Annotated in this window: 46 protein-coding genes and 1 tRNA gene (1 of these 47 cut by a window edge); 25 read left to right on the forward strand and 22 right to left on the reverse strand. The window is 65.9% G+C overall.

Features of this window, described 5'->3' with window-relative positions:
- Window positions 1-138: the 5' end (the start) of a GntR family transcriptional regulator gene (locus ACPUD7_RS01300; protein WP_425118861.1), read on the reverse strand. Its footprint begins 501 nt before the window's first position; only the first 138 of its 639 coding nucleotides appear in the window; it begins with the start codon at window positions 136-138; the stop codon falls past the left edge of the window.
- 212 nt (window positions 139-350) lie between these two features.
- Between ACPUD7_RS01300 and ACPUD7_RS01305 the strand changes: the two genes are divergently transcribed.
- The 8 genes from ACPUD7_RS01305 to ACPUD7_RS01340 all read left to right on the forward strand — a co-directional run bounded on the left by ACPUD7_RS01305 (window position 351) and on the right by ACPUD7_RS01340 (window position 8,152).
- Window positions 351-1,643 (forward strand): NRAMP family divalent metal transporter, encoded by a 1,293-nt coding sequence (locus tag ACPUD7_RS01305; RefSeq protein ID WP_135541361.1) that lies wholly within the window; start codon window positions 351-353, stop codon window positions 1,641-1,643.
- 2 nt (window positions 1,644-1,645) lie between these two features.
- Entirely contained in the window at window positions 1,646-2,431 is a 786-nt protein-coding gene (locus tag ACPUD7_RS01310) for a LamB/YcsF family protein (RefSeq protein WP_205683373.1), read from the forward strand.
- Window positions 2,428-3,213 carry a putative hydro-lyase gene (locus tag ACPUD7_RS01315; protein WP_425118862.1) on the forward strand — a complete coding sequence of 262 codons (786 nt, stop codon included), beginning with the start codon at window positions 2,428-2,430 and terminating at the stop codon, window positions 3,211-3,213. The genes ACPUD7_RS01310 and ACPUD7_RS01315 overlap by 4 nt, the downstream gene beginning before the upstream one ends.
- The gene (locus tag ACPUD7_RS01320; protein ID WP_425118863.1) at window positions 3,210-4,856 is read left to right on the forward strand and encodes a 5-oxoprolinase/urea amidolyase family protein; all 1,647 of its coding nucleotides are present in this window, start codon (window positions 3,210-3,212) and stop codon (window positions 4,854-4,856) included. The genes ACPUD7_RS01315 and ACPUD7_RS01320 overlap by 4 nt, the downstream gene beginning before the upstream one ends.
- 3 nt (window positions 4,857-4,859) lie before the next feature.
- Entirely contained in the window at window positions 4,860-6,683 is a 1,824-nt protein-coding gene (locus tag ACPUD7_RS01325) for an acetyl/propionyl/methylcrotonyl-CoA carboxylase subunit alpha (protein ID WP_425118864.1), read from the forward strand.
- An 83-nt stretch (window positions 6,684-6,766) separates the two neighbouring features.
- Window positions 6,767-7,240: a thioredoxin-dependent thiol peroxidase gene (bcp, locus tag ACPUD7_RS01330; protein ID WP_135541369.1), complete on the forward strand. Its 474-nt coding sequence runs from the start codon at window positions 6,767-6,769 to the stop codon at window positions 7,238-7,240.
- A gap of 93 nt (window positions 7,241-7,333) precedes the next feature.
- Window positions 7,334-7,415: transfer RNA gene (locus ACPUD7_RS01335), tRNA-Leu, on the forward strand.
- A gap of 260 nt (window positions 7,416-7,675) precedes the next feature.
- Window positions 7,676-8,152, forward strand: a complete 477-nt coding sequence (locus ACPUD7_RS01340) for a GNAT family N-acetyltransferase (RefSeq protein ID WP_135541371.1) — start codon at window positions 7,676-7,678, stop codon at window positions 8,150-8,152.
- Between the two features lie 45 nt (window positions 8,153-8,197).
- Here ACPUD7_RS01340 and ACPUD7_RS01345 read toward each other — a convergent pair whose 3' ends face one another.
- Window positions 8,198-8,824 carry a TetR/AcrR family transcriptional regulator C-terminal domain-containing protein gene (locus ACPUD7_RS01345; protein ID WP_425118865.1) on the reverse strand — a complete coding sequence of 209 codons (627 nt, stop codon included), beginning with the start codon at window positions 8,822-8,824 and terminating at the stop codon, window positions 8,198-8,200.
- A gap of 129 nt (window positions 8,825-8,953) precedes the next feature.
- On the opposite strand from ACPUD7_RS01345, the gene ACPUD7_RS01350 reads away from it, so the two are divergent.
- Window positions 8,954-10,600, forward strand: a complete 1,647-nt coding sequence (locus ACPUD7_RS01350; protein ID WP_425118866.1) for an amidohydrolase — start codon at window positions 8,954-8,956, stop codon at window positions 10,598-10,600.
- Window positions 10,601-10,614: 14 nt separating this feature from the next.
- On the forward strand, window positions 10,615-11,994 hold the full coding sequence (locus ACPUD7_RS01355; RefSeq protein ID WP_135541377.1) for an APC family permease: 1,380 nt from the start codon (window positions 10,615-10,617) through the stop codon (window positions 11,992-11,994).
- 75 nt (window positions 11,995-12,069) lie between these two features.
- On the opposite strand, the gene ACPUD7_RS01360 is transcribed toward ACPUD7_RS01355, so the two are convergent.
- A complete protein-coding gene (locus tag ACPUD7_RS01360; RefSeq protein ID WP_425118867.1) occupies window positions 12,070-12,699 on the reverse strand; it encodes an HAD-IA family hydrolase in 630 nt (209 codons plus the stop codon).
- A gap of 160 nt (window positions 12,700-12,859) precedes the next feature.
- Between ACPUD7_RS01360 and ACPUD7_RS01365 the strand changes: the two genes are divergently transcribed.
- The gene (locus tag ACPUD7_RS01365; RefSeq protein ID WP_425118868.1) at window positions 12,860-13,207 is read left to right on the forward strand and encodes a PadR family transcriptional regulator; all 348 of its coding nucleotides are present in this window, start codon (window positions 12,860-12,862) and stop codon (window positions 13,205-13,207) included.
- On the forward strand, window positions 13,204-14,178 hold the full coding sequence (locus tag ACPUD7_RS01370) for an HAAS signaling domain-containing protein (protein WP_425118869.1): 975 nt from the start codon (window positions 13,204-13,206) through the stop codon (window positions 14,176-14,178). Before ACPUD7_RS01365 ends, ACPUD7_RS01370 begins: the two co-directional genes overlap by 4 nt.
- Before the next feature lie 45 nt (window positions 14,179-14,223).
- Here the strand turns inward: ACPUD7_RS01370 and ACPUD7_RS01375 are convergent, their stop codons facing one another.
- The 7 genes from ACPUD7_RS01375 to ACPUD7_RS01405 form a co-directional block, all read right to left on the reverse strand.
- A complete protein-coding gene (locus ACPUD7_RS01375; RefSeq protein WP_425118870.1) occupies window positions 14,224-15,552 on the reverse strand; it encodes a methyltransferase in 1,329 nt (442 codons plus the stop codon).
- A 53-nt stretch (window positions 15,553-15,605) separates the two neighbouring features.
- Complete coding sequence (locus ACPUD7_RS01380; RefSeq protein ID WP_425118871.1) at window positions 15,606-15,887, reverse strand: HPr family phosphocarrier protein; 282 nt, start codon at window positions 15,885-15,887, stop codon at window positions 15,606-15,608.
- A 117-nt stretch (window positions 15,888-16,004) separates the two neighbouring features.
- Window positions 16,005-17,675, reverse strand: coding sequence for a phosphoenolpyruvate--protein phosphotransferase (gene ptsP, locus ACPUD7_RS01385; RefSeq protein ID WP_425118872.1), 1,671 nt, complete (start codon window positions 17,673-17,675; stop codon window positions 16,005-16,007).
- Window positions 17,676-17,713: 38 nt separating this feature from the next.
- Entirely contained in the window at window positions 17,714-19,924 is a 2,211-nt protein-coding gene (locus tag ACPUD7_RS01390) for a PTS fructose transporter subunit IIABC (protein ID WP_425118873.1), read from the reverse strand.
- Window positions 19,921-21,135, reverse strand: coding sequence for a 1-phosphofructokinase family hexose kinase (locus ACPUD7_RS01395; RefSeq protein ID WP_425118874.1), 1,215 nt, complete (start codon window positions 21,133-21,135; stop codon window positions 19,921-19,923). The genes ACPUD7_RS01390 and ACPUD7_RS01395 overlap by 4 nt, the downstream gene beginning before the upstream one ends.
- Window positions 21,132-21,926, reverse strand: coding sequence for a DeoR/GlpR family DNA-binding transcription regulator (locus tag ACPUD7_RS01400; protein WP_425118875.1), 795 nt, complete (start codon window positions 21,924-21,926; stop codon window positions 21,132-21,134). Before ACPUD7_RS01400 ends, ACPUD7_RS01395 begins: the two co-directional genes overlap by 4 nt.
- Before the next feature lie 274 nt (window positions 21,927-22,200).
- Window positions 22,201-23,577, reverse strand: a complete 1,377-nt coding sequence (locus ACPUD7_RS01405; RefSeq protein WP_425118876.1) for an MFS transporter — start codon at window positions 23,575-23,577, stop codon at window positions 22,201-22,203.
- Window positions 23,578-23,872: 295 nt separating this feature from the next.
- Between ACPUD7_RS01405 and ACPUD7_RS01410 the strand changes: the two genes are divergently transcribed.
- Entirely contained in the window at window positions 23,873-24,280 is a 408-nt protein-coding gene (locus ACPUD7_RS01410) for a universal stress protein (protein WP_425118877.1), read from the forward strand.
- A gap of 27 nt (window positions 24,281-24,307) precedes the next feature.
- Here ACPUD7_RS01410 and ACPUD7_RS01415 read toward each other — a convergent pair whose 3' ends face one another.
- From ACPUD7_RS01415 to ACPUD7_RS01435, 5 genes are all read right to left on the reverse strand, one after another.
- A complete protein-coding gene (locus tag ACPUD7_RS01415; RefSeq protein WP_425118878.1) occupies window positions 24,308-25,096 on the reverse strand; it encodes a 5'-nucleotidase, lipoprotein e(P4) family in 789 nt (262 codons plus the stop codon).
- Window positions 25,097-25,210: 114 nt separating this feature from the next.
- Window positions 25,211-26,320: a threonine aldolase family protein gene (locus ACPUD7_RS01420; RefSeq protein ID WP_425118879.1), complete on the reverse strand. Its 1,110-nt coding sequence runs from the start codon at window positions 26,318-26,320 to the stop codon at window positions 25,211-25,213.
- Between the two features lie 54 nt (window positions 26,321-26,374).
- Window positions 26,375-26,974, reverse strand: a complete 600-nt coding sequence (locus ACPUD7_RS01425) for an AAA family ATPase (RefSeq protein WP_425118880.1) — start codon at window positions 26,972-26,974, stop codon at window positions 26,375-26,377.
- Window positions 26,971-28,311, reverse strand: coding sequence for an MFS transporter (locus tag ACPUD7_RS01430; protein ID WP_135541401.1), 1,341 nt, complete (start codon window positions 28,309-28,311; stop codon window positions 26,971-26,973). The genes ACPUD7_RS01425 and ACPUD7_RS01430 overlap by 4 nt, the downstream gene beginning before the upstream one ends.
- Window positions 28,308-28,970: a hypothetical protein gene (locus ACPUD7_RS01435; RefSeq protein WP_425118882.1), complete on the reverse strand. Its 663-nt coding sequence runs from the start codon at window positions 28,968-28,970 to the stop codon at window positions 28,308-28,310. Before ACPUD7_RS01435 ends, ACPUD7_RS01430 begins: the two co-directional genes overlap by 4 nt.
- Before the next feature lie 79 nt (window positions 28,971-29,049).
- Between ACPUD7_RS01435 and ACPUD7_RS01440 the strand changes: the two genes are divergently transcribed.
- The gene (locus ACPUD7_RS01440) at window positions 29,050-29,844 is read left to right on the forward strand and encodes a DeoR/GlpR family DNA-binding transcription regulator (protein WP_240689989.1); all 795 of its coding nucleotides are present in this window, start codon (window positions 29,050-29,052) and stop codon (window positions 29,842-29,844) included.
- Between the two features lie 399 nt (window positions 29,845-30,243).
- On the opposite strand, the gene sucD is transcribed toward ACPUD7_RS01440, so the two are convergent.
- Window positions 30,244-31,140, reverse strand: coding sequence for a succinate--CoA ligase subunit alpha (gene sucD / locus ACPUD7_RS01445; RefSeq protein WP_135541405.1), 897 nt, complete (start codon window positions 31,138-31,140; stop codon window positions 30,244-30,246).
- 18 nt (window positions 31,141-31,158) lie between these two features.
- Complete coding sequence (gene sucC, locus ACPUD7_RS01450) at window positions 31,159-32,328, reverse strand: ADP-forming succinate--CoA ligase subunit beta (RefSeq protein ID WP_135541407.1); 1,170 nt, start codon at window positions 32,326-32,328, stop codon at window positions 31,159-31,161.
- A gap of 197 nt (window positions 32,329-32,525) precedes the next feature.
- Between sucC and ACPUD7_RS01455 the strand changes: the two genes are divergently transcribed.
- The 4 genes from ACPUD7_RS01455 to ACPUD7_RS01470 all read left to right on the forward strand — a co-directional run bounded on the left by ACPUD7_RS01455 (window position 32,526) and on the right by ACPUD7_RS01470 (window position 35,760).
- Window positions 32,526-33,020 carry a MarR family winged helix-turn-helix transcriptional regulator gene (locus tag ACPUD7_RS01455; protein ID WP_135541409.1) on the forward strand — a complete coding sequence of 165 codons (495 nt, stop codon included), beginning with the start codon at window positions 32,526-32,528 and terminating at the stop codon, window positions 33,018-33,020.
- A gap of 4 nt (window positions 33,021-33,024) precedes the next feature.
- A complete protein-coding gene (locus ACPUD7_RS01460; RefSeq protein WP_135541411.1) occupies window positions 33,025-33,717 on the forward strand; it encodes a GNAT family N-acetyltransferase in 693 nt (230 codons plus the stop codon).
- Between the two features lie 120 nt (window positions 33,718-33,837).
- The gene (locus tag ACPUD7_RS01465; RefSeq protein WP_135541413.1) at window positions 33,838-34,548 is read left to right on the forward strand and encodes a hypothetical protein; all 711 of its coding nucleotides are present in this window, start codon (window positions 33,838-33,840) and stop codon (window positions 34,546-34,548) included.
- Window positions 34,549-34,566: 18 nt separating this feature from the next.
- Complete coding sequence (locus ACPUD7_RS01470; protein ID WP_135541415.1) at window positions 34,567-35,760, forward strand: FAD-dependent monooxygenase; 1,194 nt, start codon at window positions 34,567-34,569, stop codon at window positions 35,758-35,760.
- Window positions 35,761-35,830: 70 nt separating this feature from the next.
- Here ACPUD7_RS01470 and ACPUD7_RS01475 read toward each other — a convergent pair whose 3' ends face one another.
- From ACPUD7_RS01475 to ACPUD7_RS01495, 5 genes are all read right to left on the reverse strand, one after another.
- The gene (locus tag ACPUD7_RS01475; protein ID WP_226829721.1) at window positions 35,831-36,271 is read right to left on the reverse strand and encodes a hypothetical protein; all 441 of its coding nucleotides are present in this window, start codon (window positions 36,269-36,271) and stop codon (window positions 35,831-35,833) included.
- Window positions 36,268-37,371, reverse strand: coding sequence for an adenosine deaminase (locus ACPUD7_RS01480; protein ID WP_135541551.1), 1,104 nt, complete (start codon window positions 37,369-37,371; stop codon window positions 36,268-36,270). The genes ACPUD7_RS01475 and ACPUD7_RS01480 overlap by 4 nt, the downstream gene beginning before the upstream one ends.
- Before the next feature lie 42 nt (window positions 37,372-37,413).
- Window positions 37,414-38,562: a BMP family ABC transporter substrate-binding protein gene (locus ACPUD7_RS01485; RefSeq protein WP_425118884.1), complete on the reverse strand. Its 1,149-nt coding sequence runs from the start codon at window positions 38,560-38,562 to the stop codon at window positions 37,414-37,416.
- A gap of 97 nt (window positions 38,563-38,659) precedes the next feature.
- A complete protein-coding gene (locus ACPUD7_RS01490) occupies window positions 38,660-39,832 on the reverse strand; it encodes an amidohydrolase (RefSeq protein ID WP_425118885.1) in 1,173 nt (390 codons plus the stop codon).
- 147 nt (window positions 39,833-39,979) lie between these two features.
- On the reverse strand, window positions 39,980-41,089 hold the full coding sequence (locus ACPUD7_RS01495; protein ID WP_425118887.1) for a mannose-1-phosphate guanylyltransferase: 1,110 nt from the start codon (window positions 41,087-41,089) through the stop codon (window positions 39,980-39,982).
- 367 nt (window positions 41,090-41,456) lie between these two features.
- On the opposite strand from ACPUD7_RS01495, the gene sdhC reads away from it, so the two are divergent.
- The 7 genes from sdhC (at window position 41,457) to ACPUD7_RS01530 (ending at window position 48,894) form a co-directional block, all read left to right on the forward strand.
- Complete coding sequence (sdhC, locus tag ACPUD7_RS01500; RefSeq protein ID WP_135541421.1) at window positions 41,457-41,834, forward strand: succinate dehydrogenase, cytochrome b556 subunit; 378 nt, start codon at window positions 41,457-41,459, stop codon at window positions 41,832-41,834.
- Window position 41,835: 1 nt separating this feature from the next.
- Window positions 41,836-42,285: a succinate dehydrogenase hydrophobic membrane anchor subunit gene (locus ACPUD7_RS01505; RefSeq protein ID WP_135541422.1), complete on the forward strand. Its 450-nt coding sequence runs from the start codon at window positions 41,836-41,838 to the stop codon at window positions 42,283-42,285.
- A gap of 9 nt (window positions 42,286-42,294) precedes the next feature.
- A complete protein-coding gene (sdhA, locus tag ACPUD7_RS01510; protein ID WP_425118888.1) occupies window positions 42,295-44,055 on the forward strand; it encodes a succinate dehydrogenase flavoprotein subunit in 1,761 nt (586 codons plus the stop codon).
- Complete coding sequence (locus tag ACPUD7_RS01515) at window positions 44,055-44,843, forward strand: succinate dehydrogenase iron-sulfur subunit (RefSeq protein WP_425118889.1); 789 nt, start codon at window positions 44,055-44,057, stop codon at window positions 44,841-44,843. The genes sdhA and ACPUD7_RS01515 overlap by 1 nt, the downstream gene beginning before the upstream one ends.
- Before the next feature lie 249 nt (window positions 44,844-45,092).
- Complete coding sequence (locus ACPUD7_RS01520) at window positions 45,093-46,322, forward strand: D-alanyl-D-alanine carboxypeptidase family protein (protein ID WP_425118890.1); 1,230 nt, start codon at window positions 45,093-45,095, stop codon at window positions 46,320-46,322.
- A 361-nt stretch (window positions 46,323-46,683) separates the two neighbouring features.
- Window positions 46,684-46,854: a hypothetical protein gene (locus ACPUD7_RS01525; RefSeq protein ID WP_167854462.1), complete on the forward strand. Its 171-nt coding sequence runs from the start codon at window positions 46,684-46,686 to the stop codon at window positions 46,852-46,854.
- Window positions 46,855-47,049: 195 nt separating this feature from the next.
- Window positions 47,050-48,894, forward strand: coding sequence for an acyltransferase family protein (locus ACPUD7_RS01530; protein WP_425118891.1), 1,845 nt, complete (start codon window positions 47,050-47,052; stop codon window positions 48,892-48,894).
- Window positions 48,895-49,000: the final 106 nt, after the last annotated feature.

Here is a 49,000-nt window from a genome sequence, read left to right on the forward strand (position 1 = left end):
GAACGCTTCGCGCAGGGTATTGCGGGAGACGTCGAACTCCTTGGCCAGAGACGTTTCGGACAAGCGGTCGCCGGGGCGCAGCTCACCGGCGATGAGCCGCTCGGTGAGTCTGTTGACCAGGGAGGATTCGTGATTCACACCTCCATCCTAATGACACATGCCCGTGACCGGTGACGTTCTGTCGACAGTTTCCGCAAGAAAATGTGATCTGGGTCTACCTCTGTTGAACAATCAATGCTAGATTGTATAGCGATCTTCCGGATTGCGGTCGAGCGCCGACACTGCGGTCACCTCGATTTCGCTTTCGGATCGTCACCACACCAGGCCCCGTCACACAGTCGGAGACTCCAATGTCGCAATCACCGGAACCCCAACCATCCGGTTCTTCCTCGAACGCCGCCACCGGTTCGCAGCCGAACACCTTGGACGGCAAGATCAGCCGCACCGCCATCATCGGTGCCATCTTCCTCATGGCCACCTCGGCGATCGGGCCGGGATTCATCACGCAGACGGCCACGTTCACCGCCCAGATGGGTGCGGCCTTCGCCTTCGCGATCTTCGTGTCGATCCTCATCGACATCGCCATTCAGCTCAATGTCTGGCGGATGGTGACCTCCTCGGGCAAACGCGCCGCGCAGCTGGCATCCTCGGCCGTCCCCGGATCGGGCATCGTCCTCTCGATCCTCATCGTCATCGGCGGCCTGGCCTTCAACATCGGCAACATCGCCGGCGGTGGCCTCGGCCTCAACGCGCTGCTGGGCATCGACCCGAAGCTCGGCGGTCTCGTCACAGGAGTGCTGGCCATCGGGATCTTCCTGTTCAAACGCGCCGGCAAGGTCGTCGACACCGTCGTGCTCGTCCTCGGCGTCGGGATGATCATCCTCACCTGCATCGTCGCGATCGTGTCGAATCCGCCCGTCGGCGAGGCGATCAAGCAGTCCTTCGTCCCCGACACCATCAACTTCGCGACCGTGACGACCATCGTCGGCGGCACAGTCGGCGGCTACATCACCTACTCCGGCGCTCACCGCTACCTCGACTCGGGCAAGATCGGACCGCAGCACGCTCCCTCGGTCATGCGCTCGGCGCTGTCGGGAATCCTCGTCACCGGCATCATGCGCTACGTGCTCTTCCTCGCCATCCTCGGCGTCGTCGCCTCCGGAGTCGCCCTCGACCTCGACTCGAATGTCGCGAACCCGGCCGGTCAGGCCTTCGCCGCCGTGCTCGGCGATGCCGGAATGCGCATCTTCGGGGCGATCTTCTGGGCTGCGGCACTGAGCTCGGTCATCGGCGCCGCCTACACCTCGGCGACCTTCCTCTCGGCGTTCTCCACGCGCCTCGCAGGCGGCTGGCCGCTGCAGCTGGCGACCGTGACCTTCATCGTCGTCTCACTCATCGTCTACCTCATCGTCGGCACCGCACCGGCTACGCTGCTCGTCTTCGTCGGCGGCTTCAACGGCCTCATCCTGCCCATCGGCCTGACGATCTTCATGTACATCGGCTGGTTCAGACCACGCCTGCTGAGCACGGACGCGTACCCGAAGTGGTTGCTCATCATCGGCACCGCGGCAACACTGGTCACGTGGTACACGGCTGTGCAGTCCATCGGCCCCATCTTCGCAATGATCGGAATCGGAGGGTGACAATGACCACCACGAACGAACTGAGAATCGACCTCAACTCTGACCTCGGGGAGAACGTACCCGACCGTGTCGTCAGCGACGATGCGGCCATGCTCGGCCTCGTCACGAGCGCCAACGTCTCGTGCGGCTTCCATGCCGGCAACCCCGAAGGCATCCGGGCCACCGTCGATGCCGCCACCCGCGGCGGCGTCGTCATCGGCGCCCACCCCGGCTACGACGACTACGAAGGCTTCGGTCGACGCGCCCTCGACGTCCCGGCCGCAACCCTGCAGGCTCAGGTCGAATACCAGATCGGCGCCCTCCTCGGCCTGACCACCGCGGTCGGCGGCACGGTCTCCTACGTCAAGCCGCACGGCGGGCTGTACAACGCGATCGTCCGCGACCAGGCGCAGGCGAAGGTCGTCGTCGATGCGGTCAAGGCCGTCGACGACTCCCTTGTCTTCTTGGGCCTCGCCGGCAGCGTGGCCAACCGGGTTGCCGCCGAGGCCGGTCTGACGGTCGCTGCCGAAGCCTTCGCCGACCGCGCGTACAACCCCGACGGTTCCCTGGTCTCCCGCAGCGAGCCGAATGCCGTCCTCCACGACCCCGAGGCCGTGGCCGCCCGCGTGCTGCGTCTCGTCCAGACCGGTCAGGTCGAAGCGATCGACGGCAGCCTCGTCGATGTCGACGCCCAATCGATCTGCTTCCACGGCGATTCGCAGGGATCGATCGACATGGCCCGCGCCGCGCGCGAGCTCCTCGAATCCGAAGGAGTCACCATCGCCGCATTCGCCGGAGCCGGGCGATGAGCGCGAAGTCCACCGCCGGTGCCGAAGCCCGCGCCCGCATCCGGGCCGGGGCCTCGGAGCCCACCTCGGGGATGGCGCCGGGCCTCGTCCAGGCGAACCTCATCTCCGTGCCCGCCGACTGGGCCTTCGACGTCCTGCTGTTCACCCAACGCAACCCGAAGCCGTGCCCGGTCATCGACGTCCTCGAACCCGGGCAGGTCGAATCGGGTCTGGCCCCGGGCAGCGATCTGCGCACCGACATCCCCGGCTACCGGATCTGGGAGAACGGCCGGCTCACCGGTGAGGTCACCGACGCCACGCATGCGTGGGAGGAACACCCGGACCTCGTGTCCTTCCTCATCGGCTGCTCCTTCACCTTCGAAAACGCACTCACCGAGGCGGGCATCCCGATCCGTCACCAGGACGCCGGACGCAATGTGCCGATGTACCGCACCTCCACCGCGTGCGCCCCGGCCGGTCGGATCAGCGGAGACATGGTCGTGTCCATGCGCCCGATCCCGGCCGCCCAGGTCGCCGAGGCGGTGCGCATCACCGACCGCTTCCCCGCCGTCCACGGCGCTCCCGTCCACATCGGCGAACCCGCTCAGATCGGCATCACCGACCTGAGCACACCGGATTTCGGAGACGCCCCAGCCATCGCCGACGGTGACATTCCCGTGTTCTGGGCGTGCGGAGTCACCCCGCAGGCAGCCGTCCAAGCCTCGGGGGTGCCGTTTGCGATCACGCACTCACCAGGGAAGATGTTCATCACCGACGAACCGGAAGACACCTACCGCCAATGACGACCGACCTGACCTTCCACACCGCTTCCCGGCGTCACCTCCTCGTCGAATGCGCCGACCTGGCCGCGACGATGACCCTGCACCAGAGCCTGGACGCGGCTGACCTGCCCGGCGTCGTCGAGCTCATCCCCGCCGCCCGCACCGTGCTCATCGACTTCGATCCCCGCCGCACCGACGCCGGGATCCTCGAGCAGGCGATCCGCGGGCTCGACCGCACCGAATCCGCCTCGGCTGCGGCTCGGGAGGTCAGCATCCCGGTGACCTACGACGGGGAAGACCTCGCCGAGGTGGCCGAACTCCTCTCCGTCTCCCCCACCGAGATCATCGCCCGTCACCAAGCGGCGACCTGGGAGGTCGCATTCGCCGGGTTCGCTCCCGGTTTCGGCTACCTCGCCGGTGACGACGAACTCTTCGATGTTCCTCGCCGCTCCTCCCCGCGCACCCGTGTGCCCGTGGGTGCGGTGGCCCTGGCCGGCGAGTTCACCGGCGTCTACCCTCGATCCTCCCCCGGCGGGTGGCAGCTCATCGGACGCACCGATGCGAAACTGTGGGATCTCGACCAGCAGCCCCCGGCTCTGTTCGTCCCCGGCACGATCGTGACGTTCACCGATGCGGAGCGGGACTCCATCAGCGTGGGACACGAGGCAGCGAGCACGAGCGCGGACGCGGACGAACAGGCCGGAGCGTCTGCTCCGGCGACGGAGGCGAGCGCGTCATCGGCACACACCCTCGAGGTCCTCCGCCCCGGTCTGCAGCTGCTCGTCCAAGACCTCGGGCGTCCCGGCTTCGCCTCGATGGGCGTCAGCAGTGCCGGAGCCGCCGACCGCACGGCCCTGACGACCGCGAACCGGCTCGTCGGAAACGCCGAAGACGCGGCCGGACTCGAGAGCTTCGGCGGCGGGGCACGGCTGCGGTTCACCGGTGACGGAGTCGCCGCGGTCGCCGGAGCCGACGGGACGATCACCGTCACCGCCGGCGATGGCACGGTGTACACGCCCCGCCTCGGCGAGGCCTTCGCTGTGGCCGACGGGGACGAACTCGAACTCGGCACCACCACCCGCGGCATCCGCCGCTACCTCGCCCTCCGCGGCGGCATCGACGTCACCACGGCCTTGGACAGTGCGTCGGCGGACACACTCGCGGGACTCGGGCCGGCAGCCCTCGGCAAGGGCACGACGCTCGACCTGCACACCCCCGTCGCCGCACCCCACCTCGTCGATCCGGTCCCAGCTGCCGCACGCGACCTGCCCCAGCCCGGTCAGACCGTGACTCTGACGGTGACCTTGGGCCCGCGGGAGGACTGGTTCACCTCGGCCGGCATCGACACTCTCCTGTCTCAGGAGTGGACGGTCACCCACGAATCCGACCGGGTCGGGCTGCGCCTGTCCGGTGAGGTCCCGCTCGAACGTGCCCGCACCGGCGAGCTGCCGAGCGAGGGCGCGGTCACCGGGGCGCTGCAGGTCCCGCCGAACGGACAGCCGGTGCTCTTCGGCCCGGACCATCCGCTCACCGGCGGCTACCCGATCATCGCCAGCGTCGACGACACCGACCTCGCCGCGCAGCTGGCTCCGGGTGTCACGCTGCGCTTCACCACCTCTGCCCGTGCACACGGGGCACCCCGCACACACGAGAACGAAAGCTGAATCATGTCGACCATCCTCATCGCCAACCGCGGCGAAATCGCCGTCCGCATCATCCGTGCCTGCGCCGAACACGGGCACACCTCGGTAGCCGTCTACGCCGATCAGGACGCCGACGCCATGCATGTGCGCCTCGCCGACGAAGCCTTCGCTCTGCCCGGGACCGGTGCGGGTGAGACCTACCTCAACATCGAATCGATCCTCAGCGCGGCGCGGGCCGCCGGTGCCGATGCCGTCCACCCCGGCTACGGTTTCCTGTCAGAGAACGCAGACTTCGCCGCCGCTATCGAGGATGCCGGGTTGGTCTGGATCGGACCGACCGCGGAGACCATCACGGCACTCGGCGACAAGGTCACCGCCCGCCAGCTCGCGCAGAAGGTCGGCGCTCCCCTGGCGCCGGGCATCGACCAGCCCCTGAAGGATGCGAGCGAGGTTGAGTCCTTCGCCGCCGAGGCGGGACTGCCGATCATCATCAAGGCCGCCCACGGCGGCGGCGGGCGCGGCATGAAGATCGTCCACGAGCTCACCGACGTGGCCGGCGCCTTCGATTCAGCGACCCGTGAGGCCGCCGAGGCGTTCGGTCGCTCCGAATGCTTCGTCGAGAAATACCTCGAACGTCCCCGTCACCTCGAAGTCCAGATCGTCGGCGACGGTCAGGGTCGTGTCGTGGCCGTCGGTGATCGCGACTGCTCCGCGCAGCGCCGCAACCAGAAACTCATCGAGGAGGCACCCGCCCCGGGCCTGTCGGCGGATCAGCGCGAGCGCCTGCACCGTTCGGCCGAAGCGATCTGCGCCGAGGTGGACTACCGCGGTGCCGGCACCGTCGAATTCCTCCTCGCCGCCGACGGCACCATGACGTTCCTCGAAGTCAACACCCGGCTCCAGGTCGAACACCCTGTCACCGAGGCGACGACCGGGATCGACCTCGTCGCCGAACAGTTCCGCATCGCCTTCGGCGACGGCCTGTCGCTCGACTCGACACCACGGCCGCAGGGGCATGCGATCGAGCTGCGCATCAACGCCGAGGACCCCGGCCGCGGCTTCCTGCCCACTCCCGGACGCATCGACGTCCTCGACGTGCCCGGCGGGCCCGGCATCCGCTGGGATTCCGGTCTCCGTGCCGGTGACACGGTGCAGCCGGCCTTCGACTCCCTCTTCGCCAAGCTCATCGTCCACGGTCCCGACCGGAGTGCGGCAATCGCCCGGACGATCACCGCGGCCAAGGAACTCCACGTCGAAGGGCCGGCCACCGTTCTGCCGTGTTCGCTGGCGATCCTGTCCGACGAGGCGTTCACCCGCCTCGGGGAAGACGGCGTCGAGGGCATCCATACTCAGTGGATCGAATCCGAGCTGCTGCCGCGCTTCGAGGCGCAGGACCGTCCCACACCGGGCTCGGGTGGTCAGATGCAGCGGATGCAGATCGAGATCGGCGGGAAGCTCACGACCCTCGGGCTGCCCGCCGGGCTGCTCGCCGCCCTCGGTTCGGCCGGTGGGGCCGGTCAGGGCAGCACCGATCAGGGCGGTGACGGCAGTGCCGCCGGCCACGGTGGAGCCGCCTCGGCGAGGGGAGGCGAAGGAGGGGCCGTCGCCGGGGATGTCACCGCACCTGTGCCCGGCAGCCTCGTCGACTTCCTCGTCGACGACGGTGCCGAAGTCGCCGCCGGAGACGAGGTCGCCGTGCTGTCGGCGATGAAGATGGAGACCCGGGTCGAAGCACCGGTCGCGGGCACGTTCCACCGGGTCGCGGCCGTCGGCGATGTCGTCGCGGTCGACCAGGCCATCGCACGCATCGGCTGCGGCATCGCCCAGTCCATCGCACGCATCGGCTGAGGCATCCCAGGCGACAACGGAATAGAGTGGTGGACAGCAATGGTTATCCACCACCGATAGCGTCCACCTCAGGAGGAACATTCATGTCACGTCTGTCAGTCGGCGACACCGCCCCGGACTTCACCCTCGTCAACCAGGACGGGAAGTCCGTGAGCCTCAGCGACTTCAAGGGCCAGCGGGTCGTCGTCTACTTCTACCCGGCCGCCATGACCCCGGGCTGCACGACCGAGGCGTGCGATTTCCGGGATTCGCTCTCGGCGCTCAAGGCCGCCGGGATCAACGTCCTGGGCATCTCTCCGGACAAGCCGGAGAAGCTGCAGCAGTTCATCGAGAAGGAGGGGCTGAACTTCGACCTCCTCTCCGACGAGGACAAGTCGATGATGACCGCCTGGGGTGCCTTCGGCGAGAAGAAGAACTACGGCAAGGTCGTCCAGGGCGTCATCCGCTCGACCGTCGTCGTCGATGCCGAGGGCAAGGTCGAACTCGCCCAGTACAACGTCAAGGCCACCGGACACGTCGCCCGCGTGCGCAAGGCGCTGGGCATCGACGCAGCCTGAGCGACCGCTCGCGCGACCGCGGCCGAGGTTTTCAGCATCCCGCGACGCCCCTGCTAATCTTGAGGGCGTCGCGGTCGCCTCGGCGGGCGTTCGGCGCGAGTGGCGGAATTGGTAGACGCGCTGGATTTAGGTTCCAGTGTCTTCGGACGTAGGGGTTCAAGTCCCCTCTCGCGTACCGCAGTCCCCGGTGTGGAGATCGAACAGTTTCCGCACCGGGGATCTTTCATTCTCCGACGCTCATCGTCCACGCTCGTTCGCCCATCACAAAAGATGCACACCGCCCTACATTTCGTACACCGATTTCCACATTGCGTCCCTGCCATCAGTACGCAAACAGAGGTGCTGAACGTAATGTGGTGATTGCCCCAGAACCGGAGAGGTTTGTTGCCCCGGGACCGCAGAGGTAGCCGCGCCGGAACCACAGAAAGGACGACGATGACGTCATCTTCAGCACCGACGATCCGCCCCACCGCCCCTGCCGACGAAGCCCGCTGGAAGGAACTCTTCCGCGCCTATCGTGAGTTCTACCGGCTGCCCGAGTCCGAAGAGATCGTCTCCCGGGTGTGGGGATGGATCACCGAGCCTGATCATGAGGTGCAGAGCCTCGTCGCCGAGGTGGACGGGCGGATCATCGCCATCGCCGACTACCGCCGCTTCGCTCGCCCGTCGACCGGGTCGACGGGAATCTGGCTCGACGACCTCTTCACCGACCCCGAGGAACGCGGTTCCGGCGCCGGACGTACCCTCATCGCCCGGCTGCAGACCATCGCCGCCGAGGAGGGGCGCTCCGTCGTCCGCTGGATCACCGCATCCGACAACGAGCGGGCCCAGGTGCTCTATGAGAAGGTCGCCTCGCGGACGAACTGGGTCACCTATGACGCGAAGCCGGCAGCCGAAGCCGCGGGCTCTTAGGCCATTCGTTCGCGCAGTTCGGCGCGGAAGAGGAGCCGGAAGCGTTCACCAATCGCACACCTCCTGGCGCAGACCCGCGATGAGGGCTCGCAGTCCGAGGTCAAATGCGGCCACAGCTGATGACGACTCAGCGAAGCGCGGGTCGAGTGCCGCTCGGATCGCGGAGAACCGCTCATCCGCAGAGTCTTGGGAGATGAGGTCGTCGGGGGCGATGATGTCGAGGGCAGAACCGAGGACGTGGGCTTCGACCGTCCGCATGACCGCCACCGTCCTCGTCTCCGGCCAGCCGCCTCGGCGCAGGCCCGCGACTACTGAGTCGTACATCTGATACGTCGAAAGATCGCTGATCGATGTCGTCGCGAGCAGGCGGATGAGGTTGGGGTGGGCGGCGAACGCACGCAGATACGAGCGGGCCCACGACTCGAGCGCTTCGTCCCAGCGCACCCTGTCCGCGGATGAGGACACCGAGGCGAACGGACCGACGTCGATGTCGGAGACGATGCGGGCGCGCATGAGTTCGATGAGTTCGGCACGCCCGGAGACATGGTTGTACAGGGAGGACACCTGTCTGTCGACACGTGAGGCCAGCGTACGCATCGACAGAGCTTCAGCACCCTCCTCGTCGACGAGGACGAGCGCGGCATCGACGAGCCGCTGCCGATTGAGCCTCATTTTGCTCCTGCCTTCCTCTTCCATCGTTCCCGCTAGGAGTGTATCGTGTTCTCAGTCACAGACACGAACACTGTTCGTATATCGTGACGGGACGACGAAGACGTGCAGCGAAGCGGGAGCAGAATCGACGTGACGATCTCACATTTCCACAATGGCACCATCTGGCTCGGGTCCGCCGGCGAGACGAGCGACGCACTGCTCGTCGTCGACGGCATCGTCGCCGCGGTGGGTTCGGCCCTGGTCGCGGATTCGCTCGCCGAGGCGTCCCTCGCCTCCCGTGCAGACGTCGAGAGAGTCGACCTCGACGGCGGCTTCCTCATGCCCGCCTTCGGCGATGGTCACGCCCACCCGATCTTCGGCGGGCTCGAAGCGGAGGGACCGCAGGTGCGCTCGTGTCCCAGCGTCGACGAGGTCGTCGCCGAGGTGCGTCGTTTCGCCGCAGCGAACCCGGACATCGAGTGGATCACCGGCGCATCGTATGACGGCAGCCTCGTCGAGGGCGGACTCTTCGACGCCCGCTGGCTCGACGAGGCGGTTCCCGACCGGCCGGTCGTGCTGCGCGCTTGGGACTATCACACCGTATGGTGCAATTCGCGGGCCCTTGAACTCGCCGACATCACGGCCGAGACACCCGAACCGATGCTGGGTGAGATCCCCCGCCGGGGCGACGGGTCGCCGCTCGGCACGCTGCGCGAGTGGGGCGCGGTCGATCTCGTCGACGCCGTCCGTCCGCCGCTGGACGAGACCATTCGGCTCCGCGCTCTCGAATGTGCGGCCGACTACTACCTCCAGCGCGGCGTCACCTGGGTCCAAGATGCCTGGGTCGAGCCGGCCGACGTCGACACCTACTGCAAGGCCTCTGCCCAGGGGCGGCTCAAGCTCCGGTTCAACCTCGCCCTCTACGCCGACCCGCGCCATTTCGCGCACCAGATGCCGGACATGATCGAAGCCAAGCAGCGCGTGGATGCTCTGGCCGATCCGCACCTCAGTGCCAACACCGTGAAGTTCTTTGCCGACGGGGTCGTCGAGAACGAGACCGGGTCACTGCTCAATCCCTACTGCTCCTCGCTGCACAATCACGGGCTGCGGGTGTGGGAGGGAGAGACCCTCGCCGAGGCGGTGCGAGCCGTCGACGCCGCGGGCTTCCAGGTTCACATCCACGCCATCGGCGATGCCGCCGTGCGGCAGGCCCTCGACGCCATCGAATCGGCGATCGTCGCGAACGGGCCCCGCGATCGCCGCCCAGTGATCGCCCACGCCCAGATCGTCGATTCCGCAGATCTCGCTCGCTTCGCCGAGCTCGGGGTCATCGCGAACATGCAGCCTCTGTGGGCACAGCTCGATGACCTCATGATCGTCCTCACGATCCCCCGCCTCGGCGAGGAACGGGCAGCCACGCAGTATCGGATGCGCAGCATCCTCGACAGCGGAGGGGATCTCTCTTTCGGCTCGGACTGGCCGTGCACCTCGGGCACGCCCGTCGAAGGTCTGGCGATCGGCACAAGCAGACAGAACGAGCAGGGCGAACCAACCGGCGGATGGACACCGGAGGAGATCGTCGATATCGATCGTGCCCTCGACGCGTACTCGACGGCGGTGGCCCACCAAGCCTTCGCCGATCACTCTCCCGCAGCCTGGGGCGAGATTCGGCCCGGGGCGAGCGCTGATCTCATCAGATTCGACCGCGACCTTCGAGAACTGCCTCCGCGGGAACTCGCTGTGATGCCTGTTCACACCACCTACCTCGGCGGCGTTGCCGTGCATTCAGCACCCTGAGCGAAAGGACGACGATGCCCCACCCACAAGACACCACAGCCCCTCACGGCGACGAGAAACCTCAGGCTGGCGGCGAAGGACAGCTCCGTCGAGCGCTCGGGGTCCCGTCTCTGGTGTTCTTCGGCCTTGTCTACATGGTGCCCCTCACGGTTTTCACGACCTACGGCATCGTCACTCAGGTCAGCGGCGGTCGGGTGCCGCTGGCCTACGTGATCACTCTCCTCGCAATGGTCTTCACCGCCAGATCATACGCAAAGATGGCCCACGAACTGCCCTACGCCGGGTCCGCCTACACCTACACGCAGAAGAGCTTCGGGGCAGGCATCGGCTTCGTCGCCGGATGGGCACTGCTCCTCGACTACCTGTTCCTGCCGATGATCAACTACCTCGTCATCGGCATCTACCTGTCCGCCGCGTTCCCGATGATCCCCTCCTGGGTATTCGTGCTCACCGCGATCGTTCTCGTCACCCTCCTCAATGTCATCGGCATCGTCTCCGTGGCACGTGCCAATATCGTCATCATCGTGGCGCAGGCGATCTTCATCATCACCTTCGCGGCCCTTGGCATCGCCTCGATGTCGGGAACCGGCAGCGTCGACCTCGCCGTCCCGTTCACCGGCGATGGGACCGCGGAGGGATTCGGCAATGTCATGGCCGGCGCCGCGATCCTGTGCCTGTCGTTCCTCGGCTTCGATGCGGTCTCGACCCTGTCCGAGGAGGCCAAAGATGCCAAGCGCACCGTACCTCGCGCGATCGTCATCGCCACCATCACGGGCGGTCTCATCTACATTGTGCTCTCGTTCCTCGCTCAACTCGTCTACCCGTCGAATGACTTCGCCGACGTCGACTCGGGCGCACTCGATGTCATGGCCGCCGCGGGAGGTGAATTCCTCACGATCTTCTTCACCGCCGCCTATGTCGCCGGCGCCTGCGGGTCCGCACTGACCTCGCAGGCCTCGGTCTCACGCATCCTCTTCGCAATGGGACGTGACGGTGTCCTGCCGAAGAGATTCTTCGGACGCCTCTCACCGCGTTTCCACAGCCCGATTCCGGCGACGCTGTCGGTTGGAGTGGTCTCACTGTTCGCATTGGCCATCGACCTCGGGTTCCTCTCGGAGATGATCAGCTTCGGCGCGCTCATCGCGTTCTCCGCAGTCAACCTCGCGGTGATCAAACACTTCATCATCGATGGGAAGCGGCGCGGAGCCCACGCCGTGATGAGCTTCATCGTGCTGCCGGGAATCGGGTTCTGCCTCACTCTGTGGCTGTGGACGAGCCTGTCACCGCGCACCCTGCTCATCGGCCTGGTCTGGCTCGTCATCGGCACCAGCTACCTCACATTCGTCACACGAGGCTTCAGACGTCCGACGCCGATGCTTGACCTGAGCGAGTGACCCCTCGTCGATCATGCTTCGAAGGTCGGCAGAGGCCCAGCCGATTCGAACCGACCGGAAGGACACCTGCCCAGTTCAGCCCTCCTGCTGAAGAAACTGCTCAATCGTCTCGATCGTCGAGGCATTGCCACGGTGCACGGTTGCGTTCATGCCCACGGCACGAGCACCCTCTGCGCAGATGTCGTGGTCATCGATGAAGAGCACGTCCTGAGGTTCAGCGCCCATGCGTTCGAGCGCATTCTCATAGGCCTCCGGTTCCGGCTTGAGCAGACCGGTCTCGTGACTGTAGAGGATCGGATCGAAGACTGCACTGAACCCGAATCGGCGTTCCTCTTCGCAACGAGCGCCGTCGACCGAATTCGACAGGATCGCGACTCCAGCACGCGATCGGAGTGAGTCCGCATAGTCGAACAGTTCGGTGTTGAGTCGACCGCAGTACTCGTCCCACATGTCCGCCTGCATCGCCTCGGCCAGGTCCGAATCCATCTCCAGCGCTCGGCCCACCTTCGACCAATACTCGGTTCTCGTGTCCGCTCGACGATCGATGACCGGCAAGTCCGCCGCCCGGAGACGTGCTCGGTACTCCTCCACTGAAAATCCGGATCGCTCCTGCCACCGACGCTGGAATTGCGGCCACACAGTGTCGTCATCAACAACCTCGAGGACTCCCCCGATGTCGAAGAGCACCCATCTTCTCAAGTCCATGCGGCAACCCTACCTGCCGATACCCGCACCCCTTGAGTGAATAGCCCAGTTAGAGGCGAATAGCCCAGGTTCAAATCTGGGCTGCCCACCTTAAACTGTGCCGTGGCGAAAAATACCCCGCCTCTTGCAATAGTGTGTCCCACACACTAAAGTGTGTCGCATGAACGAGGATGCGCAGAAGGCGCTGACCACACACGAACTGGAGCTGCGGCGCGGCACCGTCGTCTTCGCCAGTCTCGTCGCCTGCAGGCGCCCGCAGTACGGCTACTCGCTGCTGACGACGCTGACCGAGGCGGGAATTCCCACCGAGGCCAACACCCTCTACCCCCTGCTGCGACGACTCGAGAAGCAGGGCCTGCTCACATCCGAGTGGAGCACCGAGCAGGCTCGCCCCCGCAAGTACTACACCGTCACTGACAGCGGCGCCGAAGTCGCTGCCGCACTCCACTCTCAGTGGCTCGAACTCGACTCCAGCATCACGAAGCTCTGGAAGGACGGCACACCATGAGTGCGCTCACCGAAATCTACGTCGACAACGTCGTCCGTCATCTGCCCGAGAACACGCGTGCGGACATCGCCGCCGAGATCACCGCCACGATCGACGATACGGTCGAGGCCCGCCTCGGCGAGGATCCGCAGCCGAACCCCGAACGCACGGCCGCCGTCGAACGCGAAGTGCTCGAAGAACTCGGCGATCCGGCCGTGCTGTCGCGGGAGTATTCGAACTCGCCGCAGCACTTCATCGGCCCGAAGTCGTACCCCCTCTTCCTCTGGACACTGCGCTGGATCCTGCCCATCGTCGGTCTGATAGCGGTGCTCGCCAACGTGGTGGTCACCGTCGCCACCACCCCCGATGTTCAGCTCGGGGAACTGATCGGCAGCACTGTCGGCAACACCGTCTCCGCACTGCTCACCGCCTTCGCCGTCATCGCGATCATCATCGGCCTCGGCGACCGCCGTGCCGACGACGCGGCACTGCCCCGCATGCCCGGGCAGCAGAAGGGCGCGTGGACGATCGATGATCTCGATCGTCGCGATGTCCGCGGCAGGCAGATCCGCGCCGAGGCGGCCCTTGGGCTGGTCTTCATCCTCGCGTTGGCGACGATCCCCTTCATCCCGACGAGCCTGCTCTACGTCGGCCACATCAACCACGGCGGGACGTTCATCAATCCGGACCTCGGCACGGGCTGGCTGCTCGGCTACTGGGGCTTCCTCGCCCTCCTGGCCGTGGTCGAGATCATCAGGTTCGTGAATGGCTCGACGCGACCGACCGTGTCGATCATCGGCGGGATCATCGATGTGGCCATGGCCGTCTTCCTCACCATCGCCCTGCTCACCCAGCCGGTCCTCCACCCCGAGATCACGAGCGCTCCGAACGCCGACATCCAACAGATCATCACGGCCGCAGCGATCTGGATCATCACGATCTGGGACCAGGTGAGCACGTGGCGGACGTATCGCGCCCAGCAGAGCCGATGAGGACGGCAGCAGTCCTCTGACGCCCGGCCGCAGTACTCGTGCAGCTCAGCTGCGGCGGCTGGAGATGACCGTGAACTTCTTGTTCCGGGCCAGCTGTTCGCTGGGCCCGATGATGGCTTCGAGGCGATCCCGGTAGCGCAGGTGCGTGTTGAACACGGTGATCACCTGTCCGCCGGGCGCCAGATGTGCCGCGGCCGTGGCCATGAGTGCCGCGGCGGTCTCGGTTTCGATCGTCGTGCCCTGATGGAACGGCGGGTTGAGGACGACGAGGTCGAACTCCCCCAAGGCCGCCACGTCGGCATCGGCGCCGTCCGCGGCATCACCGAGGACGATGTCGACGTCGATTCCGTTCGCCTCCGCTGTGGCCCTCGCCGAGGCGACCGCCGCCTTGGACACATCCACGCCGGTTCCCCGTGAAGCTCCCGTGGCACGCATGGCAGCGGTCAGCAGCCATCCGTTCCCGCAGCCGAGGTCAAGGATGGAATCCGCAACAGCGGCGGGTGAGGCGGTCGAGACCGTCGTCGGAGACGAGGAGTCAGAGTCAGTGCCGGGCAGAGTCTCCAGCAGCGCATCGAGGAGCAGCGTCGAACCTTCGTCGCTGCGCACCCCGGAGAAGCAGGCACCGTGCGCTCTGACCTCGAGGTCTCCGACTGTTGAGTGAGCGATGACTCCGCGCTTCGGGAAGCTCGGCAGGCTCGGTGACGACAGCGGTCGGCTGCCGATGATCATCCGGTGCTTGCCCACTCCCGGAGAGACGTCGACCCGACCGAAGCCGCGGGAGAGCTCCTTGTTCACCGCCCGACTCATCGAGTCGCTGCGGCCGATGACGATGATCAGCGACACATGCGGCTGGAGTGCGGCAATGGACTCGGCGAGCGCGTTGGTGGCTTTCGGCGCGTTGATGATCGCCCAGGTCTCCCGGCCACTCTCCCCCGCGAGGACGTCTGCGCCGGCCGCCGTGTCGCACCCGAGCGTCGAGCGCCCACGCCCCGCCTCGGCGAGTGAGGCGATCTCCTCGAGGGAGGTGATCAGCGCAGCGTCGGCAGCGTCGGCGGCAGCACGGGATTCGTCGATGCGATCGTGATGGACGGCCACCTCGGCGAGTTCGCTGAGCAGGCGAGCCTGGAGTCCGCGGGCATCATCGACGACGATGAGGCGATGCGGGGCGTCGGCGATCGCTTCGGCGTCGATGAAGGCACCGGCCGCGTCACGACCGGACACGTCGAGTTCACGGAGGCGGCGGCCGATGATGTATTCGACGAGCATGCGCGCCTGCGGCAGACCGGGCACATCGCGCAGCTGCGGAAATTCCGCCAGCAGATCCCGGCTGCGATGGGCGGCGACAGAATCAGGGGACAGCAGGGAGGCGGACATTCGATCAGTCTAATCCGACCGCACCGCTTGCCGCCTCATCGGCTGTGCGCCGATCAGCCCTCAGCGTCGTGATCGGACTCGATGAGCTGTTTGAGGGCAGCCAGTGCCTCATCGGCACCGTCGCCTTCGGCGCGCAGAACGACCTTCTGCCCGTATTCCGCGCCGAGGCCCATGAGGGAGAGCACGCTGGCCGCGTCGAGAGCATCCTCGGCGGGTTCGCCCTCGAGGGCGATGGTGATCTCGAGATCATAGTCTCCGGCCGCCTCGGCCAGCAGAGCTGCTGGGCGGGCATGCAGGCCGACGGTGCTTCCAACTGTTGCGATGGTCTCTGCCATGACGCTGTCCTTCCTGTTCAGACCGCCCGGGTGCGGGTCGATCGACTTCTTCGACACTACTTGGTGGTGCGGTTGTCGCGCTGGGTGCGTCTCGGGCTCACGCCCGGACGAGCCGGCTCACAGACCGAGCTCGTCGAGGATCGGCAGTTCGGCTCGAACCGCGGCCTTCGCCTCGCCCGGACTCCGTGCCGTAAGAGCACGGCGGGCAATCTGCTGTGCTTGGTCCATGGTGACACCGGTCAGCACTTCTGCCACAGCCGACAGGGCACGCGGTGCCATCGACAGGCTGGTGACTCCGAGTCCGACGAGCACGACGGCCAATGCCGGATCGGCTGCGGCCTCTCCGCAGACCCCCACCGATTTCTCGGCAACGGTGCCTTGGGTCGCGGCCATGCCGATCAGTTGGAGGACGGCCGGCTGCCACGAGTCGCTGAGTTCTGCCAGACCGCCGAGCATGCGGTCAGAGGCCATGACGTACTGGGTCAGATCATTCGTGCCGATGGACGTGAACTCGACCTCAGCAAGGATCGATGCCGCCTGCAGCGCCGCCGAGGGGACCTCGACCATGACACCGGCAACCGGCAGGCCGGCCGCGTGGACGAGCGTCGAGAACTGCTTAGCCTCCTCTGCCGTGGCGATCATCGGAGCCATGACGTGAACGGTGACCGCATGTTTCTGCGCGGCCACGGCGATGGCCTCCAGCTGACGTTCGAGCACGCCCTGGGCCCTTCGGCTGGTCCGGAATCCGCGCACCCCCAAGGCCGGGTTCGGTTCTTCGCAGTCGGTGAGGAACGGCAGCGGTTTGTCGGCTCCGGCGTCGAGGGTGCGCACGACGACCTTGTGATCGTCGAAGGCCGCGAACACCTCCCCGTAGGCTTCGGCCTGCTCTTCCACGGTCGGTTCGGTGTCACGATCGAGGAAGCAGAACTCCGTGCGCAGCAGACCGACCCCTTCGGCACCGGCAGCAGCCGCCGCCCGCGCCTGAGTTCCGTCCCCGACATTGGCACGCAGCGGGATCCGGGTGCCGTCCTTGAGCAGGCAGGGACCGGTGAAGGACTGCAGCCGACCGGCCGTCTCCTTCCACGCTTCGACGAGCTCAGCCTCGGCGGCACCGGGTTCGGTGCGCAGGACGCCGGTGCCGCCGTCGACGAAGACGGAGGTGCGATCTGGGATGTCGCGGACCCCGGCGGCTGCGACCACGGCGGGAATGCCCAACGAGCGGGCGAGGATGGCCGTGTGACTCTGCGGCCCACCCTCCTCGCAGACCAGGCCGAGCACGAGTTCGGGATCCAAGGTGGCGGTGTCGGCAGGAGCGAGATCCGTGCCGATGAGCACGAAGGGTTCGGCCGAATACGGGATGCCGGGTGCCGGCACTCCGCGCAGTCGGGCGACGAGGCGAGCACGCACATCGAGGACATCGGCCGCGCGTTCGGCCATATAACCGCCCAGCTTCTCCAACTGGGCTGCGGTCTCCTCAGCCACCGTCCAGATCGCGGTCTCCGCATCGGTGTCGGACAGGCGTTTGATCGCCGTCTTCACCAGCGTGGGGTCCTTGGCCATGAGCGCCGTGGCTTTGAGCACGTCGCGGGCATCACCGGTGACCGTTTCGGACCGCTCACGCAGTTCGGCGTGCACGGCGGCCGAGGCCTCGCGGATCCTGTTCGCCTCCGCTTCCTGGTCGGCCGGGGCCGGCTTCGCCACGGGCGCGGACACCGGTTCGGGCATGTTCAGCGCCGGGGCGATGACACGCCCGGGCACGACTCCGATACCTGAGAACTCTGCGGACATCCCCATTCCTTCCTCTCTTGCCGATCTTGCCGAAGCGTTCAGACTCGCGAAGCGTCAGCCTTCGATGACACCGGTTCGTCGGCCTGCGCCGCATCGGACGCAACGGCTCCGGAATCGGTCGATGCGGTCGCGGTCGACTTCGATGCCGCCGGGGCGGTCGCCTCGGCGAGGCCGGCTGCACCGCCCTTGCGGACGAAGATCTTCAGCACCAGCACCAGCAGGGCGCTGATGATCGTGCCGACGACGATGGAGAGCAGGAACAGCAGGAACGAGTCGATGGCGAAGAAGACGAACACTCCGCCGTGCGGGGCCTGGCTGGTCACGGAGAAGGCCATCGTCATGCCGCCCGTGACGCCGGCGCCGACGATCGAGGCGGGGATCACGCGCAGCGGATCGGAGGCGGCGAAGGGAATCGCTCCTTCGGAGATGAACGCGGCACCGAGCAGCCACGCGGCCTTTCCGTTCTCCTTCTCCGCTTGGGAGAAGATGCGGGGACGCAGCGCTGTGGCCAGCGCCATGGCCAGGGGCGGAACCATTCCGGCGGCCATGACCGTGGCCATGATCTCCCAAGGCACCGGGTTCTCGACGGAGCCTGCGGCGAGTCCGGCGACGGCGAACGAGTACGCGACCTTGTTGACCGGCCCGCCCAGGTCGACGGCCATCATGACGCCGAGGATGAGTCCGAGGAGGACGGCAGCGGTTCCGGTCATCGAGCTCAGCCAGCTGTTGAGGCCCTCGGTCAGGGCGCTGATCGGTCCGCCAAGGACCATGAACATCAGACCCGAGGAGATGAGGGAGGCCACCAACGGAATGATCACGACCGGCATCAGCCCGCGCAGCCACCTCGGCGCGGCGAAGGAACCGATCCAGTGGGCGATATAGCCGGCGAGGAGTCCGCCGATGATGCCGCCGATGAAGCCGGCGCCCATGAGCACGGCCACGGCACCGACGGTGAATCCGGGGGCGATTCCGGGCCGGTCGGCGATTGCATAGGCGATGTAGCCGGCCAGTGCGGCGACGAGGAAGCCCATCGACAGGTTGCCGATCTGGAAGGAGACGGCCCCCAGGTAGGCACCGACCGGTCCCAGCGCCAGGTCGCCGAATTCGGTGGGCAGATTCCACAGGGAGTTGCCCAGGACGATGTCCTCGGAGTAGTCGGGAATGTCGAATCCGCCGAGGAGGAAGCCCAGAGCCATGAGCAGACCGCCGGCGGCGACGAAGGGGATCATATAGCTGACGCCGGTCAGCAGCACCCGCTTGAGGTGGGCACCGATGCTTTCCCGTGAGCTTGTCGAGTTCGACGATTCCTCGTCGGCGGTGTGAGCGGCGGCGAGTCTGCGGCCGTTCGGGGTGTCCGCCTCGGCGAGGGCTTTGCGGATGAGTCCCTGCGGATCGTCGATTCCGGCTTTGACCGGCACCTGCACATAGGGTTTGCCGGCGAAACGGGCCTTGTCGCGGACGTCGACATCGACGGCGAAGACGACGGCGTCGGCGCCATCGATGATGGACTGGTCGATCGGGGTCGTGCCGCTCGAGCCCTGAGTCTCGGTGACGACGTCGATGCCCATTTCGGACCCGGCCTGGACGAGGGCGTCGGCGGCCATGTAGGTGTGAGCGATTCCTGTCGGGCAGGCCGTGACGGCAACGACGCGGCGGGGGTCTTCGGCGGCCGAGGCTGAGTCTGCGGAGGCTGGGGCCGCGGCGGTTGCGGACGCTGCTGCAGTTGCGGACGCTGCGGCGGTGTCACCGGGGTTCGCTGCGGTGGAGCCGGCGGGTGCGTGCTCGGTGTCCGCTTCGCGCAGGCCGAGGGCGGTCTCGACGAGGTCGACGACTTCCTGCTCGGTCGCGGCAGCGCGCAGGGAGGCGACGAAGTCCTTCTTCACCAGGGAGCGGGCGAGCTTCGACAGCAGTGCGAGGTGTTCCTTCCCGGCACCGTCCGGGGCGGCGATCATGAATACGAGATCGGCGGGTCCGTCCTTGGCGCCGAAGTCGACCGGCGGGTTGAGACGAGCCATCGCCAAGCTCGGCGTGGTGACCGCGTCGATGCGGGCGTGCGGGATGGCGATGCCTCCGGGAACACCCGTCGGGGTCTTCTCCTCGCGGGCGATCGCCGCGGTCGCCAGCCCTTCGGCGGAGTTCGCGCGGCCCTGTTCGGCGATTGCGGTGGCCATGGCGCGGATGACAGCGGACGACTCCGTCCCCTGATCCGCGTCGAGGATCACCAGTTCCGTTGTGATGAGCGATGTCATCGTGCCTCCTCGGCTTCGGGGACTGAGCCCTGTTGATGATGTCGGTGGGAAAGATCGTCGATCGGTGCGTATGCGGATGTGTGCTCGGGTGTGCCCGCGGATGGCGTTTCGGGGGCAGTCAGGGGTGTCACGGTCACCGCGTCGGTTCGTGCATCCTCCGGGCTCGGCACCCCGGTGCCGCGCAGCCGGGCGGCAGCGGCTCCATAGGCGACGGCCTGGGCCAGCGCCTCACCGGGTTCACGACCGCGGGTCAGACCGAGCAGGTACCCGGCCAGAGTGGAGTCGCCTGCGCCCACGGTGCTCACGACCTCCATCGGCGGGTGCTTGGCGTGCCAGACGGTCTCGGGCAGAGCGAGAACTGCGCCTCCGGCACCCAGGGTCGCAAGTATCGAACGAGGGCGAGGGCCGACCGCTGCGAGCAGGGTCGAAGCGGCTCGGGCCGTGAGCTGCGGTGACGATTCCAGCCGGGCGGCGATCTCGAACAGCTCCGCTGTTTCGAGCGGTTCCGGGGCCTCGAGCGGCTTTGGGACCTCGAGCGGCTGGGCCGATGCGGACTGTCCGCTCGGGTCACCGTCGCCGCGCGGCTGAGCTTCTTCGCGGAGACCGGCGGCCTGCAGCAGTCCTGCGGCGCCGAGGAGCTCGGCGAGTTCTTCCGCGTTCGGCTTGATGAGATCCGGTGATGCCTGCAGTGCCGCAGCCAGGGGACCCCCGGAGGTGTCAACGGCGATGGAGGGAGGTTCGTCGAGTTCACGGATGCGTACGATGGCCCGCGCGTAGAAATCATCGCCGACTCCCGGAGGCAGAGATCCGGCCAGGACGACCCACTCTGCCTCGGCGGCCAGCTCTGCCACGAGGTCGAGCAGATCGGCCTGGCTGTGCGGGCTCAGGGAGGAGCCGGGTTCGTTGATCTTCGTCGTCGTGCCGTCGGGCTCGGTGACGGTGATATTGGACCGCAGCGGTGTGCCGGTGGGAACGGAGCGGTGAGCCAGTCCGATCGCATCGAGTCCGGTGAGCACGGGATCGTCGCTGTCTCCGGGCAGAACCGCCAGGGTCACGCGATCGGCCGCTGCCACTGCACGAGAGACGTTGACGCCCTTGCCGCCGGGCTGCTGTCCGGCCCAGACCGCCCGCTGCACTTGACCGCGGAGAACGGGGCCGCCGAGTTCGATGGTCCGGTCGAGACTCGGATTCGCTGTCAGGGTGAGGATCATGGAGCGACCACCTCGACCTCCGCATTCTCCAAGTGAGTCGACATCGGCTCGCCGGGCACGGCGTCGGTGATGAGGACATCGATCTGGTCCAATGCGGCGAAGCGCACCAGGGAGACGGCACCGAATTTCGCAGAGTCGGCGAGCACGACGACCTTGCGTCCGGAGTTGACGAACGCCGACTTCGTCGCCGCCTCATCGTGGTCGGGAGTGGAGACGCCGTCGTCGCCGAGTCCGTTGGTGCCGAGCACAGCGAGATCGACACGGTGACCGTCGATGGCCGCAATCGTCTGCGGTCCGACCATGGCACGAGTGACCGGACGGAAACGACCGGGAAGGACGAAGATCTCGACTCCGGGTGCTCCGGCCAGACTGTCGATGACCGACAGGGAGTTCGTGATCACGCGCAGCTGCCGGGGAGCCTGTCCGGCAGAGCGACGTTCATGGGCTTCGTGTGCGATCGCTCGGGCGAACGCCGCGCAGGTCGTCCCTCCGTCCAAGGAGATGCTCATCGTCTCGTCCAACAGGCTCAGCGCGGACTGCGCGATCGTGGTCTTTTCGTCGAGATTGTGGATCTCGCGGTCATCGAATGTCAGCTCTTCGAGGCTGTGCGGGCGGCACGGCACCGCTCCCCCGTGGACGCGCTGCAGAGATCCGGCCCTCTCGAGTGCGGCGAGATCGCGGCGGACGGTTTCCGTGGTGATGTCGAAATCGGCTGCCAGATCGGTGACACTGACCCGCCCCGCTTCGCTGACCAGATCAGCGATACGTCGTTGCCGTTCTTCAGCGAACACGTCCGGCCCTTTCCTTCGCGCGGTTCGTCGTCGATCCGGACGAAACCCACGTGGTTATCTGTTGGTTTGAATGATCTTATGACGCTATTCACGTATCGTCAATCACATTCCAACGCATATCCACTTATTCCAACATCACGTTCTTACGAAACGTCGCAGCGTCGGTCCGCGAGCGGCGATGCAGATGACGAGTGCCCCAGAACTCAGCGTTCTGGGGCACTTGTCAGACGCGGCCGCGGCGGGCTGCCTCGGTGATGGGATCAGGGCCGACGAATCAGCGCCCGACGCGTTTGTACGCCGAGGAATCGGCATTGTCGATCGTCGAATGCTTCCGGTTGTCGTGCATGAACAGCACGGCCACGAAGCCGACGATCGCGACGATGACGACATAGATGGCGAACCAGGTGGCCATTCCGGCGTCGCGGAACCACAGGGCGACGTACTCGGCGGACCCGCCGAAGAGCGAGTTGCCGATCGCGTAGGTGAACCCGACGCCGATGCCGCGGATGTGGGCGGGGAACATCTCGGCCTTCACGATGCCGGAGATCGAGGTGTACATGCTGATGAACGCCATGGCGATGATGATGAGGATGCCGGCGGTGACCATCGACTGGGCCTTGCCGATCATGCTCAGCATCGGGATGGGCAGGGCGATCATGCCGATGACGAAGATGAGCATGTTGTTCTTCCGGCCGATCTTGTCCGAGAGCATGCCGGCCAGAGGCTGCATGAAGACGAAGATGAGCAGACAGATCGTCATCAGATCGGCGATGGAGCCCTTGTTGAAGATCTCCTCGCCGGGGGTGCCTTCGTTCTGCAGCAGCAGGAACTTCTGCATATAGGTGGTGAAGACGTAGAACACGAGCGAACCGACGCAGGTGATGCCGAGCACGACGAGGAAGGCGCGAGGGTGACGCAGAACCTCGTAGAAGCTGCCCGAGTTCTCATCCTTGCGGGTGTCAGCCGAGGTGGTCTCGGTGAGTCCGCGGCGCAGCCAGATGGAGACGATGGCGGCCGCGGCCCCGATGACGAACGGCAGACGCCACCATCCTTCCTCGATCTGCTCGGTGCCCAGGGTGTGGGTCATGATGACGGCCAAGAGGCTGGCCAGCAGCTGTCCGCCGATGAGGGTGACGTACTGGAAGGAGGAGTAGAAGCCGCGCTTGCCTTCGGTGGCGACTTCGGACATGTAGGTCGCGGTCGCACCGTACTCACCGCCGACGGCGAGTCCCTGGACCATGCGCACGAGCAGCAGCAGGATGGCCGCCCAGGATCCGACGGTCGCGCTGGTCGGCAGGATCGCCATGCACAGGGAGCCGGCGCACATGAGCAGGATCGAGATGAGCATCGAGTTCTTACGGCCCATCCGGTCGGCGGCGCGACCGAAGATGTAGCCGCCGATGGGACGCATGAGGAAGCCGACGAAGAAGACGCCGGCGGACTGCATGAGCGACAGGGTCGGGTTGCCCTCGACGAAGAACTGCTCAGCGAAGTAGACGCTGAAGAAGGCGTAGATATAGAAGTCGAACCATTCGACGAGGTTGCCCGACGAGGCCGCGATGATGGCCTTGACGGTCTGCCATTCCGATTTCTTCTCACCATCGGCGCCGGAGGCGCTCACCCGGCCGAGCTTCTCTTGCGAATCTGTCACTGAGTCTTCCTTCTGTTTCGTGTATGACGCACAGAGCGCCCAGGTTACCTTACTGCCCCGGACAAGCGGCTGACGCATCGTTGCCGCCATCGAAATCCGCAACCGGACGCACGAAACCTCGCCGAATACGGCCAGGCGGTCGCTGCTGACACCCGTGCTCTGGCGGGCCGAGTGAGGAATATCTCAATCTCGTCTGCGCGATTCTCGCTCCGAGATGCGAACCGCCGCCCGGTGGACAGGGGCGGGTGTGCTACAAATTGAGGGAGCTTCGTCCAATGTCGCACCAGGAGAGATCATGACAATCCTCGTCGGTTATTCCCCCTCGCCCGAAGGCAAGGCCGCTGTCGAATTCGGAATCGAGCAGGCCCGCGCATTCGACGATGTCCTCGTCGTGCTCAATGCCGGAATAGGTGAGACTCCCGACGAACGCGGTGTGGCCACCAGCAAAGACATCGAAGAGCTCAAGGAGACGCTGCAGTCTTCCGAGGTCTCCCACGAGATCCTTCAATTCCTCCGCGGCAACGATCCCGTCGAAGAGCTCCTGGCGCTGGCCGAGGCGACCGCCGATACCCGAATGATCGTCATCGGCTCCCGTCGCCGCTCGCCCGTCGGCAAGCTCATCATGGGCTCGACGGCGCAGCGGATCATCCTCGACTCCGAGGTTCCCGTCGTGTCTGTGAAGGTCGACCGCAGGAAGAAGTAGTCGCGCGCGCCGGCTCGCCAACCGACTTCAGTCATCGGTGCGAACCGGTGCGTCCCATTCGTCCAGGTCGGATTCGCTCCAGTCGCCATAGGTCGGATTGGGCAGGACAATCCATTCGGTGCCGAACTTCGCACGGTTCTTCTCCACCAGTTTCCTCTGCTCGTCGACGGACGCATCCGCGAATGCGCCATCGAAATCGTGCAGGGTGTCACCGAGCTGCATGAGCAGGGTGTGGTTCGCCTCGACCTTCGCACGCCGTTCGTCCTTCGGCGGGCCCAGCAGCATCACGTGGTCGTCATCGGCCTGGGGCAGGCCCAGCTTGGCAATGGCTTCGACATTCTCCGCCCGGTTCTCTTCCGTCCGGTCCGAGACGTAGTAGATGTCGACTCCGAGCTGGTCGGCATGTTCGAAGAATTCCAACGCACCGGGGATCATGGTCGGCTCCCCTTTCTTCTCCCAGTCGTCCCACGTGTCCCAGCCGCTGAAGTCATGGCACTTGGCGATATCGCGGGCCAGCAGCTTCGAATTGTCGATGGCAGTCTCATCGAGGTCGGTCATGATGGCCAGATCTTCCCCGTCCGAGGCCTTGGAAACGGCCTTGTCGAGCTGACGCGCAGCCATCTCATAGGTCTGTCCCTGCAGCGCCATCGCCTCGGCGCTCTGCTGCTGCCACTTCACACCCATGGTGTAGGCCGAGACGTCGCAGTCATCCGCCGCTTCGTCGCCCGATACCGGACCCGAATTGAGGATGTATCCGATCACCCCGACGATGAGCACGAGCAGAATCGTCAGGGCAGGAACGAGGGCCTTCTTCATTCATCTTCTTTCTTCAGTGTTCTTCTTTACGGACAACTGTCAGCTCAGGCGGGCATCAGCCGTCGTGGCCGGCACGGCCGCTCGACGGCTCCGCAGCAGCCTGGGAGCGTCGGGTCAGTCGTTGCCGGCGATGGCGGCGACGAGCGCGTCGACGTCCTCTCTCGTCGTGTCGAAGGCGCACATGAGACGGACGATGCCCGTCTCCAAGGGCCAATCCGCGAAAGCGAACTTCTGTCGCGCACGCTCGGCCACCTCGGCGGGCATGCGCACGAACACGACGTTCGACTCGACCCTCTGCACGATCTCGAGCCCGACCATGCCCTTGCTCTCGGCCGCCTCGGCGAGTCTTTCGGCAAGGTACTCGGCCATGTCGTTCGACGCGGTCGCCGAAACCCGCCACAGGTCGCCTTCGTACAGCGCGTTGAGCTGGGCGGACAGGAAGCGCATCTTCGACGCCAGCTGCAGATTCATCTTCCGCAGGAAACGCATGCCCTGGCTGATGTCGGGGTTGAGGACGATGACTGCCTCGGCGCCGAGCAGGCCGTTCTTCGTTCCGCCGAGGCTGACGATGTCGACCCCGACCGCGGTCGTGATGTCGCCCAAGCCGACCCCGAGGTGGGCGGCGGCGTTGCCGAGGCGGGAGCCGTCGACGTGGACGAGCATGTCGAGTTCATGCGCGGTGTCGGCGATCGCCGCGATTTCGTCGGGGGTGTAGGTCGTGCCCCATTCCGTGGACTGGGAGATGCTCACAGCCAGCGGTTGGGCATTGTGCTCGGAACCGCGGCCGACGATCGCACCCCTGATGGTCTCCGGGGTGAGCTTGCCGTTCTCGGTCGCGGCACCGACGATCTTGAGTCCGCCGACCTTCTCGGGTGCGCCGGTCTCGTCGTAGTTGATGTGCGCCGAGGCGGCCGTGATCACCGCAGCCCAGCGAGGCAGTGCCGACTGCAGGGCCAGCACATTGGCACCGGTGCCGTTGAAGACCGGGAACGCCTGTGCGCTGGGGCCGAAATGTCCCTTCATCACCTCGTGGAGATGCGCCGTCCACGGGTCGTCGCCGTAGCCGGGCGCATGGCCGACATTGGCCTCGGCGATGGCGGTGATGACCTCCGGGTGGGCACCCGCCCAGTTGTCCGAGCCGAAGTTGCGCGGATGGGCCGCGAGGGAGGATTCGGGTGCCGGGGCTGACGTCCGGCCGTCTGCTGTCTGTGTGTCGTCGTTCACAGCTTCAGGGTATCGCCACTTCCCGACCGGCGCATTCTGATCCGAAGCCATGGCTCATCCGCGATCGCTGAGCTGGGCTCTGGTCTGCCTGATCACCTCGGCGCTGTCGAAGCCGTGTCTGTCATTGTCGACGTCGACGATCCTCACTCCCCGCCACAGGCACTCGACGGCTGAGGCACGCGACCAGAATTCGTCCCAGTTCTCGAGCTTCCAATGATCGCGCGACAGCCCTCGGGCCGCTACCCGCTCGCGGATGGCCTCACCATCGACGGCGACGCGGACGACGACCCATTCGGCCTGCGGCCAGTCATGGTCGCCGGCATTGTCCTCGAGGAAGGCCGCATCGGGAAGGTAGCGGCCGAAGGGGGCGTCGAGGACGACGCTGCGGCCCAGCCGCAGGTTGTCGCCGGCGACCGCGAGCAGCGTCTGGTACTCGAGGTCCATCACGCGATCCTGATAGATGGGGTTGTCGTCCCGCCCGCAGGGGTCGGTTCCGGCGATCTCGAGCAGTGCCTCGGTCAGTCGCCCGCAGACGACGTCCTTGTCGAGGAGGGCGGCTCCGAATTCGGCGGCAAGTGCCGTGCTCACGCTGGACTTGCCGCTGCCGGCGGGGCCGATGACAACGAAGACCGTCGAGGTCTCTGAGCCGATCACTGCCGCTCCCGGCTGCGGTCCTTGACGAAGAAGCCATAGGAGATCGCTCCGATGACGAGCAGCACTGCGCCGACGAGGAACACCGAGTTGAAGTTGCCGGTGGTGTCGACGAGCCAGCCGGTGACGACCGGGGCCAAGGCAGCGCCGATGAACCCGCCGAAGTTCTGGATCGCGCCCAAGGAGGCGACCTGCTCGCTCGGTGCCACATCGGAGGCCAGGGTCCACAGGCAGCCGATCGGCACCTGCGAGAAGAAGTAGCCCAGGCACAGCAGCACGATGATCAGCGGCACATTGTCGACATAGGCCGTCGGGAACACCGAGGCGGCCGCGAGGACGGCGCCGCCGACGATCGGAACCTTGCGGGCGAAGATCGCGGGCCTGCCCTGTCGGATGAGGACGCCGGAGAACCATCCTCCCGCGAGAACTCCGAGCACACCCATGAGGAACGGCAGCGCCGCGAGCCACCCGGTCTCCTGCAGGCTGAAGCCGAGATCGGTCTCGATGTAGCTGGGCAGCCAGGTGAGGTAGACCCAGACCGTGTAGAAGATGCCGAAGGCGCCGATGATCATGAAGTAGGTGTTCGGCTTCGTGAACAGAGTCCCCCAGCCGACCTTCTCGGCGCCTTCGACCACGGCGTCGGCTTCGGCCTCGGTGGCCTCATCGAGCTGATCCGAGATCTCGTCGGCTGCGGCATCGGCGGCGTCGTCGCCCTTGAGGATGTGCTCCTCACGCAGCGTCGGGTCGCGGTAGATGCGCAGCCACACGAGCATGACGATGATGCCGAGGGCGCCGACGATGATGAACATGCCGCGCCAGGACATCGTGAGCATCAGGAAGGTCAGCAGCGGTGGCGCCAGCGCGTTGGCGATCTGCGAACCGGTGTTGACCAGGGCGATCGGGAACGCGCGCTCCTTGGCGGAGAACCAGCGTTCGTTGACCTTGAGGCCGGCCGTGAAGAACGGAGATTCCGCGACTCCGAGCGCCACTCGCAGCGCATAGAGCACGCCGAAGGAATTCGCCGCAGCGGTGACCATGCCCACCAGTGACCAGGCACCGGAGGCGAACGCGAACATCTTCTTCGCACCGAATTTGTCGACGAGGTAGCCTGCCGGCAGATTCGCGATCGCGTAGGGCCAGGAGAAAGCCGAAAGCAGAAGGCCCATCTGGGTCGCGCTGAGGTCGAACTCCTGCGCGATGGTCGTATTGCCCACGCTGAGGGTGGAGCGGTCGAGGTAGTTGACGATGCCGCCGATGACCAGCAGGGTGACGAAGATCCAGCGGATTCGTCGCGGGTTGCGCGTCCTCGCCGTGCGACGGGGGCTGGCCACGGCGCTCATTCCTGATCTCCGTGTCCGCGCGCCGAAGCGATGGCCGCGAGCATGGTGCGGGCAGCGGTGGTGACGTCACCGTAGTCTCCGCTGCTGCGAGCCGCCTTGGTCACTGAGCTGCCGACACCGATCGCCGCGGCACCCGCGTCAATCCACTCCGAGACGTTCTCGGGGGTCGCACTGCCTGCGGGCAGGATCGGCGCTTGGGCCAAGGGGGCGCGGACGGTCTTGAGATATCCGGGACCCGAGATCTCGGTCGGGAACAGTTTGACGATGTCAGCACCGGCGCTGAGGGTCTCGACCACCTCGGTGGGGGTGAACGCGCCGCTGATGCTCACCGCCTGGTAGCGGTTGGCGACCTCGAGCATCCCGCGGTCGAGGTTCGGGCTCACGAGCATCTGCGCGCCCGCCTCGATGCAGCTGTAGGCCGACTGCGCGTCAAGGACGGTTCCTGCCCCGATGACGACGCCCTGAGCGGAGTACTCTTCGCTCAGCGCTGTGATGATGCGCTTGGCGCCGGGCACCGAGAGCGTGATCTCAAGGGCACGGATTCCGCCGGCGATCGCCGCATGGGCGACGGCGAGTGCTTCGTCTTCGGAATCGAGTCGGATGATGAGCACGGCTCCGGTGTCATGGATGGCTCGGAGGGCCTCGAACTTCGTTAACATATTCACGCACGCTATCACATATATTCACACGCTTTGGGAATCGATGTGAACATGTGTGCATTGTTGGTACCCTGGAATCGTGCCCCCACATCCGAAGCCCTCCGCCCCGCTGATCCCCGATCAGCGACAGCACGAGATCGTCGAGCTGCTCCGTGCCTCCGTGGCGCTCAGCGTACGTGAACTCACCGAGACGATGAACGTCTCCCATATGACGGTGCGTCGCGATATAGCGGCACTCGAAGAGGCGGGTCTGGTCGAATCGGTCCCTGGGGGCGTCCGGCTGATCGGCTCTCCGCGCCAGCAGACACCCGTCGAGCGGGCACCGCGCACCGAGCTCGAGACGCCGGCGAAGCAGGCGATCGCTCGAGCGGCCGCCGCTCATGTCCGTCCGGGTTCGACGGTCTTCCTCGATGCCGGCACCACCTGCGAAGCGATCGTCGAACGCCTCCTGACCATCAGCGATATCACCGTCGTGACCAACGACTTCCTTTCGGCCATGCGGCTCATGGCCGAAGACGTCATGGCGATCCACACCGGCGGCACCATCGACAGCAACAGCGGCTCCTCGAGCGGTCCCCTGGCAGCAGCGACACTGAACGCCATGTCGATCGACATGGCCTTCCTCAGCGCCGGCGCCTGGGACCTCGATCATGGCCTGACCACCTCGGAGACGGACAAACTGACGCTCAAACGCGCGGCGGATCAGGCGGCGGAGCGCACGATCCTCGTGGCCGATTCGTCGAAGTTCGGCACTCATGCCAGGTTCAGGGCCCTCAACCTCGACGAACTCGACCTCATCATCACCGATGACCGTCTGCCCGAGAAGGAACGCACCCGCCTCGAGGACTCCGGAATCCACCTCGAGTACGCCTGAGACCTACGCTCGTCGGGCGTCTTCCACCGGGCATCACCCACCGGCAACTCCACACACTCCCGTTGCACCGGGGTGTTCCGCGGCCGCCGAGGCGAATTGTGCCGAACGCGGTGTTCTGCCGCCAACGGTGTGGGGCGCTCCCCACCAGTGCGGTTTGCTCCCGGTCCGGCTCAGTGCCGGCACGAGCAGGCACGAACCGCGCAGGCACGAGCCGAAAACCCGGTCCGAACGCGCACGATCCGAACGCGCACGGTCCGGATACGCACGGTCCGAACACACAACAGCGCGCCAGGAGTGCCTCCACACGTCACGTGTGACGTACGTGGGCACCTCTGGCGCGCTGGTGTCAGCCTCGGCCGGACCGCGCTGGTATCAGCGACGGCCGGTTCGCACTGGGACTCAGGCGAGGAGTTCGCGCATGAGTTCGGCGGTCTCGGTCGGGGTCTTGCCGACCTTGACGCCCGCAGCCTCGAGGGCTTCCTTCTTAGCCTGGGCGGTTCCCGAGGAGCCGGAGACGATGGCGCCGGCGTGGCCCATGGTCTTGCCCTCGGGAGCGGTGAAGCCTGCGACGTAGCCGACGACCGGCTTCGTCACGTTCTCCTTGATGAAGGCGGCTGCACGCTCTTCGGCGTCGCCGCCGATTTCGCCGATCATGACGATGGCTTCGGTCTCCGGGTCGGCCTCGAAGGCTTCGAGCGCATCGATGTGCGTGGTGCCGATGACCGGGTCTCCGCCGATGCCGATGGCGGTGGAGAAGCCGAGGTCACGCAGCTCGTACATCATCTGGTAGGTCAGCGTGCCGGACTTCGAGACCAGTCCGAGCTTGCCCTTCTTCGTGATGTTGGCCGGAATGATGCCGGCCAGCGACTCGCCGGGGGTGATGATGCCCGGGCAGTTGGGCCCGATGATGCGGGTGGCGTTGCCGGCCGCCTGAGCACGAGCCCAGACTTCGGCCGAGTCCTGGACCGGGATGCCCTCGGTGATGATGACGAGCAGCCCGATCTTCGCGTCGATGGCCTCGATCGCGGCGTCCTTGGAGAAGGCCGGCGGCACGAAGGCCACGGACACATCGGCACCGGTGGCTTCCATCGCTTCGGACACGGAGGCGAAGACGGGGAGCTCGACCTCGTTGCCGTCCTTGTCATTGTGCTTCACGGTGGTGCCGGCCTTGCGGGCGTTGACACCGCCGACGATGTTCGATCCGGCAGCGAGCATGCGAGCAGTGTGCTTCGAGCCCTCTCCGCCGGTGATGCCCTGGACGATGATCTTCGAATCGGAATTCAGAAAGACAGACATTGTTGTAAAGACCTTTCCTTACTTGGCAGCAGCCAGTTCGGCGGCCTTGTCGGCTCCACCGTCCATCGTGTCAGTGAGCGTGACGAGCGGGTGCGCGGCCTTCTGCAGGATGGCGCGCCCCTCTTCCACGTTGTTGCCGTCGAGGCGGACGACCAGCGGCTTGGTGGCCTGCGACCCAAGGATCTCGAGGGCCTTGACGATGCCGTCGGCCACGGCGTCACAGGCGGTGATTCCGCCGAAGACGTTGACGAAGACGGACTTGACCTGGTCATCGCCGAGGATGACGTCGAGTCCGTTGGCCATGACCTCAGCCGAGGCGCCGCCTCCGATGTCGAGGAAGTTCGCGGGCTTGACGTTCGAGTGCTTCTCACCGGCGTAGGCGACGACGTCGAGGGTCGACATGACCAGACCCGCACCGTTGCCGATGATTCCGACTTCGCCGTCGAGCTTGACGTAGTTGAGGTCGAGCTTCTTGGCCTTGAGCTCGAGAGGGTTCTCTGCGCTGATGTCGCGCAGCTCCTCGTGCTCCTTGTGGCGGAAGTCGGCGTTGTCGTCCAGGGAGACCTTGCCGTCGAGGGCGATGATGTCGCCGGCACCGGTCTTGACCAGAGGGTTGACCTCGACCAGGGTGGCGTCCTCGGACTCGAAGACGGTCCACAGGCTCGTCAGGACGGGAGCGATCTTCGCGGCGGTGTCGGCGTCGAAGCCGGCAGCCTCGGCGATCTCGGCAGCCTTGGCATCGTTGATGCCGTCGATGGCGGAGACGGGGATCTTGGCGAGCGCTTCCGGGCGTTCCACGGCGAGCTGCTCGATCTCCATGCCGCCTTCCTTCGAGCACATGGCCAGATAGGTGCGGTTGGAGCGGTCGAGGAGGACGGAGAAGTAGTACTCCTCCGCGATGTCGGCACCTTCGGCGATCATCACCTTTTCGGTGACGTGACCCTTGATGTCGAGTCCGAGGATGTCCTTGGCCCGGGCTTCGGCCTCATCAGGGTTCTTCGCGACCTTGACGCCGCCGGCCTTTCCGCGGCCGCCCATCTTGACCTGAGACTTCACGACCACGGTTCCGCCGCCGAGAGCCTCGGCTGCCTTCTTCGCTTCTTCTGGCGTCGTCGCGACCTGAGCCTTGAGCACGGGCACTCCGTGCTTCTCGAACAGGTCACGTGCTTGATACTCGAAAAGATCCACGTGTATTCCTTCGTTTCTGCTGCCGGGTGGTTGGCCCCTGCAGGTTCGTTGACGGATGCAACAACCAAGGACAACCATATTCCCAAAGGCACCCGTCCATCCAAACGCGCATGTCAAATAGACGTTGGGGGTAAGCAATGTCTCGTCAAAAAGTATCTTTGGCGTCAAGATTCTTGATATGGACGTAAAATCGTTGCATGGACGAAGTAGATCGAATAGTCGCAGCCTGGCGGCGTGAGCGTCCGGACCTCGATGTCTCTCCGATGGAGATCCTCTCCCGCGTCTCGCGATTGGCCAGGCAGTTGGATCTGGCTCGGAAGTCGAGCTTCTCCGATTACGGCATCGAGGGATGGGCCTTCGATGTCCTCTCCGCCCTGCGCCGCTCGGGCGAACCCTATCAGCTCTCCCCCTCGACGCTGCTGCAGGAGACCCTGGTCACCAGCGGGACGATGACCAACCGCATCGACCGGCTCGTCACCCGCGGCTGGGTCGAACGTCGGCCGGATCCCGGAGACCGACGCGGGGTGCTCGTCCACCTCACCGAGAGCGGTCGCGCCACCGTCGACTCCGCACTGGCCGATCTGCTCGTGAAGGAACGGGCGATCCTCAGCGGACTCACGGCCGCGGGAAGCCGCAATCTCGCGTCCCTGCTCCGAGAGCTCTCCACCGGATTCGACAGCGACGAGGACTGAGACCATGCCACCTGCTGACCTCACGGACTTCACCGGCGCACAGCCGCCTCGGCGAGAGACGATCCACGGTCGATTCGTCGACCTCGAACCCTTGGATTCGGCCGCTCACGGCGATGACCTCTTCGCGGAAGTCACGGCACCGACCGGGATCGACGACCGGTTCCGGTACCTGCCGCAGACTCCGCAGACCGATCGCGGGGAGTTCGATTCCTGGATCGCCGAGGCGGCCGGCAGCCCCGATCCCCTGTTCTTCGCCGTCGTCGACCGGTCCACCGGTCGGGCGCTGGGGCGGCAGGCGCTCATGCGCATCGATGCCGCCAACGGAGTCATCGAGATCGGGCACATCCTCTGGGGTCCGAGTCTGTCGCGGACCGCCGCGGCCACCGAGGCGCTCTTCCTCTGCGCCGAGCTCGTCTTCGCTTCCGGATTCCGCCGCTTCGAATGGAAGTGCGATGACGACAATGTGCCGTCGAAGCGGGCGGCCGAGCGCTTCGGCTTCACCTTCGAAGGCGTGTTCCGTCAGCACCTCGTGGTCAAGGGACGCAACCGCGATACCGCGTGGTTCTCGATCATCGACAGCGAATGGCCGTCCCTGCGGCAGGGATACCGGGCCTGGTTCGACGAGGCGAACTTCGATGCAGACGGCCGCCAGCGTGAGAGTCTGCGCGCGCTCATCGCCGCTGCCCGCCACGGCTGAGGCCCTCTGTGCGTCGCCGGCCCGTTCGCCGTTTCGCCGCGCGTCCGCCCGGGCTCGGGCACGGGCGGACATTAGGCTGGAACTGACACCACACGGCCCCTGACGACACCTCGAGGAACCATGCGACTTCGCCCCCTTGCCCTTCTGTCCGCCGCTGCGCTGCTGGCCACGACGACGGCCTGCGTGTCGACTCCCGAGGAGACCCGCCCCCAGCCCCGCCCTTCGGTGAGCAAGGAGGAGGTCACGCCGATCGAGACGCCCAAGGATGCGCCGAAGGTGTCCATCGTCGACTCCTCACCCGGCGGGGCGAAGGACACCGACCCGCTGTGGCAGGGCCTCGCCGAGGCGGCCGAGAAGAAGTCCGAGGCCTACCTCAAGGTCTACGTGCACACCGGCAATCCCGAAGTGCCCGACTCCGGAGAGATGACCGTGACCGCCGACAGCCCAGACAGTGTCAGCGTCACCCTCGATGCGGACAGCGTCGATGACGACCTCTCCCCGTTCCTGCTCCTCCACGGCACTTTCGAGGTCGAGGAGATCGGCAACTCGGCGTTCACGCTCAAGAACGTCGACGACAAGGACATCCCCGAGCTCGATCCGAAGGGCCCGGACGACGAGAAGCGCTGCACTGCCGAGGACGCGCAGGAGCGGATCGGTCTTGCCGCGGACGACCTCGCCGAGGATCCCGGCCGCCGCGAAGAGTTCCGACAGCAGTGGGGCGGCTCACCTCGCGTGTGGTGGGGTATCCAGATGACGGCGATCAGCCTCGGGGAAGAGGGCGAAGTCGCCGGCGACTTCCTCACCGAAGCCTGCGGCGACTACCTCCAGTAAGACCAGTCGCGTGAGCCTATGAAGATCGCCATCGTCGGAGCCGGAATCGGCGGGCTCTCTGCGGCCGTCGGGCTGCAGAGAGCCGGTGCCGAGGTGACCGTGTTCGAACGCGCTCCCGAAGTCAGGGCCGGCGGTTCGGGTCTGTCGATCTTCGCCAACGGTCTGGCGGCACTGGACGCATTGGGCCTCTCCGAGGACTTCGACGCGGTGACCGACCGCAGTGTCGAAGGTTTCGCCGCAGGTCAGCGTCGCGCCGATGGACGCTGGATCGCCCAGGTCCCCAACGACTCCGTCGGGGCGCTGCGCATCGTCGACCGCGCCGATCTCCACCGGATCCTCTTCGGGGCTCTGGCACCGGGGACCGTCCGCACCGACGCGGCAGCGGTCGCGTCCGCGACCGACGGCACCCTGACTGTCACCGCGGGTGCGGTCGGCACGGATTCCGAGGCACAGCTTGCGGCCGAGCAGCGTTTCGACCTCATCATCGCCGCCGACGGCCTGCACAGTCGGATCCGCTCAGTCGTCGCCGGAAGAACGGTCGCACCGCGGTACTCCGGTTATTCCGCGTGGCGGGGCATCACCTCGGTGCCGGTGGATCTGGAGCGTGCCGCCGGGGAATCGGTGGGATGCGGGCGCCGCTTCGGCATCGCTCCGCTGGCCGATGGCCGCGTCTACTGGTTCGCCGTGGCGAACATGCCCCAGGATGCCGTGTTCGCCCGTGAGAAGGCGACCGTCGAGGCGATGTTCGCAGGTTGGCACCGCCCCATCGCCGAACTCATCGAAGCCACCCCCGCCGAGGCGGTCCGTCGCACCCCGATCAGCGACCTCTCCCACCGGTTGGCTCGATTCCATCGGGGCCGGGTGGTGCTCCTCGGCGATGCCGCGCACGCGATGACGCCCGACCTCGGGCAGGGAGGCGGCCAGGCGCTCGAGGACGCGGCGACACTGACCGCGCTGCTCGCCCCGCTGGCTGAGCGCGGTGCTGCGCTGCGTGCAGAACTCGATGAGGCCCTGCACCGGTACGATGCGCTGCGCAGGCCGCGCTCACAGTCGATCGCCCGGAAGTCACGTCTCATGGGGCATATGTTCCAGCTCGACTCCCCGCTGTTGGCACGGGTCCGCAACGCGGTGTTCTCGGTCGTTCCCTCGCGACTCATCGCCGCGCAGGCCGCGAGCGTGCAGAGATGGTCACCGCCGGCTCCGCCTCGGTGAGTTCGCTCCCCCGCGGTGAGGAGTCCCCGCGGCCGAAACGGCACAGCGGTTCAGTCGGCCAGGGCGCGGTTCAGTCGGCCAGGGCGCGGTTGTAGGCCTCGACGACCGGGGGCAGGAAGAAGCCCATGATCACGGCGATGGCGGTGAGCAGGCAGGCCAGGCCCAGCCACAGAGATCCGCCGATGACGCTGAAGGCGAAGACGATGACGAGCAGCTCGAACGCGATCGCCGCGGGTCGCGCCCACCGGTGCAGCCGCCACGCCCCACGTGCCGCGGCACCGACTCCGGCCGCGAAGATGAGGAACATGACGGCCAGGCCGACCAGCGATGCGGCCAGCTCACCCGCGCCGATGGCCGTGATGATGAACGACAGCGCCGAACCGACCAGGGCCAGCGCCTGAATGCCGAGGACGACGACGACCAGGGTCATCGCCCGCGGAGTCGGGACACCGTGCCCGGCAGGATCCTGTGAGCCTCCGGGCACGGCAGACCGGTCACTGCGAGAACTCAAATGTTCACCCGAGCGAATCCGGGGATGAGGATCTCGTCGAGCATGCGCTCGCGCACATCCAGCGGCAGGAAGGCAGCGGTCACCGCGTTCACGGTGGCCCATTCGAGATCCGTCTGCGTCCATCCCGCCTCATCGACGAGCAGACGCATCTCCCGCGACATGGACGTGCCGGACATGAGCCGGTTGTCCGGGTTGATGGTCACGGCGAAGCCGAGATCCTTCAGCCCCGTGATCGGGTGGCTGGCGATGGTGCCGCCGATGTCGGTCTGCAGGTTCGAGCTCGGGCACAGCTCCAGCGGGATCTGCTGGTCGAGGACCCACGCGGCGAGGCTGCCGAGCTGTCCCTCTCCATCGACGATCTCCATGTCCTCGACGATCCGGGCGCCGTGGCCCAGACGCTGAGCGTGGCAGATGGTGATCGCCTCGTGGATGGATTCCTTGCCTGCGGCCTCACCGGCGTGGATCGTCACGGGCACATAGGCCTGATGGAGGGCGTTGAACGCGGAGAGGTGCGCCGAGGGCGGGAAGCCGTTCTCCGGTCCGGCGATGTCGAAGCCGACGACACCGGATTCCGAGCCCTTCTCACGGTGACGGATGGCCAGTTCCGCGATCGCCAGGGAATTGTCGGCCTGACGCATAGCGGTGATGAGCTGGCCGACGCGGATGTACTTGCCCTCGGCGGCAGCTTCCGAGACACCGGCCTCGAGCCCGTCCTGGACTGCCTCGACGACGGTGTCGAGCTCCAGCCCGCCCTCGAGATGCTGTTCGGGAGCCCACCGGGCCTCGGCATAGAACACGCCGTCGGCGACCTGGTCGAGCACCCATTCCTTGGCCACGCGACGCAGATTGTCTTCGGTCTGCATCACGGCCACGGTGTGAGAGAAGGTCTCGAGGTAGCGGACGAGATCACCGGAGTTCGCGGATTCCGCGAACCATCGGCCCAGCGACTCCGCGTCGGCGGCGGGCAGGGTGTGGCCGATCTGATCGGCCAGCTCGATCATCGTCGACGGGCGCAGCCCGCCGTCGAGGTGATCGTGGAGGGACACTTTGGGCAGCTGCAGGATGGGGTCGTCGGAGGCGACGCCGGCGGGTACATTCATCACCGTCTCAGCTTATCCGATGACACCGCCGTCGGCCGTTCATCATCTCTCCAGGTCGATATCCCCGCTCTTGATCCGCTCGCGCAGGTCCGTGATGCCTCGACCGGCATCGGAGACGCGGGAGAGGAACCCGTCCTCGGCGATGATGCGGACCCCGCCGTTGTCGAGCGTGCCCATGTAGCCCCGGTCACCGACGCGGAAGCCGCTGATCTCCTCCGGTCCGCGCTTCGGCGCGGGGGCCACCTCGTCGGGGTTCTTGCTCTGCGGCCAGTCGGGGAACATCGTGCGCAGCCCGCGGCGGACGTTGGGTTCGATGCTCGCCACGATCGACTGCGAGAACCCGCCCGCGGTGCCGTACCACACGAGCTTCGGCAGGATCGGGCTCTTCTCGTCCTCGACCTCGGTGTCGTCGGCGGCCTCGGCCAGATCCTTGCGCTTCTCGTCCGCCGCGGTCACCACCCCCATCGCTGCGGCCGAACCGAAGGGCACGAGGACGTCGGCGTCATCGTCGAAGGACTCATCGAAATAGTCCTCACCGGCCGTGCGGGTATCGGAGATCGACCTGCTTGCCGAGGCGGTGGTGCTGCGATAGGACGTCACCGTCGCCGCGCCTTCGTCCTTCTCGTCGTTGTACAGATCGACCCCGGCGTCGAAGGCGCTGCGGATGGCCCCGGCCTGCGGGAACCCGTGGGAGACGACGACGCCGACCTTCCCCGTCTCCGAGGCGGTGGCCGCGGTGTACCCGGCGATGAACGCCGGCGGGACGAGGTCGAAGTCGATGCTCAGCACGTTCTTCGGCAGGTCTTCGGTGCCGCTGGAGACCCCGAGGAAGAGCTCCTTCGGATGCGCGGCGGCGAAGTCGGCGAGCTCGTCGGCACCGCCGGGTCCGATCACCGTGGTCAGTGCGCAGTCCTGCCGGTGCATCCGATCCAGGGCCGCCGAGGTGGCCGACCCTCCCGAGACCCGTTGGCTCGAGGTGCCGGAGAAGACACCGGCTTCGCGGGCCAGTTCCGTTTCGGCGAGTGTGAGGGCACCGGCCGCATGATCGTCGAATCCGGCGGGAGCGGAGACGAGGCAGCCCAGCCGGGTCTCCTCGAGCGGTTCGGGAGCGGTCACGGAGCAGGCGCCGAGCGCCAGCGTGCTCACCGCACCGAGTGCGGCCAGCAGGGTGGACCGGGCTCTCATCCTCATGAGTCCTAGATTATCGGCCGGCGGTGCGGGCAGGGTAATCAGCCGGCAGGCCCGGGCCCGCGGCGGCGGGGCCCGTGCTCAGCTGCGGCTCGGGAGATCAGCGATCACGGTCGAGGACCCTGAGCGCGGTGGCGGTGAAGACGCGGGCTGCGATGGCCACCGCGCGTTCGTCGATGAGCAGATCACCCTGATGGATGTCATAGGTGATGCCGCCGGGCGTGCGGGTGCCCAGCCGGATGAGCGCGCCCGGGCAGTGGGTGAGGTACCAGGCGAAGTCCTCTCCGCCCATCGACTGCGGAGTCAGCTGCACTGCGTTCTCTCCCAGCTCACCGCGCACAGCGGATTCGATGAGTGTCACCTGGTCTTCGGTGTTGACCACGGGAGGCACACCTCGGCGGTGCTCGAGATCGACGTCGACTCCGTACGGACCGGCGATGCGATCGACGAGTTCGGGAAGCACCTCGGCGACCTGGTTCCACCCGTCGACGTCGAGACAGCGCAGGGTCCCGCGCAGAATCCCCTCGCTGGGAACGACGTTCGCGGCATGACCGGCGCTGATCTCACCCCACACCAGAGAGATCGCGTGGCGAGGGTCGATGAGACGGCCCAGCGTCGAGGGCAGATCGGTGGCGAGCTTGCCGAGGGCGTAGACGAGGTCCTCGGTCAGGTGCGGCCGGGAGGTGTGCCCGCCGTGCCCGGAGAGACGGATGATGACGGTGTCTCCGGCAGCCGTGATCGCACCGATGCGCGAACCCACCTTGCCGATGTCGACATTCGGATCGCAGTGGACGGCGTAGACCTCGGGCACATCATCGAGGACGCCCTGGGAGATCACGCGCAGCGCCCCGCCCGGGGTGACCTCCTCGCCCGGCTGGAAGATCAGGCGGACGCGACCGCCGAGTCCGCCGGGACGGGTCTCGTGGATGCGCTGCAGGGCAATGCCGGCGCCGATGAGGGAGGTCAGGTGCACATCGTGGCCGCAGGCGTGGGCGACACCGGGCACCGTCGAACGGAACTCCTCGTCGATGAGGTCGTCGACGGGCAGAGCGTCGATATCGGCACGCAGCCCCACGGCCACCGGCCCCTCCCCGACCTCGCAGACGACGCCGGTGCCCTCGAGTCGCCGCGGCTGGAGCCCGGCGGCTTCGAGGCGGGCGACGATCTTGTCGGTGGTCTCGAACTCTTGGAAGGACAGTTCCGGGTGGGCATGGATGTCGCGGCGGAAATCGATGAGCTCTGCACCGATCTCAGCGATTGTCGAGCTGATCATGTCAGGTCCTTCGTCAGCGGGAAGTTCGGGGATGGCTGGTGTCGACCATTGGAAGCAATGCTAAGCACAGACCGTCACATCTGTGCTCACTGCGACCAATTTCGACATACTTCCCACGAAGGGCAACTTCCCGCGAAGGGCATCGGCTCAGAGCAATTCGTCGAGCCCCCGCTCCCCTGCCGCGGACACGGCCTTCTTCACATCCTGAGCGTGAGAGCGGGAGGTGATGAGCAGAACGTCGTCGGTGTCGACGACGACGAGGTCTTCGAGTCCGACGATCGCCACCGTCCGCGGCCCTTCGGAGAAGACCACGCCCGAGGCATCGACTTCGAGCAGATCGGTGTTGCCGCCGATGGAGATGACCCCACGCGGTTCGCCGGGCACGGGCTGGCGCAGTCGGGCCACGGAGTCGAAGTCGCCGACGTCGTCCCAGCCGAAGTCGCCGGGGATGACGATGACACGGCCGGCGGCAGCGGCGGGTTCGGCCACGACATAGTCGATGGCGCGCTTCTCCAGGCCCGGCCACACCTCCTCGAGCACCTCCTGATGGTCGGGGGTGTCCCAGGCCTCGGCGATCCGGGAGAGTCCGGCGAAGAGGGCGGGGTCCTCCTCGGCGAGGATCTCGAGCAGGGATTCCGCTTTGGAGATGAACATGCCGGCGTTCCACCGGTAGCGTCCGGAATTCACGTACCGACGGGCAGTGCTCGCGGCGGGCTTCTCCGCGAACGCCAGCGCCCGACGAGCGGTGGGCGCCCCGTCGAGGCCGAGCAGATCGCCGGTCTTGATGTAGCCGTAGGCGGTCGCGGGGTTGCGGGGCATGATGCCGACGGTGACGATGTCCCCGGTCTCGGCGGCGGCCACGGCTTGGTCGATGACGAGGCGGAACTCGTCGACGTTCGTGATCGAGTGATCGGCGGAGAACGACCCGACGATCGCCGCAGGGTCTTCGCGGGCGATGAGCATGGTGGCCAGGCCGATCGCCGCGGCGGAGTCCTTGGGTGAGGGTTCGGCGACGATCTGAGTCCGTGAGATCCCGGGCAGCTGGGAGGCGACCTGGTCGAGGTGGGTCTCGCCGGTGACCACCCAGACCTTGTCCTCACCGACCATGGGGGCCACCCGATCCCAGGTGGCCTGGATCAGGCTGCGACCGAGCCCGAGCACATCGTGGAGGAACTTCGGGTTGGCGCGACGGGACAGCGGCCAGAGGCGGGTTCCCGAACCGCCTGCGGGGATGATGGCGTGGAAATGGGTATTCACGGAATCAGTGTCCCAGAGTTCGGGCATCGCTTCCCCGAGGTTGTCCGCCGTGTCGGAGGAGCTCAGCCGCAGCGTGGCGGTGGGGACAACCCCACCCCGGGGCCGCCTCGGTGACGGTCGGGGACCGCGTCGGCGTCAACCGCGGGGCTCGCAAGGGTCATGCAGGTCAGACCGGAGATCTCATCATTTAGCGCACACGACTGTGATGTAAATGAAAATCCGTGAGACGGGAAATCCCAGTTTTGAGGGAATTGCCAGGGTTGAGGTGTGATCCGGCACGCTGAGCGGTGTCTCGACTGGCACCGGAGCGGTCTTCGGCGTAGTTTCTAGACGTACACACCCCAATACTCAAGATGGAGGATGCTCCGTGGCCAAAGCGTCTACGGGCACTCTGTACCGAGGAAACGAAGGAATGTGGTCCTGGGTCGCGCATCGCGTCACAGGCGTCGGAATCTTCTTCTTCCTTCTGGTCCACGTGCTCGATACTGCACTCGTCCGCGTCTCGCCCGAGGCCTACAACGCAGTGATCGGAACCTACAAGACACCCGTCATGGCATTCGGTGAGATCGCCCTGGTCGCCGCAATCGCGTTCCACGCGTTCAACGGGCTGCGCGTCATTCTCGTCGATTTCTCGAAGAGTGGCCCGAAGAATCAGAAGAAGCTGTTCTGGGGAGTCATGGTCCTTTGGCTCATCATCATGATCGCCTTCATTCCTCGCCAGCTGATGCACACTTTCGGAGGCTGACATGAGCACAACATCCATTCCGGCTCCGCGGACCGGCTACTCCCGGCACAAGTCGACGCGTTCGAAGTTCGAGATGTTCGCATGGCTGTTCATGCGCGTCTCCGGCGTCATCCTCGTGATCCTCATCTTCGGCCACCTGTTCGTCAACCTGTGGGCCGGCGACGGCGTCCAGGCCATCGACTTCGGATTCGTCGCAGGCAAGTGGGCCAGCCCGTTCTGGCAGATCTGGGATCTGCTCATGCTGTGGCTGGCGATGCTGCACGGCACCAACGGCCTGCGCACCATCATCATGGACTACTCCGAGAAGCCCAGCACCCGCATGGCTCTGCAGGTGATCCTCTACATCGCCTCGATCATCGTCATCGTGCTCGGCACGCTCGTCATCTTCACGTTCGATCCCTGCCCGGCCGGAGCGGACCCCTCGGTCCTGGCTGAGTTCTGCAAGGCCTAAAGGAGAAACATGCAGGTACATCATTACGACGTCGTCATCGTCGGCGCCGGCGGCGCCGGCATGCGTGCGGCGATCGAATCGGGCCAGCGCGCCCGGACCGCCGTTCTCACGAAGCTCTACCCCACCCGTTCGCACACCGGTGCCGCCCAGGGCGGAATGTGCGCCGCACTGGCGAACGTGGAAGAGGACAACTGGGAATGGCACACCTTCGACACCGTCAAGGGCGGTGACTACCTGGTCGACCAGGACGCCGCCGAGGTGATGGCCAAGGAAGCCATCGACGCCGTGCTCGATCTCGAGAAGATGGGGCTGCCCTTCAACCGCACCCCCGAAGGCAAGATCGACCAGCGTCGCTTCGGCGGTCACACCCGTGACCACGGCAAGTCGGCCGTGCGCCGTTCCTGCTACGCGGCCGACCGCACCGGCCACATGATCCTCCAGACCCTGTACCAACAGTGCGTCAAGCACGGCGTGGAGTTCTACAACGAGTTCTACGTCCTCGACCTCGTCATGACCGAGGTCGAGGGGGTCAAGCGCCCGGCCGGCGTCGTGGCCTACGAACTGGCCACCGGCGAGATCCACATCTTCCAGGCCAAGTCGGTCGTCTTCGCCACCGGCGGAGTCGGCAAGGTCTTCAAGACCACGTCGAACGCCCACACCCTGACAGGCGACGGAATGGCCGTGACCTACAACCGCGGCATCCCGCTCGAGGACATGGAGTTCTTCCAGTTCCACCCCACAGGCCTCGCCGGCCTGGGCATCCTGCTCTCCGAGGCAGCTCGCGGTGAAGGCGGAATCCTCCGCAACTCCGACGGTGAGCGCTTCATGGAGCGCTACGCCCCGACGATCAAGGACCTCGCTCCGCGTGACATCGTCGCGCGTTCGATGGCCAACGAGGTCCGTGAGGGTCGCGGCTGCGGTCCGAACAAGGACTACGTCCTCCTCGACCTCACCCACCTCGAACCGGCGCATATCGATGCCAAGCTGCCGGACATCACGGAGTTCGCCCGCACTTACCTCGGTGTCGAGCCCTACACCGAGCCCGTGCCGGTGTTCCCGACCGCGCACTACGCCATGGGCGGCATCCCGACGAACATCAAGGCCGAGGTCCTCGGCGACAACGACACCGTCGTGCCCGGCCTCTACGCCGCAGGCGAATGCGCCTGTGTGTCCGTGCACGGCTCGAACCGTCTGGGCACGAACTCGCTTCTCGACATCAACGTCTTCGGCAAACGCGCCGGCATCGCCGCCGCGGAATACGCCCAGACCGCCGATTCCGTGGAACTTCCGGAGAGCCCGGAGACACAGGTCGTCGAGATGCTCGAGAAGATGCGCACCTCGGATGGCACCGAACGCATCGGCGCCATCCGCAAGGATCTGCAGGAGATCATGGACTCCAACGTCCAGGTGTTCCGCACCGACGAGACTCTGCGCGAGGCACTCGACGAGATCGCCAAGCTGCGCGAACGCTACAACAACGTGGGCATCCAGGACCGCGGCAAGCGCTACAACCTCGATCTGCTCGAGGCTGTCGAGCTGGGCTTCCTGCTCGAACTCGCCGAGGTCATCTCCGTCGCGGCCATCCACCGCAAGGAATCGCGCGGCGGACACTTCCGTGAGGACTTCCCCGATCGTGATGACGAGAAGTTCATGCACCACACGATGACCTACCTCGATCCCGAAGCGGAGACCGACGGCATCAAGGGCATGCGTCTTGAGACGAAGCCCGTCATCGTCACCCGTTACCAGCCGATGGAGCGTAAGTACTGATGAGCACCGACACCACCCCAGAGCCAGCCTCGAAGATCGATCTGCCCGAGCATGTCTCGGGCGAAGGCGGAAGCATTCCGTCCTTCGACTGCACCTTCCAGATTGCACGGTTCGACCCCGAACTCGATTCGGAGCCGCACTGGGAGGAATACAACATCACGATGTACGGCACCGACCGTGTGCTGGATGCCCTCCACAAGATCAAATGGGAGATCGACGGCTCGCTGTCCTTCCGCCGGTCCTGCGCCCACGGCGTCTGCGGCTCCGATGCGATGCGCATCAACGGCCGCAACCGCCTGGCCTGCAAGACGTTGCTGAAGGACCTCGACACGTCGAAGCCCATCATCGTCGAGGCGATCAAGGGTCTTCCGCTCGAGAAGGACATGATCGTCGACATGGAGCCCTTCTTCCAGTCGTACCGTGAGGTCATGCCGTTCCTCGTCACCTCCGGTCACGAGCCCACCCGAGAGCGTCTGCAGTCGGCCGAAGAGCGTGCGGCCTTCGACGACACCACGAAGTGCATCCTCTGCGCGGCCTGCACCTCCTCGTGCCCCGTGTTCTGGACCGACGGTCAGTACTTCGGACCGGCCGCGATCGTCAACGCGCACCGTTTCATCTTCGATTCGCGTGACGAGGGCGGCGACATGCGCCTCGAGATCCTCAACGACAAGGAAGGCGTGTGGCGCTGCCGCACCACCTTCAACTGCACCGAGGCCTGCCCTCGCGGCATCGAGATCACCAAGGCCATCGCCGAGGTGAAGCAGGCGATCCTGCAGCGCGCCTTCTGATCGCGACTGCCTGAAGTCCTACTGCTGCGGCCCCGCACCGATGGGTGCGGGGCCGTTTTCGCATTCTGCCGCCTCGGTTCCGGTGGGGGCGTCCGGTTCACGGCGCCTCGGCGCCGATGGAGGGCGGCGCGGCGGCGCTGGTGGAGGACGGCGCCTCGGCGCGGGTGGAGGAGCACGACCTGCGTCACTTCGGTGCGGGTGAGGCAAACCTGAGGACAGCGGGACGGACGCGAAAGTAGACTGGGGCGCATGCGTTTCACCCGCTCGTCAGCTTCCTCACTGCTCGCACTGCTCCTCGGTGCCGTGGCCGCAACAGTTCTGGTCGCGGCCCAGCTCGCCTACTCCCCCGCACCGGCGAAGGCAGCGCCACAGCCGGCGGAGTCGACGGCTCCGGCGTACGTGACGCCTGACGACCTCGGCGATGGGGCGAAGCCGCCGAAGCCGGTGGGCGTCTCCTGGCTCGTCGGTGACCTCGACAGTGGGAATCTGCATGCGGCGAAGAACATCGAGAAGCGGCACGCACCGGCTTCGACGATCAAACTGCTCACGGCTCTCGCTCTCGTCGATGTGCTCGATGACAAGAAGCAGAAGGTCAAGGCCGAATTCGAGGACATGGAGATCGACGGGACGAAGGTCGGGCTCATGCAGACGAACAGCTACACGGTCGATCTGCTCTTCCACGCCATGCTGATGTCGAGTGCCAATGATGCCGCGAACGCCCTCGGGCGGGCCGCCGGTGGTCAGGACAAGGCCGTGAAGCTCATGAACGACAAGGCCGCCGAGCTGGGGCTGGAGAACACGCATGCGGTGAACACCTCGGGCCTCGACGCGAAGGGGCAGTACACGAGCGCCGAGGACCTCATGAAGCTCGCGTGGGCCGTCTGCGAGGACGACTATCTCATGAAGGTCATCGGGACCGAGACTTATAAATTCCCCGGCGGGAAGAATCCGCAGACGAAAGAGAAGTTCAAAGGCTACGAGATTCAGAACCACACAAAGATCGTCGGGCAGGTCGACGGCGGACTGGGTCTGAAGAACGGCTTCACTCGCGCCGCGAAGGGCTCGTATGTGGCCGTAGCCGAACGAGACGGACACCGTGTCGTGGCGACGATGCTCGGCATCGACAACAACTCCCGGCAGGCCGCCGTCGACCTCCTCGAATGGGACTTCGCGCAGAAGGATCCGAAATCGCTGCAGACCGTTCCGGTGGGGACTCAGGCAACCGCCGAGGCGGACCCCACCGCTTCGGGCAGCGGCAGCGATGCCGGTGGAACCGACGAAGGGACGGCAGCGGCGTCGGCGGAGAAGTCGACGCCCGAAGAATCGGAGGGGGCGGCTGCCTCGGTGGCGTCTCGGTCCTTGGGTGCGGCGATGGACAATCCCCTCGCTCTCGGACTGCTTGCCGTGGGCGTCGTTCTGCTCACCCTCACTGCCGTGTTCTGGGTCAGGCTGCGGGCGCGCATGCAGGGGCGTCGCTGAGCTCTCGTCGCCCTGCATCGGCACGAAGCACCCTTCTCGACGAAGGTCTCACGGCGGTCACCGGCCGCGCATCTATGACCTCACGGGCCTCGAGTGGACAATTCTCGCTCGCGTCGGATATGCTGATTCTTTGCGTTCGAAGTTGTCCGCATTCATCGAACCGGTCGATGAGTTGCTCCTGACGACCGACAGTGAGAGTCGTAGGCCCCGATCCTGGTTCGCCCTTGCAGATGAATGTTCCGGACACCGTGTCTCTTCGAAACGCAGATCCCCATTGGCGATCACCCAGTCGCCGACTTCAGAACCTGACGAATAGCGTGCGTAGTTGCCTGCTATTCACAACCGAAGAAAGGAGGGAACCATGTCTGAGTTCCCACAGTGGGTCCAGCGCGGACTCATCCACGCAGGAATGATCGATCCCAAGATCAGCCGCGAATCCCGCGGTGAGACCACGATCGAAGATTCGACCGGTCGCATCGTGCTGTTCACCGGCACCTCGCTGCGCGAGATCACGCCGATGGCAGCCGCCTGACCGCCTGAACTGAAGAGGACGCCCACTCGCTGCCGGGTTTTACGCAGCGCGTGGGCGTCTGCTCATTCACTCCGGCCTCCGGCCTCCGGCGGCCGGGTCCGACGCAGCCGACGATCGCCGTGAGCATGCCCATTCGCTCAGCGCATCGATTCCCGATACTGTGAATGCCGAAGAGACCTCCCAACCCCACCGGCTATGTCTGATCTCCGCACTGATTCTGCGCACCTGGACGCTTCCCCCGCAGCGTCGACCCGATTTCAGCATCTCGAGGGGCTCCGCGGGTTCTCCATCGCTTTGGTCGTCATCTTCCACGTCTTCATCGGACGTGTCTCCTCCGGGGTGGATGTGTTCCTCTTCCTCGGTGGCACACTCCTCCTGTCTTCACAGATCCGCAACGCTGAGCGACTCGACGGACGTTCCTTCGCCCGTTCGGTGCTGCGCGTCCTCCTGCGTCTGCTCCCCGCGCTCCTCGCAGTCGTCGCCACGACCGTCGGCGGAGTCCTCATCTTCTACCCGCATCTGGACTGGGGACAGTGGCTGACGGATGCTTCAGCCGCCGCGAGCTTCTGGATCAACTGGCGTTTCGTCTCTCTCGGTTCCGATTACGATGCAGCGGGAATCGACAGCAGTCCCCTGCAGCATCTGTGGTCGATGTCGGTCCAGTTCCAAATCTATATTGCGATCATCGCACTCGTCTTCGCCTCACGTGGCCGTTCGGCACGGGTGCGGATGCGTCCACTGGTGTGGATCATCGCCCTGTTGTCGATGCTCTCGCTCCTCTGTGCGACCTGGATGGCCCTCGCCGGCGATCAGGGGGTGAACTACTACTCGACCTTCTCACGCTTCTGGGAGATCGGTGCCGGTGCGCTCCTCGGCCTGGTGCTGTTCGACGCCGAGCGCATCCGAGGCTCATCATGGCCACGGTGGCTCAGTGCCGTGCTGTCATGGGTCGGAGTGGTCATGATCTTCTCCGTCGGGCTGTTCTTCGACGGTGCCGAACAGTTCCCGGGGCCCCTGACTCTCGTTCCCCTCCTCGGTGCTCTGCTTCTCATCGGGGCCGGTCTCGTTCGCCAGAGGAAGCCACCGATCATCATCCGAGTTTTGGAGTCGGCTCCGCTGACCCGCCTCGGCACGATCGCCTACTCCTTGTACCTGTGGCATTGGCCGCTGCTCATCCTCACCGTCAGAGTCACCGGCATCGATGCGAAGAACCCTCTCGTCGGCGTCCCGGTGATTCTCGCTTCTCTGCTGCTGGCCGAGCTCACGCATCGGTGGGTGGAAATCCCACTGCGCCAGCGGACGGGGCCGGAGCCGCTGCCTTCCACCATCGCCCGGGCGCGGGTCGGCATGGTGGCGGTTCTGGTCCTCCTCCTCGTCTCTCCCCCGGCCTGGGCCGTTGGTCTCGTCGCGAACAGGGCCTACGTCGAGCACAAGATCTCGGCTGTCATCGCCGAAGGCCGCCCCGACTCCTACCCGGGTGCCGGCGAGATCCTCGACGGAATCGAACCACGCCTCGATGTGCCGATCATGCCGGGCCTGGCCTCACGGGACCCGATGATGCCGCCGACGGAGGCCGACCGATGCACGACACCGCAGAGCGACGACTCGATCATCTTCGACAAAGCCGACGGCGATCCGTGCTGGTACGGTGACACCGACTCGGAGCGATCACTGTATGTCGTCGGCGGATCACACAGCGAACAGTGGCTTGGTGCTCTCGACATCATCGGCAAGCGCCGAGGCATCCGGATCGTGCCTTTCACCCGCGCCGGCTGCCCTCTGTACTACAGTCCCACCGATGATACGGACTGCATCTCGTGGTCACGAAAGGTCGAAGAACACATCAGACTGCATCCGCCTTCGGAGGGCATATTCATGTCCTCGACCCGACCCACCGGAGACCAGGAGGAGGAGCCTGACTACGTCCCGGACGAGTACATCGACGTCTTCGAGCGTCTGGCCGAAGAGGAGAACACGATCTTCGCCGTTCGCGACACTCCGTGGCTGCAACTCGGCGACGGCCCTCTGTGTCAGCCTTAGATGAGACACCCGGATGGTCCGGTTTGGTGTCGTAGAGGGCGGGAGGAGGTATCCCCGCGATGAACACAACGATGACAACTCCGATCGAGTCGAGGCATTCTGGGGG

The organism is Brevibacterium sp. FAM 24630, assembly GCF_049804075.1.
In the GTDB taxonomy this organism is placed as follows: domain Bacteria; phylum Actinomycetota; class Actinomycetes; order Actinomycetales; family Brevibacteriaceae; genus Brevibacterium.

What these genes read in the sequence shown, in the direction of transcription:
- ACPUD7_RS01375 (WP_425118870.1), bottom strand. Translation starts at nt 15,552, where the DNA reads ATGTCCGCCTCCCTGCTGTCCCCTGATTCTGTCGCCGCCCATCGCAGC.
- ACPUD7_RS01465 (WP_135541413.1), top strand. Translation starts at nt 33,838, where the DNA reads ATGCGACTTCGCCCCCTTGCCCTTCTGTCCGCCGCTGCGCTGCTGGCC.
- ACPUD7_RS01490 (WP_425118885.1), bottom strand. Translation starts at nt 39,832, where the DNA reads ATGATCAGCTCGACAATCGCTGAGATCGGTGCAGAGCTCATCGATTTC.
- ACPUD7_RS01315 (WP_425118862.1), top strand. Translation starts at nt 2,428, where the DNA reads ATGAGCGCGAAGTCCACCGCCGGTGCCGAAGCCCGCGCCCGCATCCGG.
- ACPUD7_RS01340 (WP_135541371.1), top strand. Translation starts at nt 7,676, where the DNA reads ATGACGTCATCTTCAGCACCGACGATCCGCCCCACCGCCCCTGCCGAC.
- ACPUD7_RS01410 (WP_425118877.1), top strand. Translation starts at nt 23,873, where the DNA reads ATGACAATCCTCGTCGGTTATTCCCCCTCGCCCGAAGGCAAGGCCGCT.
- ACPUD7_RS01470 (WP_135541415.1), top strand. Translation starts at nt 34,567, where the DNA reads ATGAAGATCGCCATCGTCGGAGCCGGAATCGGCGGGCTCTCTGCGGCC.
- bcp (WP_135541369.1), top strand. Translation starts at nt 6,767, where the DNA reads ATGTCACGTCTGTCAGTCGGCGACACCGCCCCGGACTTCACCCTCGTC.
- ACPUD7_RS01435 (WP_425118882.1), bottom strand. Translation starts at nt 28,970, where the DNA reads ATGTTAACGAAGTTCGAGGCCCTCCGAGCCATCCATGACACCGGAGCC.
- ACPUD7_RS01355 (WP_135541377.1), top strand. Translation starts at nt 10,615, where the DNA reads ATGCCCCACCCACAAGACACCACAGCCCCTCACGGCGACGAGAAACCT.
- ACPUD7_RS01345 (WP_425118865.1), bottom strand. Translation starts at nt 8,824, where the DNA reads ATGAGGCTCAATCGGCAGCGGCTCGTCGATGCCGCGCTCGTCCTCGTC.
- ACPUD7_RS01415 (WP_425118878.1), bottom strand. Translation starts at nt 25,096, where the DNA reads ATGAAGAAGGCCCTCGTTCCTGCCCTGACGATTCTGCTCGTGCTCATC.
- ACPUD7_RS01430 (WP_135541401.1), bottom strand. Translation starts at nt 28,311, where the DNA reads ATGAGCGCCGTGGCCAGCCCCCGTCGCACGGCGAGGACGCGCAACCCG.
- ACPUD7_RS01390 (WP_425118873.1), bottom strand. Translation starts at nt 19,924, where the DNA reads ATGACATCGCTCATCACAACGGAACTGGTGATCCTCGACGCGGATCAG.
- ACPUD7_RS01365 (WP_425118868.1), top strand. Translation starts at nt 12,860, where the DNA reads ATGAACGAGGATGCGCAGAAGGCGCTGACCACACACGAACTGGAGCTG.
- ACPUD7_RS01520 (WP_425118890.1), top strand. Translation starts at nt 45,093, where the DNA reads ATGCGTTTCACCCGCTCGTCAGCTTCCTCACTGCTCGCACTGCTCCTC.
- ACPUD7_RS01370 (WP_425118869.1), top strand. Translation starts at nt 13,204, where the DNA reads ATGAGTGCGCTCACCGAAATCTACGTCGACAACGTCGTCCGTCATCTG.
- ACPUD7_RS01455 (WP_135541409.1), top strand. Translation starts at nt 32,526, where the DNA reads ATGGACGAAGTAGATCGAATAGTCGCAGCCTGGCGGCGTGAGCGTCCG.
- sdhA (WP_425118888.1), top strand. Translation starts at nt 42,295, where the DNA reads ATGCAGGTACATCATTACGACGTCGTCATCGTCGGCGCCGGCGGCGCC.
- ACPUD7_RS01325 (WP_425118864.1), top strand. Translation starts at nt 4,860, where the DNA reads ATGTCGACCATCCTCATCGCCAACCGCGGCGAAATCGCCGTCCGCATC.
- ACPUD7_RS01525 (WP_167854462.1), top strand. Translation starts at nt 46,684, where the DNA reads ATGTCTGAGTTCCCACAGTGGGTCCAGCGCGGACTCATCCACGCAGGA.
- ACPUD7_RS01380 (WP_425118871.1), bottom strand. Translation starts at nt 15,887, where the DNA reads ATGGCAGAGACCATCGCAACAGTTGGAAGCACCGTCGGCCTGCATGCC.
- ACPUD7_RS01530 (WP_425118891.1), top strand. Translation starts at nt 47,050, where the DNA reads ATGTCTGATCTCCGCACTGATTCTGCGCACCTGGACGCTTCCCCCGCA.
- ACPUD7_RS01460 (WP_135541411.1), top strand. Translation starts at nt 33,025, where the DNA reads ATGCCACCTGCTGACCTCACGGACTTCACCGGCGCACAGCCGCCTCGG.
- ACPUD7_RS01395 (WP_425118874.1), bottom strand. Translation starts at nt 21,135, where the DNA reads ATGATCCTCACCCTGACAGCGAATCCGAGTCTCGACCGGACCATCGAA.
- ACPUD7_RS01505 (WP_135541422.1), top strand. Translation starts at nt 41,836, where the DNA reads ATGAGCACAACATCCATTCCGGCTCCGCGGACCGGCTACTCCCGGCAC.
- ACPUD7_RS01320 (WP_425118863.1), top strand. Translation starts at nt 3,210, where the DNA reads ATGACGACCGACCTGACCTTCCACACCGCTTCCCGGCGTCACCTCCTC.
- ACPUD7_RS01360 (WP_425118867.1), bottom strand. Translation starts at nt 12,699, where the DNA reads ATGGACTTGAGAAGATGGGTGCTCTTCGACATCGGGGGAGTCCTCGAG.
- ACPUD7_RS01515 (WP_425118889.1), top strand. Translation starts at nt 44,055, where the DNA reads ATGAGCACCGACACCACCCCAGAGCCAGCCTCGAAGATCGATCTGCCC.
- ACPUD7_RS01485 (WP_425118884.1), bottom strand. Translation starts at nt 38,562, where the DNA reads ATGAGGATGAGAGCCCGGTCCACCCTGCTGGCCGCACTCGGTGCGGTG.
- ACPUD7_RS01480 (WP_135541551.1), bottom strand. Translation starts at nt 37,371, where the DNA reads ATGAATGTACCCGCCGGCGTCGCCTCCGACGACCCCATCCTGCAGCTG.
- ptsP (WP_425118872.1), bottom strand. Translation starts at nt 17,675, where the DNA reads ATGTCCGCAGAGTTCTCAGGTATCGGAGTCGTGCCCGGGCGTGTCATC.
- sucD (WP_135541405.1), bottom strand. Translation starts at nt 31,140, where the DNA reads ATGTCTGTCTTTCTGAATTCCGATTCGAAGATCATCGTCCAGGGCATC.
- ACPUD7_RS01305 (WP_135541361.1), top strand. Translation starts at nt 351, where the DNA reads ATGTCGCAATCACCGGAACCCCAACCATCCGGTTCTTCCTCGAACGCC.
- ACPUD7_RS01310 (WP_205683373.1), top strand. Translation starts at nt 1,646, where the DNA reads ATGACCACCACGAACGAACTGAGAATCGACCTCAACTCTGACCTCGGG.